Annotated in this window: 42 protein-coding genes; 32 read left to right on the top strand and 10 right to left on the bottom strand. The window is 53.0% G+C overall.

What is annotated here, in order from left to right; genetic code table 11:
• The first annotated feature begins 623 nt into the window (after window positions 1-623).
• Entirely contained in the window at window positions 624-1,016 is a 393-nt protein-coding gene (locus M6D81_RS26850; RefSeq protein ID WP_262680264.1) for a hypothetical protein, read from the top strand.
• 735 nt (window positions 1,017-1,751) lie between these two features.
• Here the strand turns inward: M6D81_RS26850 and M6D81_RS26845 are convergent.
• Window positions 1,752-2,528 carry a 3'-5' exonuclease gene (locus tag M6D81_RS26845; RefSeq protein ID WP_262680263.1) on the bottom strand — a complete coding sequence of 259 codons (777 nt, stop codon included), beginning with the start codon at window positions 2,526-2,528 and terminating at the stop codon, window positions 1,752-1,754.
• Window positions 2,529-2,722: 194 nt separating this feature from the next.
• Here M6D81_RS26845 and M6D81_RS26840 point away from each other — a divergent pair, with 194 nt between their 5' ends.
• The 4 genes from M6D81_RS26840 (at window position 2,723) to M6D81_RS26825 (ending at window position 6,940) form a co-directional block, all read left to right on the top strand.
• Window positions 2,723-3,535, top strand: coding sequence for an undecaprenyl-diphosphate phosphatase (locus tag M6D81_RS26840; RefSeq protein WP_262680262.1), 813 nt, complete (start codon window positions 2,723-2,725; stop codon window positions 3,533-3,535).
• Entirely contained in the window at window positions 3,535-4,719 is a 1,185-nt protein-coding gene (locus M6D81_RS26835; RefSeq protein ID WP_262680261.1) for an MFS transporter, read from the top strand. Before M6D81_RS26840 ends, M6D81_RS26835 begins: the two co-directional genes overlap by 1 nt.
• Before the next feature lie 43 nt (window positions 4,720-4,762).
• Window positions 4,763-5,971 (top strand): multidrug effflux MFS transporter, encoded by a 1,209-nt coding sequence (locus M6D81_RS26830; protein WP_262680260.1) that lies wholly within the window; start codon window positions 4,763-4,765, stop codon window positions 5,969-5,971.
• 423 nt (window positions 5,972-6,394) lie between these two features.
• Window positions 6,395-6,940, top strand: a complete 546-nt coding sequence (locus M6D81_RS26825; protein ID WP_262680259.1) for a 50S ribosomal protein L25 — start codon at window positions 6,395-6,397, stop codon at window positions 6,938-6,940.
• A 214-nt stretch (window positions 6,941-7,154) separates the two neighbouring features.
• On the opposite strand, the gene M6D81_RS26820 is transcribed toward M6D81_RS26825, so the two are convergent.
• Complete coding sequence (locus M6D81_RS26820; RefSeq protein WP_262680258.1) at window positions 7,155-7,835, bottom strand: class I SAM-dependent methyltransferase; 681 nt, start codon at window positions 7,833-7,835, stop codon at window positions 7,155-7,157.
• A 228-nt stretch (window positions 7,836-8,063) separates the two neighbouring features.
• Between M6D81_RS26820 and M6D81_RS26815 the strand changes: the two genes are divergently transcribed.
• Window positions 8,064-8,927 (top strand): helix-turn-helix transcriptional regulator, encoded by an 864-nt coding sequence (locus M6D81_RS26815; RefSeq protein WP_262680257.1) that lies wholly within the window; start codon window positions 8,064-8,066, stop codon window positions 8,925-8,927.
• A gap of 73 nt (window positions 8,928-9,000) precedes the next feature.
• Here the strand turns inward: M6D81_RS26815 and M6D81_RS26810 are convergent, their stop codons facing one another.
• Window positions 9,001-11,235, bottom strand: coding sequence for a glycoside hydrolase 5 family protein (locus M6D81_RS26810; protein WP_262680256.1), 2,235 nt, complete (start codon window positions 11,233-11,235; stop codon window positions 9,001-9,003).
• Between the two features lie 267 nt (window positions 11,236-11,502).
• Here M6D81_RS26810 and M6D81_RS26805 point away from each other — a divergent pair, with 267 nt between their 5' ends.
• The 15 genes from M6D81_RS26805 (at window position 11,503) to M6D81_RS26735 (ending at window position 36,503) form a co-directional block, all read left to right on the top strand.
• A complete protein-coding gene (locus M6D81_RS26805; RefSeq protein ID WP_262680255.1) occupies window positions 11,503-12,171 on the top strand; it encodes a bifunctional 2-keto-4-hydroxyglutarate aldolase/2-keto-3-deoxy-6-phosphogluconate aldolase in 669 nt (222 codons plus the stop codon).
• A gap of 227 nt (window positions 12,172-12,398) precedes the next feature.
• Window positions 12,399-13,784: a class II fumarate hydratase gene (gene fumC, locus M6D81_RS26800; protein WP_262680254.1), complete on the top strand. Its 1,386-nt coding sequence runs from the start codon at window positions 12,399-12,401 to the stop codon at window positions 13,782-13,784.
• 245 nt (window positions 13,785-14,029) lie between these two features.
• A complete protein-coding gene (locus tag M6D81_RS26795) occupies window positions 14,030-15,991 on the top strand; it encodes an ABC-F family ATP-binding cassette domain-containing protein (RefSeq protein WP_262680253.1) in 1,962 nt (653 codons plus the stop codon).
• A gap of 47 nt (window positions 15,992-16,038) precedes the next feature.
• Complete coding sequence (locus M6D81_RS26790; RefSeq protein ID WP_262680252.1) at window positions 16,039-16,674, top strand: fumarylacetoacetate hydrolase family protein; 636 nt, start codon at window positions 16,039-16,041, stop codon at window positions 16,672-16,674.
• Window positions 16,675-16,725: 51 nt separating this feature from the next.
• Complete coding sequence (locus tag M6D81_RS26785) at window positions 16,726-17,889, top strand: GntR family transcriptional regulator (RefSeq protein WP_262680251.1); 1,164 nt, start codon at window positions 16,726-16,728, stop codon at window positions 17,887-17,889.
• A 469-nt stretch (window positions 17,890-18,358) separates the two neighbouring features.
• Window positions 18,359-19,765, top strand: coding sequence for an ABC transporter substrate-binding protein (locus tag M6D81_RS26780; protein WP_262680250.1), 1,407 nt, complete (start codon window positions 18,359-18,361; stop codon window positions 19,763-19,765).
• A gap of 77 nt (window positions 19,766-19,842) precedes the next feature.
• On the top strand, window positions 19,843-22,773 hold the full coding sequence (locus M6D81_RS26775; RefSeq protein ID WP_262680249.1) for an extracellular solute-binding protein: 2,931 nt from the start codon (window positions 19,843-19,845) through the stop codon (window positions 22,771-22,773).
• Window positions 22,774-22,777: 4 nt separating this feature from the next.
• Complete coding sequence (locus M6D81_RS26770) at window positions 22,778-23,713, top strand: carbohydrate ABC transporter permease (protein WP_262680248.1); 936 nt, start codon at window positions 22,778-22,780, stop codon at window positions 23,711-23,713.
• Between the two features lie 5 nt (window positions 23,714-23,718).
• The gene (locus M6D81_RS26765; protein ID WP_262680247.1) at window positions 23,719-24,594 is read left to right on the top strand and encodes a carbohydrate ABC transporter permease; all 876 of its coding nucleotides are present in this window, start codon (window positions 23,719-23,721) and stop codon (window positions 24,592-24,594) included.
• Between the two features lie 14 nt (window positions 24,595-24,608).
• Window positions 24,609-26,672, top strand: coding sequence for a YIP1 family protein (locus tag M6D81_RS26760; RefSeq protein ID WP_262680246.1), 2,064 nt, complete (start codon window positions 24,609-24,611; stop codon window positions 26,670-26,672).
• A 12-nt stretch (window positions 26,673-26,684) separates the two neighbouring features.
• Complete coding sequence (locus M6D81_RS26755) at window positions 26,685-29,273, top strand: DUF5696 domain-containing protein (protein WP_262680244.1); 2,589 nt, start codon at window positions 26,685-26,687, stop codon at window positions 29,271-29,273.
• 2 nt (window positions 29,274-29,275) lie between these two features.
• Entirely contained in the window at window positions 29,276-30,172 is an 897-nt protein-coding gene (locus tag M6D81_RS26750) for a carbohydrate ABC transporter permease (RefSeq protein WP_262680242.1), read from the top strand.
• A gap of 20 nt (window positions 30,173-30,192) precedes the next feature.
• Window positions 30,193-31,149, top strand: a complete 957-nt coding sequence (locus tag M6D81_RS26745) for a carbohydrate ABC transporter permease (RefSeq protein WP_262680241.1) — start codon at window positions 30,193-30,195, stop codon at window positions 31,147-31,149.
• Between the two features lie 21 nt (window positions 31,150-31,170).
• Window positions 31,171-32,283 carry a GntR family transcriptional regulator gene (locus M6D81_RS26740; protein WP_262680240.1) on the top strand — a complete coding sequence of 371 codons (1,113 nt, stop codon included), beginning with the start codon at window positions 31,171-31,173 and terminating at the stop codon, window positions 32,281-32,283.
• Window positions 32,284-33,359: 1,076 nt separating this feature from the next.
• On the top strand, window positions 33,360-36,503 hold the full coding sequence (locus tag M6D81_RS26735) for an alpha-mannosidase (protein WP_262680239.1): 3,144 nt from the start codon (window positions 33,360-33,362) through the stop codon (window positions 36,501-36,503).
• Window positions 36,504-36,699: 196 nt separating this feature from the next.
• On the opposite strand, the gene M6D81_RS26730 is transcribed toward M6D81_RS26735, so the two are convergent.
• Both M6D81_RS26730 and M6D81_RS26725 read right to left on the bottom strand, forming a co-directional pair.
• A complete protein-coding gene (locus tag M6D81_RS26730; protein WP_262680238.1) occupies window positions 36,700-39,321 on the bottom strand; it encodes a transglutaminase-like domain-containing protein in 2,622 nt (873 codons plus the stop codon).
• A gap of 2 nt (window positions 39,322-39,323) precedes the next feature.
• Window positions 39,324-40,352, bottom strand: coding sequence for a carbohydrate-binding family 9-like protein (locus M6D81_RS26725; RefSeq protein ID WP_262680237.1), 1,029 nt, complete (start codon window positions 40,350-40,352; stop codon window positions 39,324-39,326).
• Between the two features lie 206 nt (window positions 40,353-40,558).
• Between M6D81_RS26725 and M6D81_RS26720 the strand changes: the two genes are divergently transcribed.
• Window positions 40,559-41,581, top strand: a complete 1,023-nt coding sequence (locus tag M6D81_RS26720; protein ID WP_262680236.1) for a glycoside hydrolase family 18 protein — start codon at window positions 40,559-40,561, stop codon at window positions 41,579-41,581.
• Window positions 41,582-41,644: 63 nt separating this feature from the next.
• On the opposite strand, the gene M6D81_RS26715 is transcribed toward M6D81_RS26720, so the two are convergent.
• The gene (locus M6D81_RS26715; protein ID WP_262680235.1) at window positions 41,645-42,091 is read right to left on the bottom strand and encodes a Dps family protein; all 447 of its coding nucleotides are present in this window, start codon (window positions 42,089-42,091) and stop codon (window positions 41,645-41,647) included.
• A gap of 548 nt (window positions 42,092-42,639) precedes the next feature.
• Complete coding sequence (gene trxB, locus M6D81_RS26710) at window positions 42,640-43,581, bottom strand: thioredoxin-disulfide reductase (protein ID WP_262680234.1); 942 nt, start codon at window positions 43,579-43,581, stop codon at window positions 42,640-42,642.
• 338 nt (window positions 43,582-43,919) lie between these two features.
• Between trxB and M6D81_RS26705 the strand changes: the two genes are divergently transcribed.
• The 3 genes from M6D81_RS26705 (at window position 43,920) to M6D81_RS26695 (ending at window position 48,241) form a co-directional block, all read left to right on the top strand.
• Window positions 43,920-45,602, top strand: a complete 1,683-nt coding sequence (locus M6D81_RS26705; protein ID WP_262680267.1) for a ribulokinase — start codon at window positions 43,920-43,922, stop codon at window positions 45,600-45,602.
• 161 nt (window positions 45,603-45,763) lie between these two features.
• Complete coding sequence (locus tag M6D81_RS26700) at window positions 45,764-47,116, top strand: FxLYD domain-containing protein (RefSeq protein WP_262680233.1); 1,353 nt, start codon at window positions 45,764-45,766, stop codon at window positions 47,114-47,116.
• 12 nt (window positions 47,117-47,128) lie between these two features.
• Window positions 47,129-48,241 (top strand): S1C family serine protease, encoded by a 1,113-nt coding sequence (locus tag M6D81_RS26695; RefSeq protein ID WP_262680232.1) that lies wholly within the window; start codon window positions 47,129-47,131, stop codon window positions 48,239-48,241.
• Window positions 48,242-48,361: 120 nt separating this feature from the next.
• Here the strand turns inward: M6D81_RS26695 and M6D81_RS26690 are convergent, their stop codons facing one another.
• Window positions 48,362-48,844 (bottom strand): hypothetical protein, encoded by a 483-nt coding sequence (locus M6D81_RS26690; protein WP_262680231.1) that lies wholly within the window; start codon window positions 48,842-48,844, stop codon window positions 48,362-48,364.
• 818 nt (window positions 48,845-49,662) lie between these two features.
• A complete protein-coding gene (locus M6D81_RS26685; RefSeq protein WP_262680230.1) occupies window positions 49,663-50,274 on the bottom strand; it encodes a superoxide dismutase in 612 nt (203 codons plus the stop codon).
• Between the two features lie 387 nt (window positions 50,275-50,661).
• Between M6D81_RS26685 and M6D81_RS26680 the strand changes: the two genes are divergently transcribed.
• The 6 genes from M6D81_RS26680 to folE all read left to right on the top strand — a co-directional run bounded on the left by M6D81_RS26680 (window position 50,662) and on the right by folE (window position 54,288).
• On the top strand, window positions 50,662-51,084 hold the full coding sequence (locus M6D81_RS26680) for a GNAT family N-acetyltransferase (RefSeq protein WP_262680229.1): 423 nt from the start codon (window positions 50,662-50,664) through the stop codon (window positions 51,082-51,084).
• 102 nt (window positions 51,085-51,186) lie between these two features.
• A complete protein-coding gene (locus M6D81_RS26675; protein WP_262680228.1) occupies window positions 51,187-51,741 on the top strand; it encodes a DUF402 domain-containing protein in 555 nt (184 codons plus the stop codon).
• Window positions 51,742-51,756: 15 nt separating this feature from the next.
• Window positions 51,757-52,191 carry a ribonuclease HI gene (rnhA, locus tag M6D81_RS26670; RefSeq protein WP_262680227.1) on the top strand — a complete coding sequence of 145 codons (435 nt, stop codon included), beginning with the start codon at window positions 51,757-51,759 and terminating at the stop codon, window positions 52,189-52,191.
• Window positions 52,192-52,194: 3 nt separating this feature from the next.
• Window positions 52,195-53,340, top strand: coding sequence for a tRNA epoxyqueuosine(34) reductase QueG (gene queG / locus M6D81_RS26665; RefSeq protein WP_262680226.1), 1,146 nt, complete (start codon window positions 52,195-52,197; stop codon window positions 53,338-53,340).
• A 90-nt stretch (window positions 53,341-53,430) separates the two neighbouring features.
• Window positions 53,431-53,652: a YneF family protein gene (locus M6D81_RS26660; protein WP_262680225.1), complete on the top strand. Its 222-nt coding sequence runs from the start codon at window positions 53,431-53,433 to the stop codon at window positions 53,650-53,652.
• A gap of 42 nt (window positions 53,653-53,694) precedes the next feature.
• On the top strand, window positions 53,695-54,288 hold the full coding sequence (gene folE, locus M6D81_RS26655) for a GTP cyclohydrolase I FolE (protein ID WP_262680224.1): 594 nt from the start codon (window positions 53,695-53,697) through the stop codon (window positions 54,286-54,288).
• A gap of 568 nt (window positions 54,289-54,856) precedes the next feature.
• Here the strand turns inward: folE and M6D81_RS26650 are convergent.
• Entirely contained in the window at window positions 54,857-55,912 is a 1,056-nt protein-coding gene (locus M6D81_RS26650; RefSeq protein ID WP_262680223.1) for an alpha/beta hydrolase, read from the bottom strand.
• Between the two features lie 533 nt (window positions 55,913-56,445).
• Here M6D81_RS26650 and M6D81_RS26645 point away from each other — a divergent pair.
• Window positions 56,446-57,189: an IclR family transcriptional regulator gene (locus M6D81_RS26645; RefSeq protein ID WP_262680222.1), complete on the top strand. Its 744-nt coding sequence runs from the start codon at window positions 56,446-56,448 to the stop codon at window positions 57,187-57,189.
• The last annotated feature ends 482 nt before the right edge of the window (window positions 57,190-57,671 follow it).

Below are 57,671 nucleotides of genomic sequence, written 5' to 3'. Positions count from 1 at the left end.
GATGGTTTGTACGAAAAATCGTGCAAAAGTGATGGATCGAGCGCCGAGATGAGGTGTTTTGTGTGAAAAATCGTACAAATCGCAGCACGCAAGGTCTCAGAAGGCGGAGTTTGTACGAAAAATCGTACAAAAGTGATGGATCGAGCGCCGAGGTGAGGTGTTTTGTGTGAAAAATCGTACAAATCGCAGCACGCAAGGTCTCAGAAGGCGGAGTTTGTACGAAAAATCGTGCAAAAGTGATGGATCGAGCGCCGAGGTGAGGTGTTTTGTGTGAAAAATCGTACAAAAGTGATGGATCGAGCGCCGATTTTGGGTGAGTTGTGCGTAACTTCATAATAAATGTTAATTTTTTCGTTACTTGCAACTTGGGAACGCATTGGTTAAGATAGAGGTAGCTAATAATCATTGTGGCGAAGCACGCCCCGAATTTCCTTTCAAAGTAAAGGGAAATCGGGGCTTTTTGTATGCCGGAAAGGGTAGTGATATGCATGAGTTTTGAGCTTGAACATGAGAAATGGATAATGAAGCACTTTTCGAATCGTCGGGGGGAGCGAAGAGATGCACTGAATAGGGGGCACGGGTACGGAAATCGCTTGTTTGTTGAGAAAATATGGTGGATGCTGATGGGACATTTTGTGGGCTTACATCCGGAATATGAAGTAAAGGATTGGCGTGGACGATCTTATTTTGTGGACTTTATGTGGATATTGGGCGGGCTGCGATTCGTATTCGAGATTATGGACTATGGCTCGCATGGACAAGATCGTTCGAAATATCGATTGGATATGAATCGCGGACTGTTTCTCCAATCGCAGGACTATCACGTGATTAACATATCTTTGGATGAGTTGAAAGAAAACCCTTCACTTGTTCTGGCGATGGTACGCAGTATTCTGTCTCCCTATCTTGCGGCCGTTCAAGACGAGCGCGATACGTTATATAGAAAGTACAGGAAAATTGAGCGACAACTGATGCGGCTGGCCATTCGTAACAATCGAATGCTTCATCCAGCGTAAGCCGCGAAAGAATTGGAGATGCATAAGCAGACAGTCATTAAATACTGCCGTAAATTGGCGGAACAAGGAAAGTTCCGCGCAATCTCGACGGGAACAAGCGGTAAAGTATATCAGTATGAGTATATTGGATCGCTCCAAAGTCCCGATGTACTACTGTAAGATAGAGGAGGCTGCGAGTAGCAGGTCGGCTAACTTAGAGCTGCATCGATGGACTGGAACATGCGGCGCCATGATTGTGTGGTGCATCGATGGACTGAAACATGCGGCGCCATGATTGTGTGGTACATCGACGGACTGGAACATGCGGCGCCATGATTGTGTGGTGCATCGACGGACTGGAACATGGGGCGCCATGATTGTGTGGTGCATCGACGGACTGGAACATGGGGCGCCATGATTGTGTGGTGCATCGATGGACTGAAACATGCGGCGCCATGATTGTATGGTGCATCGACGGACTGGAACATGGGCGCCATGATTGTGTGGTGCATCGACGAACTGAAACTGGGCGCCATGATTGTGTGGTGCATCGACGGTCTGGCTCATGCGGTGCATGATTGCGTGGTGCATCGACGGTCTGGCTCATGCGGTGCATGATTGCGTGGTGCATCGACGGTCTGGCTCATGCGGCGCCATGATTGCGTAGTGCAGCGATGGTCTGAATCGCACAACGCTATTATTGTGTATTGCAGTTGTATAAGTGTACTTACTGTCTCACTTGCCGATCAACGCAATTCATTGCGGCTTGTCCGCAGCCTTGGCCAGCTTGTCCGCTTCCACTTCAAAGTACTGCATCATTTCGGCTTTCTTGCGAGGATCTTCAAGCTTGACTTTATCCTTCAGGAACTGCTCTTCAAATACGTCCCACTTTAGCTCTTGCTTCTTGGAACGCATCATTCGGACAGCGCTCTTGATCATTCGACGTTCCTTCGCGTTCGTGAACAGGTCCCTGTAATGCTGCTTGTATTGGTCGAAGTCCATATGCTCACACACTTTGCGGAAAATGTCAGCCGTCATCCGGGCGTCATCGAGCGCTCGGTGCGCGTTGCCCTCCGCCGTCAGCTCCAAATCCTGCAGTGCCGCTTCAACGCTCACGTCATTACTCAAGCCGCGATAGCGCAGGAAGCCCTTGAGCAGATCGAAGTATTGTACGGATAGCCAATAGGCGTCATCCAGCTTATGCATGCGTGTGTCCAGCACAATTCGCTTTAAATCCTCGCCGCCCCAAGTAATGAGCAGGTAGGAATTGTAGTCGCCTAGCCATTCCAGGAAGTCTCCGATGACTTTGGGAAAGCGGGCTGCGGAATCGATCGAGGATTGGGGAATACCCGTCTTCTTCTGAATGAAGCTGTTCAGCTTGGCGAAGTAGACAGGCTTGATGAATGCCGTGAATTCATCGACCGCCTCCAGCTTCTCGTTCAAGCGCACCGCTCCGATCTCGATGACTTCCATTGGCAGTTCGCTGGCGAATTTTCGCCCGTTGAATTCAATGTCCAGTACGATATAGTCCAAGTAATAACCTCCGTTAATAAAGATGCCTCTTCCATTCTAGCAGATTAAGCCGCGCATTGCTCGGGTGAGAGAGGGAATTTCAATCCGGCTCGTAATCGTTTATACTATTAAAGGTTGTACTAATCGACACGATTTCATGACGGATTCAAAAAGAATGGATAGGGCAGCACACCCTTGGGAGGGCAAACAGAAACATGGATGAGCTAATACTGTGGTTGAAGTATGTTTTTCTCGGCATTGTACAGGGATTCACGGAACCAATCCCGATTTCCTCTAGCGGGCATCTCATTATCGTACAGCGTCTGCTCGGCATGGAGCAGAAAGGGTTGTCGTTCGAAATGTTCGCGAACACGGCATCTTTTCTCGCTATCGTATTTATTTATCGCAAGCTGATCAGCCGCTTGTTCTTGAACGGCTTAAGCTACATACGGACTCGCAAGCCTGAGCATCGTTCGGATTTCATGTTTATCGTGTATGTGGTTGTTGGTACGATTCCTGCAGTTGTCATCGGACTTCTGTTCGAAGATTGGATTGCCGAGGTATTGACCAATGTGCGCACAGTAGCGATATCACTGCTTGTGACAGGCGGAGCCTTGTGGCTGATTCGCAATATGAAGGGCATTAAGCGCGAAGGTGATCTGAGCGTGAAGGATGCGTTTCTCGTCGGCTTGGCCCAAGCCGTGGCAATCATTCCCGGCATTAGCCGCTCCGGCGCGACTGTTATCGCATCGCTTGCCGTCGGTATGAAGCAGGAGACGGCGCTTCGCTTTTCGTTCATGCTTTATATTCCGATCAGTCTTGGCGGCCTTGTACTTGGCTTCTCTGACCTTTCCAGCGATCCCGCCATCTCGTCGCTCATTATGCCATACGTGCTTGCCTTTGTGGCGACGATGATTATGACCTACATTTCCATGAAGTGGCTCATGGATATTATGGAGAAGGGCAACCTGAAGTATTTCGCTTATTACTGCTTCGTTGCTGGTGTGCTCTTGCTGATCTTCCTGTAATGGGTACGAAATTCGCATTCATTAAAGGTTTTAATTTTTTTGTATACGGAGCCATCTCGGTTTACAGCACGTTCTTCGCGCTGTATCTCCAGGGGCTCGGCTGGTCGATGGTGGAGATCGGCGCACTGCTGGCGGGCGGGCCTGTCGTCTCCATTGTGGCCAATCCTCTGTGGGGCTATTTAAGCGATCGTACGCGTAACTTGCGCCTCATTCTGATCATCATGCTGTCCGGCGCAATGGTGATGCTGAGCATCGTCTTCGCAACGGAATCTCCAACGGTCATCTATTGTTTCATGTTGTTTTTCTTCTTCTTCCAAATGCCGCTGTTCTCCCAAAGCAACAGCCTTATTCTGAACAGTATCGAGGGCACATCCCACAATTTCGGCGCATTCCGGCTATGGGGATCGCTGGGGTGGGCTGTGCTTGCTGTCTTGTCCGGACCTATCATCGATATGGTTGGCATTGAGCAGTTGTGGGTGCTCGTTCTGGCTATGATGCTGATGTCGATTCTGTTCGCGCTGGGACTGCCGCGAGGTGGCGCCGCAGACAATCGGCTGGGCGGAGGGGACCCTGCGAAGTCAAGCTTCCGCTCTGTTTTCTCCAATGGCTTCTTCCTGCTGTTCCTGTTCCTTGGACTGCTTCTGTCCATTCCCAATGCGATGAATCAAACCTTTATCTCTATCTACATTGCGGAGCTTGGAGGGAATGCGAATATGATCGGCTGGGCGGCGTTTTTGTCGTCTGTATTTGAAATTCCGGTGTTTCTGCTGCTGGATAAATATCTGAAGCGGAGCATGTCGACGATGATGCTATGTCTCGTAGGGGCAAGCCTGCTGTTCGCCGTACGATGGGGGCTGATGGCTGCAACGGATACTGCATACGGCGTGTTGGCGGTTCAGGTCATGCATTGCATCACGTTCGGAGGCTTCTATTATATCGGAACCAGAATGACAGCGATGCTCGTACCATCCCAATTCCGTGCATCCGGTCAGGCGCTCTATGCGTTAATCTATGGCGGATTGTCAGGCATGATTGCGGGTGTCTTCGGCGGATGGCTGTTCCAAGAGCTAGGTGCAAAAGCGATGTATTCTGTAGGCGCCGGGCTGGCATTAGTGGGAATCGGCGGTTATCTGATTATGTACCGGTTAGGAAGGCGGAGAGAGGCTGCGGAAACGGCTGGATGAGAGTGCCTTGCAACACGATTAGACAGAAAGGTGAAGATGATAGATGAATACAGAATCATTGAGTCGGCCGGCTACGGCTTCTCGCCGGCTCACTATGGCAGTCATGCTAGGAGCGTTGGCCAGTATCGGACCCCTGTCGATCGATATGTACTTGCCTGCTTTGCCCACATTGGCGGAGGAAATGCATACAGGGCCGTCGATGGCGCAGCTTAGTCTGACGGCGTGCTTGATCGGCATCGCTTTGGGCCAACTGATCGTAGGTCCTATCAGCGACGTAAGAGGGAGGAGGGCCCCGTTGCTGATAGGGGTATCCGCTTATGCCATTATTTCATTGTTATGCGTATTTACGCCGGGCATCCTTTCCTTCATCGCGCTGCGCTTCCTGCAGGGCTTTGCGGGCGCTGCCGGGATAGTTATAGCTCGCGCTTGCGTGCGCGATATGTACTCCGGCGTGGAACTGACGAAGTTCTTTGCCCTGCTAATGCTGATTAACGGAGCAGCGCCTATATTGGCGCCTATGATCGGCGCCGAGGTGCTGAACCACACATCATGGCGAGGTGTATTCGCTGTGCTGAGCGTGCTGGGCGTGCTTCTGCTGCTAGGCGTGCTCCTTGTGCTGAAGGAGACACTGCCTCTGGAACGCCGTTCCAGCGGGGGGCTTCGAACAGCGTTGGCCACCTTCCGCAATCTGCTGAGCAACTCCCAGTTTATGGGCTATGCCTTGACGCAGGGACTAGTAATGGCAGCTATGTTCGCCTATATTTCCGGCTCTTCATTCGTCTTGCAGGAAATCTATCATGTCACGCCTCGCACATACAGCTGGCTGTTCGGATTGAACGGCGCCGGATTGATCCTTGCCACGCAGGTGGCGGGAAGGCTTGCGGGCAAGCTTGAGACGCGTTCGCTGTTGAAGGCCGGGCTTGCCGTGACGTCGGCAGGTTCTGTGCTTTTGCTGGCGGCGGTGCTGCTGAAGCTTGGACTTGGAGCGGTCGCGACGGCGTTCTTCCTTGTCGTCTCCAGCGTGGGCATCATCGCGACGGCGACCACCTCTCTGGCGCTGCAGGATCAGGGGCGTACGGCGGGCAGCGCATCGGCATTGCTGGGAATGATGTCCTTCATCTTCGGCGGGATGGCGGCTCCGCTCGTCGGTCTGGGTGGCGAGAATACAGCCGTTCCGCTTGCGATTGTCATCGCATTGCTGGTTGCCGGCGCGGTGGCGAGCTGTACGCTGATGACGAAGCCGAAAGGGTGAGGGAGAGGCACCTGTCCCGCCCTATATGGCTCGTCCGAACCAAAGCAGCCTCTTATCGCTCATAATGGTCACGTAGGCGGGGGAAGAGCAGCAAATTTCCGCTCTATCGCTCAAAATGCTCACATAGCCCCGTCAGAGCTGGCTCGTCTACCTCAAAGTCGCCGCCCATCACTCATGTTGCCGCCTGGAGCGATGGACATAACAATCTTTCTGTGCTATGGTAGCATGAATATATGATTTCGATAACTCATCAGGCATCCCGCCTTTTATAAGCGGGGTGCCTTCCTCTATATTAGGGCGTTTTTACATTAAAAGTAACTTGGGAGGTGGTGATGCTATGTTTCTCTTTGTAGCCCCGATCGGGGTGAGTTGGTGTTGGAACTATACGCGCAGCAATTCAAAATAAAGAGGAGCGGATTATAAATGAAGACATGTCTGCAAGCGGAATCGCGCACAAAGATAAATCGTTCAGGACTTCGGAAACTTCGCCAATCGGGACAAGTGCCCGCCATTGTGTTCGGTAAAAATACGGAAGCCGAGATGATTCATATTTCGTCCATTGCATTTAAAAAGTGGATGCGAGACAAAGGGAGCGGATTTATTCAGCTTCAGTTCGGCGAGGAGCGGAGTCTGCCTGTCTTATTGGAAGATTACCAGCATGATCCTGTCACAAACGATATCATACACGTTGATTTCCAAAGGGTACAGGACAAAGAGATTATTCGCACGAAAATTCCGGTCAAGTATATGGGCACGCCGGCTGCGACAAAAAATGGAGGTGTCGTTCAAGTTCAGAGCACATTTATTGAAGTTGAATCGTTGCCGAAATTTCTCCCTGACATGGTTGAACTTGAAATCAGCAACTTGGGAATAGGCGAGACCTTGTCTGTTAAAGATGTTGCTTTCGCACTGGAAATCACCGTCGTATCATTGCCAGACGAGGCCCTGATCTCGGTGGTCAAGCCATAATGACATAATGAGTATGAAGAGCATTGCAAATTAAGCGATCGATAGAATGATGAATACAGGAAGACGGCTTTTGACTTCACAATCGAAGCGAAGCCGTCTACCATTATAAATTCCTCTACTGTACAGAAAAGTTAATCACATGCCATAACGCGCAAACCATAACAGAAATATCATAATGGTAATGCTCTTATAGTAATGCTCAAATGGCAATGTTCTAATGGGCCGCGCGTCCGAAAAACACCGCAAATTCATGATGCTTGTAGACGCAATCGACATGTCTGAAGCCGGCGTCCTCCAGCCACTGCAACTGATCCAACAGGTGGGCGTTCCGATCCTGCTCCTTGCGACGCCTGGATGCCTGAATAGCAGCCGAGTCCAATCCGCTTGCTTCCACATCGTCGTCCCACAGCTTGTGGTATTGCTCATCGATAGAAGGGGTTGAACCTGCTGCTTGATCGGCATTAACGAAGCAGCCGCCCGGCTTTAATATACCGTGAATCGTGCGGAACAGCTCCTGCTTCTCCGCATGGCCCAGATGATGGATGGACAAGGAGGAGACGACAGCGTCATACTTGGCGTCGAACGGAAAAGCCGTATAGTCGGCCGAAATATAGCGAACATGGGTGAAGCTTCCCAGCCTGCTCTTCGCCATTGCCAGCATGTCGTCGCTGAAGTCGATTAAGGTCATGCAAGCCTGGGGGAACTTGTGCAAGAGGAAAGCCGATAACAGGCCGGTGCCTGCTCCCAGATCCAATATGGCGGGCGATTCACTTTCCACTAAAGTCCATCTGACGGCCGATTCGTAGAAATCATCAAAGCAAGGAATCAGGCCTCTTCGCTGCTCATCGTAATGTTTTGCTACTTCGTTAAACTGTTGTTTGACAATATTACTCATATCCATTCCTCCCAATCCGTCATTTGCGATTAACTATACGGCAAATTGTTTATAATTTGAAATATATAAAACGTATATTTCTTATAGGTTATATCTATAATTGTTCTCACCAGCATCCCGCCAGCATGGTGAAACTGATCCATCCTATTTATTCCGCGATCATAGGTTGGTATAATTTATGCGAAAGGTGAAAAGGTGTCCTATTCCAATAAACCGGGGAGTGAGCACATGCAATCCAATCGTTATCCTCTTCAGTTTTATTATAAAGATCGCAGCACGTATCCCTTCAATCTGCATTCCCACCGCGAATGCGAGATTTATTATTTGCATGAGGGGAAGGGAACCTTTATTCTCGGAGACACCATTCATGAGCTGCAGCCCGGCGACCTCATTTTGGTTAGCGCTTTGACACCGCATTCGTCCAATGCGGATTACCGGTATCCTTACATACGTTCAACCCTTCACTTTGAAACCGGTTACATGAAAGGGCTCGTTCACGAGCCTGCGCTGAGAAAGGGATTTATGCCGTTCGAGCGCGAGGAGAACCTGACCTTGCGTCCCAATCGCAGACAGCGGCAGGAGCTGGAAGCGATTTTTTGCGAATTGCATCAGCATTCCTTGAACAAGGAGAGCAGCAACCGTTTCTTGCTGCATTTGCTGGATTTGATCTGTTTCGTATCATCGCTATGCCATACGTCTGACCGTCCCCATCAGAGCGGCAGATCCGATAAGGCAAGCAAGGTTGGCGAGATTATCGCTTATTTGGACGATCGATTCCGTGAAGATATTGAATTGGATCAGCTGGCGAGGCATTTCTTCATGAATAAAACCTATATCGCAAAAATATTCAAGGAAGTGACGGGAGTGACGGTGTTCGAATATTTGAAAAACAAGCGGATCAACCAGGCTAAAATCATGCTTCTGATCAATCCGACCCTGTCCATTACAGAGGTTTGCTTTGAGCTGGGATTCAAGCACAGTTCTCACTTCAGCCGAACGTTCAAGACGTATGCGGGGGTCACGCCGGAGGAATATCGAAGAACGATGAAAAGAAGCCAGTTGCCTGCGAGGGTCAGCCTTCAGCCATGGTAGATGAAGAAGCCCCGGTTGCTTCAACCGAGGCTCCAAAGGAAGGGAGCCGCAAGGCACCCTCTTGCATAGGCATTTAATAAACTCTAGCAAGCGGAACAACTTCTTCCTTAATAGCCGCAATAGCCTGGAGCAGCTCATGCCGTTTTCCGTTCAAAGCGTCATCCCCTTGCTTGTTCACCCAATCCTGCAAACCTGATAACAGATGCAGCGCCTTCGCAGCTTCGCGACCAGCCTTGTCGTATTCCGGTTCGAGGCCTTCCAAATAGCCGCCCAGTTTCTCCAATTGCCTGATCAGGAGCGCAGTTCGCGCCATCCAATAACGATTGTCAAGCTCGTCATGCATCGCTTGCAATTGTTCCTCAGCGGCGTTCACGATGGATGAGAATGGCGTAATTCGATAGACAATCGCCTGTTCCATACCGAGCTGGAAGTGCGCTTCATTCTCCCAGGTCCATACTGGACATGCGGCGGTGCCGCCACCGTACAATGTCTCGATTTTGTTGCCCGCTTGCGGCAGCGGAAGGAGAACAGATTGTTCTTGAGCGGAAATGTTGACGGCAACGGCATATTGCTCGCCGTCAAGCTCCCATATGCCCCATGGCGCGACAGGGCTGTCAGACTCCGCTATCCGATGGCCTTCGGTTACAAGCCTGCCGATCAATTGCTGTTCTTCCGCGAACTGCATTAGCCCTTGCCACAGGACGGATTCTCTCAGCTTCCAGCCGGGATCGTTAACCGAGTAGTAGGCAATCCCCTTACTGCCGGCCAGTATAGCTTGATAAGCCATATTGCGAACTTGCTCGATGGTCGGCAAGTAATCCCAGACATCAGAATTCGGGAATCGGAATGTCTGCAGCACTGTCCACACCGGTTTATCGCCATTCACAGCGGCTATGGCCTGATTTACGCTGTCGGTGACAGTGGATATCGGCTCCATCTCGCCATGCTTGGTGTTGAATGGATACTGATCGGTCACGAGTATGTCCGTCGCTTGTCCGGTTGAAGGATAAGCTTCGAATATATTTTCGACCATATAGGTGGGGTGCAAGGGATCGATTGTACGAATCAGCTTGTAGGCATCCAGCAGCTCCTGCTGCTCAACGCCATTGTAGGTCGGCTCGTCCATAATCATCCACCCAAGCACGGCCGGATGATCCTTGAACGTTGTGACCATATGGCGGGTAACCTCGAAGTTCTCCTTCACCTTCATATTCAGGTACAGAGGGACGAAAACCTTCAGGCCGTTTGTATGTGCCGCATCGAGGTTGGTCCGCATCGTTCCTTCATCGCTTGTATGAATGCCCTGAACGGTATTGACGCCAATCTCGTCCATATAAGGATAGTCTTGAACGGTAACATGATAGCCGATGACGGGATAGAAAGGCTCGCCGTCCACGAGCACCAGACCATTGTCGGGCAGCTGTGCGGGACGCTCCCAGCGATAGATGGTCTTCGTCTGCTGCTCGATGCTTTGTCCTGCTTGGAGCAAATTCAGTGACAAAGTATACGCTGATCCTGTCTCCATCAAGGTTGGATCGAAAGCCTGCGTCCAATGCGGCACAGCCTCTGTCGTCGTATCGAACAGAATATCGCCGGAATCGTTTGTCATTTGCATGTGAATGGATTTGTCGCTGTAGCTTCCATCCAGCGGTTCCAGCAGCACATCGACCCGGGCTTCGTTCAGATCGGGGTAATAAAAGGTGTGATCCGTGTAGATGGATTTCATCGCCAGCTCCACAGGATCTTTCGTTTTCACAACAGACACGTCATCGAAGTACACCCTGCCCTTGCCGTACAATCGCGTATAGACCGCCATGTATGCTGCGTCCGGCGGAGCCTCCACCTCATAGCTGAAGGCATGCCACTGACCGTCATGCATGGAAGAATCGATGTAGGGGAAGGATTGCCCTACGAGCTCGCCGTCTGTCTCCTTATCGTAGAATTCAATTTTATAACCGGCGTTGCCTTGAATCTGCACGGATTTGTAACGGGACGTCACTTCATAAGTCGCCCCTGCTTCGACAGGCACTTGCTGCATAACCCATGGCTTGTTGGAAGTCTCCGTCGCAATGACGATGCCATACGTGCCTGTGTACGCGGCTTCTTCCGCCGCGTGAATGCCGATATTCCAATCTCGGTTAATGACCGACCAATGCTCGGGAATCGTTCCGTTCACGCTCTCGAAGCTTCCATTGGCCAACAGGTTGTGATTGCCTCCATCTTCTCCGAAGACTACCATGTTGGAGATACAAATGAATGTCCAGAAAGCCAACAATAGAATTGAACCTTTTCGAATAACCGCTTTCATTTTCACCCTCCTCGTATAATTCCTTCGATTGGATTGCGTCCCGGCTCCTCCCCTCTTGTCGAATTACATTTATTGTAGCAAGCCCGACGGCTCGCTTTTTGTCTTGTATTATGCAATTTGGGGGATTTCCTTAACGCTTGTTCTGTTATTTGCCCCCCCTGCTCCGTAGCTCTCTCTCGTTGAAGGCATCCTGGAAAAGGATTATAATGAGACAGGAAGCATGGTACGTTCGAAAAATGAATAGTGGAGAAGGAGAGAAGTCCGATCATGAAGAAACTGAAGGTGCTGCAGCAGCTTACGGACGCCGGCGTCGTTGCCGTTCTGCGTGCGGATTCCGCCCAGGAGGTTGCCGAGATGGCCCGTCGCGCCATTAAAGGCGGGATCAAAGCGATCGAGATTACGATGACCGTTCCTTTCGCCTTGCAGGCTATTGAACAACTATCGAAGGAGTATTCCTGCTCTGTAAGCGCGGACGCGGACAATTATGCGATTATCGGCGTCGGTACGGTGCTGGACCCCGAGACTGCGCGGGCAGCCATTATGGCAGGTGCGGAATATGTCGTAGCTCCTGCGCTGAATCCGGATACGATTCGCATGTGCAATCGCTATGCCGTTCCCGTTATGCCAGGGACAATGACGATTCAAGAGATTCAGAACGCGCTTGAGCTTGGCGTCGATGTGGTGAAGCTATTCCCTGGCAATCTGTACTCGCCAAGCGTCATCCCATCCATTAAAGGTCCGCTGCCGCAGGCGAACATTATGCCGACGGGCGGCGTCTCGTTGGACAATCTGAAGGATTGGATTAAAGCAGGAGCGGTAGCGGTAGGCATTGGCTCCGATCTGACGAAGGAAGCCGTGGCCAAGGGAGACTTCTCCATTATCGAGCAGAAGGCTGCCGCATATATCTCGGCATACCGCGAGGCGAAAGGGCTGTAAAGAGAAGGCTCGTTATTTCATTATTCAACAAAGATTAGCAAGGATTCCCCTATCTTCAAGGAGCATAGCGAGTAAGAGGAACTGCCGAAAAGCAATGAACGGCAGGAGAGGCGGAACGTTAGTGGGTATCCCCTTCTGACAAGAGGTCAATCAACGCGCATTCTGAGCACTGTCGTGTTCCCGAAAATACCCACGTGGATTGAAACAGTAAAGGAGTCGTTGTGACAATGGATTACCGGATTGAGAAAGATACAATGGGTGAAATTAAAGTTCCGGCAGACAAGCTGTGGGGAGCGCAAACACAGCGCAGTCTGCAAAACTTCAAAATCGGCGGCGAACGGATGCCGATCGAAGTCGTATACGGCATGGCGATCGTGAAGAAGGCTTCCGCTTTCGCGAACCGCACGCTCGGTGTGCTGGATGGAGAGAAAGCGGCTGTCATCGGAGAGGTCGTGGATGAAATTCTGAGCGGCAAATGGGACGAGCACTTCCCGCTTGTCGTATGGCAGACTGGCAGCGGCACACAGACGAACATGAACGTGAACGAAGTTGTCGCCAACCGCGCCAATCAATTGCTGCAGGAGCGCGGCAGCGAGACGCGCATCCACCCCAACGACGATGTGAACCGTTCCCAGAGCTCGAATGACACATTCCCGGCAGCGATGCATATCGCAGGCGTCATCGCGTTGGAGGACAAGCTGCTTCCGGCGATTGACGTGCTGAATGGTACGCTTCGCGAGAAGATGGAGAAATACGCCGACCTCGTAAAGATCGGCCGTACTCATCTGCAGGATGCGACGCCGATTACGCTGGGGCAGGAAATCAGCGGCTGGTCGGTCATGCTGGACAAGTCGCGCGCAATGCTCGTTCAGAGTGTGGACACTATGCGCGAGCTGGCGCTTGGCGGTACTGCTGTAGGGACAGGACTGAACGCGCATCCTGACTACGCTGAAGCCGTGGCGGAAGAAGTGACGAAGCTGACAGGCAAGCAGTTCGTCACCGCGATCAACAAGTTCCATTCCTTGACTAGCCACGACGCGATGGTCTACACGCACGGCGCGATTAAAGCGCTGGCTGCCGACCTGATGAAAATCGCTAACGACGTCAGATGGCTGGCAAGCGGTCCGCGCTGCGGCATCGGCGAGATCTCGATTCCGGAGAACGAACCTGGCAGCTCCATTATGCCAGGCAAGGTTAACCCGACGCAGAGCGAAGCGCTCACGATGGCGGTATGCCAGGTGATCGGCAACGATACGGCGATCGGCATGGCGGCCAGCCAAGGCAACTTCGAGCTGAACGTGTTCAAGCCGGTCATTATGTACAACTTCCTGCAGTCGCTGACGCTGATGGCGGACGCGATGATCTCGTTCAACGACAATTGCGCAGTCGGCATCGAGCCGAATGAAGCGGTCATCAAGCGCAATCTGGAGCAGTCGCTCATGCTCGTGACGGCGCTCAATCCGCATATCGGCTACGAGAATGCGGCGAAGATCGCCAAGAACGCTCACAAGAAAGGCATTACGCTGAAGGAATCCGCATTAGAGAGCGGCCTTCTGACATCGGAGCAATTCGATGAGTATGTGCGCCCTGAGAACATGATCGGGAAACGTTAATCGCGATACAAGAAAGAGATAGAGAAGATGCTGATCGGTTGCGGTGCCCCGCAAGCCCGAATCTGCAAGAGGCCCATGCCATTCGCGCATGGGCCTGCTTGTTTTCACCAGTGCGCCTGGGAGATGGCTACGACAGCAGTTGCAGGAGCACTCAACGGGCATGCGTCTGATCAGGCTGTGTGCTATCATGTTAATGTAGCTGCCTCGCAGGCGGCACCACTATATGGATAAAGTAGGTTTGCGATATGCATTTATTATCGGTTGAACATATTTCGAAGAGCTATGGCGAGAAGGTATTGTTCCAAGATGTGACGTTCGGTGTGGAGGAAGGCGACAAGATCGGCATTATCGGCGTGAACGGCACGGGCAAGTCCACCTTCCTGAAGGTGATTGCGGGCATCGAGCCGCCGGATTCCGGAGCCGTGTCGACAGGCAATCGGGTCGTCGTCCGCATGCTCTCGCAAGATCCGCAATTCCAGGACGGCGAATCGGCTCTGGAGCATGTGCTTGGCGGAGATTCCCCCCAGCTGCGCGCTGTGCAGGCCTATGCGGCGGCTATGGAGGCGCTGGAGCTGAATCCTGGCGACGAATCGCTGCAGCAGAAGCTGATTGCGGCCAATGCGAAGATGGATGAGCTGGACGCATGGCAGCTGGAAAGCGAAGCGAAGACAGCGCTGTCGAAGCTGGGTATTACGGATTACTATGCTCGGGTGGAGACGATGTCGGGCGGTCAGCGCAAGCGGGTGGCGATGGCGGCGGCGTTGCTGCTGCCGTCGGATATTCTAATATTGGACGAGCCGACGAACCATATCGACAATGAGTCGGTCGCTTGGCTGGAGGGCATGCTGCAGAAGCGATCCGGAGCGCTGCTCATGATTACGCACGACCGCTACTTCCTGGATCGCGTCAGCAATCGGGTTATTGAGCTGGACCGGGGGAGCGCTTATTTCTATGAAGCGAATTACAGCCGCTTCCTGGAGCTGAAGCTGGAGCGCGAGGAGCGGGAAGCGGCTTCCGAGTCGAAGCGGCAAAACCTGCTGCGCCAAGAGCTGGCATGGATATCCCGCGGCGCCAAGGCGCGTACGACGAAGCAGAAGGCGCGGATTGAACGCTATGAAGCTCTGAAGGAGGCAGGCCCGAAGGCGGGCAGCGGCAAGCTGGAGCTATCCGTCGCATCGTCGCGGTTAGGCAGGAAAATCGTGGAGCTTCATGATGTGTCGATGAGCTTCGGCGATAGAGCGCTCTTCTCGGATTTCAGCTATATCGCGGTTCCCGAAGACAGGGTAGGCATCGTGGGACGCAACGGAAGCGGCAAGTCGACGCTGCTGAAGCTGATCGGGAGCAAGCTGGAGCCGAAGGAAGGCGATGTCGAGCTTGGTCCAACGGTGAAGCTGGGCTGGTTCTCGCAAGAACGCGAAGAGATGGACGAGTCGCTGCGGGTCATCGAATATATTCGGGAAAGCGCAGAGCAAGTGAAGACGGCCGACGGGACGACGATCTCGGCCGGGCAGATGCTGGAGCGCTTCCTGTTCCCTCCCGTCATGCAATGGTCGCCGATCGCCAAGCTGTCGGGCGGCGAGAAGCGCCGGCTGCAGCTGCTGCGGGTACTGATGGATGCGCCCAACGTTCTGTTGCTGGACGAGCCGACGAACGATCTGGATATTGCGACGCTGACCATTCTGGAAGATTACCTGGATGATTTCCCCGGCGTTGTGTTCGTGGTCTCCCATGACCGCTACTTCCTGGACCGAACGGTGGACAAAATTATTGCGTTCGAGGGAAGTCCGGAGCTGACGGTGCACACGGGGAACTATTCCGATTATGTAGCATACGCGGACAAGCGGCAGAAGGGAGAGAGCGGCTTGGATGCGGCGGGAGGCAATGGAAATGCAGCGAGGTCCAAGGCTGACGCAGCCGTTCCGAACGCGGTGCAGGATGGAGGGAAGTCCCGGGGAAGCGAGAAGACGCTTCGCATGTCTTATAAGGAACAGCGGGATTACGAGCAGATTGAAGATTGGATCGCTTCGGCGGAAGCGGAGCTGGAAGCTGTCGAGCAAGGGATGGAGGCGGCGGCGAGCGATGCGATGCGGCTTCAGGAGCTGGCGGAAGAACAGCAACAACTTAATGAGAAGCTCGAGGGGCTGATGGACCGCTGGGCGGAGCTAAGCGAGCTGGCTGAGCGCATCGCCGAGCAGAAGAAGAGCTAATGGCCTTACGGCCAGTCAACTACATTCATGAAGGCAGGTAAGCGAACATGGACAATTGGAGCAAGATTCGAAATATTTACTGTATCGGACGCAATTATCGCCTGCATGCGCTGGAGCTGGGCAATGTGGTTCCGAATGAACCGCTTGTGTTCATGAAGCCTTCTCATGCGGCATCGGCAATGTCCGGCGGAGTTATTCGCATTCCCGGCAAGCAAGGCGAGGTGCACTTCGAATTGGAAGTCGTGCTTCGGATGGGCCGGGCTTATGAGCCGGGAACCGACCCCCATGCTTGCATAGAGGGAATGACGCTGGGGCTCGATCTGACTTTGCGGGATGTGCAGTCGAAGCTGAAAGCGAAAGGCCAGCCGTGGCTGCCGGCCAAGGGCTTCCAACAATCGGCACCGCTGGGCCAATGGTTGCCGTATCCCGGCGAGAAGGAACTGCAGGAGCACACCTTCACGCTTTATCGCAACGGCCTTGCGGCTCAGCAAGGCTGCGTTCGCGATATGCTCTTTCCCGTAGCGGAGCTTATTCATTATGTCGGTACTCATTACGGGCTTGGAGAAGGGGACTTGTTGTTCACGGGAACTCCGGCAGGAGTGGCAGCTTTGGCGGATGGCGATAAGCTTCAATTGCTCTGGGGAGAGCAAGAGCTGGGGAGCTGTACAATCGAAATCGTATAACTTTTCACACGAAACTGTTAATATATAATTAAATTTGATATACTTTATTGAATGATCAAGCTTGCGCTTGACGGCAGGGAAACGGAAAGGTCAGGTGAAGGCGTGGACAGGGGCAAGAGACCGCTTTACAGAAAAATATACGAGGAGCTTCTGCAAAAAATAGAATCGGGAGAGCTGAAAGAAGACCAGCAACTGCCGACGGAAGCGATGCTGGCCGATTCGTATGGCGTCAGTATCATCACGTCCAAGCGCGCATTGCTGGAGCTGGAACGGGACGGTTATATATTCAGAAGGAGAGGCAGCGGAAGCTACGTTAAGAAAAGAGGACAGCAAAAGCAGACGGAAGCGTACGATATTGGCAAGATGGTCGCCATGGTGCTGCCGTACGTGGATTCAAGCGGCTTGCTGGGCTATATACAAGGAGCGGCGGATTATCTCGATTCCAAGGGCTACTACTTGACGATTCACACGAGCAACTGGAATTACAAGAAGGAGAAGGAATTTCTTACTTCTTTGCCGCGCAGGGAAATAGCGGGCATTATCCTCTATCCGGTAAGCACGCAAAGAAATATTGAAGTCCTGTACTCGCATTATATGAACCAATATCCCGTCGTTACGATTGACCAATATTACGACAACGTCCCGGTAAGCAGTGTCGTGTCGGACAATTACAAGGGCGGATATATGATCTGTACGGAGCTCATTAAACGAGGGCACAGCCGTATCGCCTTCGTCTCCAGCATCGGTATCGAGTACCGCAGCTCCGTCAGAGACCGCTTCTACGGATATTGCGCCGCGCTGCGCGAGGCGGACCTGGCCATTAATACGGACCTGATTATAACCGACTTCTATGACAAGTTCGATCAGAAGGAAAGCAGAACCTATTACAAGGCCATGATCGAACAGTTGCACGAGCTGGGCGTGACAGCTATTCAAGCCGAGCATGATCATATTGCAGTCGAACTGCTTTGGGCAGCATTGGAGCTGGGGGTGAAGGTTCCCGAACAGTTATCCATCGTCGGTTTTGACAATCACGAGATTTCTCGAAGTGTAGAGCGTCCTGTTACGACAGTCGAACAGAACTTTTGCCAGATTGGAAGCATGGCGGCTTCCATTATTCTGGAGCAAATTGAGCAGGGCTTCTCCCAGCAGCAACGGAGGGAAAAAATTGATGTTGCATGGATTGAACGGGAATCGACAGGTCCCGCTTCTTAGGCGGCGAACGCAATTGGAGTTCCAAGAAAGGCGGGAAAAATCCCCTTGAGCTATTGAATCAATAGCTCAAGGGGATTTTTTTTGCTTGGCCGCAATAGCGGTACGATGTCCAAGCATACGAATGGGCAGCAGCAAGCGATGCGGCCTCGGTTAGAGGCGGGAAAGTGTGCAACTGGCAAGTTGAATTATGTCACAGGTTAATTATTTAGTATATTAAATATTAGAATTAATCATAAAAAACATAACAACATATTTACAAATGATCCCTCAATGAATATAATAAAAATCACTTAGTGGACTTTATGGTATATCAAATTAAGTGGAAGTTGCTGCTTGAACGAAAAACAAGGTTTGCTAAGTCATTTTTTCAAAGTGAATGTAAGCGCTTAAAAAGGAGGGGAGAGCGGGGCGATCGTTAACGGCATGATTGGACATGTGTTTGCAAATTAATCGATAAAGGGGTAATCGTATGCAAAAATGGACGCTGTCTAAAGGGATTGTTCTTCTGCTTGTTCTTGCACTTGTATTGGTTATGGCAGGTTGTTCCGGGAATAACGGGCAAGAGGAGGCTCCAGGCAAGGAGACTGTAAAGGAAACTGCTACGCCTGCTCCGGAGACTACGGAGGAAAAGCCGGATGACGGGGCGGTCGAGGAGAAGATTGACCTTGGCGGTCAGACGATCAAGATTGGCGCATGGTGGGATGCCGACCCTCGGGCTGTGAAGGAAGAGGAGCGCTCGCTTATTGACGAGCTGCAAATTGAATTGATTGAAAAAGCGGAAAAAAAATATAATGCGAAAATTGAGTATGTAAAGGTCGATTACGGTCAAATGGTGGAGCAATTCACGACAACTTCGCTAGGCGGAGAGCCGTTCGCGGATATCGTGCGGCTGGAGCTGTTCTGGATGTTCCCCAAGCTGGTCAACGACGGATTCGTTGCCGAACTGGACGATCTGCTGAAGATCGATTCGGAGAAAATGCCCAAGTGGATGCTTGAAGGCGGGGCTTACAACGGCAAGCAATACGGTCTTGTAGATGGCGGTCCGTCGCCATTCGGCCTGTGGTATAACAAAACGTTGTTCCAAAGCATGGGACTGGAAGACCCATACGCGCTTCAGCAAAGCGGTGAATGGACGTGGGACAAATTCCTTGAAATCGCCAAAGCGGCTACAAAAGATACAGATGGAGACGGCAAGGTTGACGTATACGGCATCGCGGGCAATCCGAAAGAGATATTCCATCAATATATTTATTCCAACAATGGGGCAGTCGATGTAGCGGAAGACGGCTCTTACAAGTTCTCCCTGGACAGCCCGAATGCGATGGAAGCCTCGCAAGCTTATTATGATCTGTACAATACGCACAAAGTGATCGACGTAAGCGGCGAGGACCATAACCAGCAGTTCATTAAAGGCAAGACGGCTATGGTAACCGCATTCACATGGGAGATCGGCAACTATAAAGAAAACATGACCGATGAGTTAGGCTTCGTATTTTGGCCAAGAGGTCCAAAAGCGGATGATTACGGCACGAACACGCCATTCGGAAATATGTGGGCGATAGCCAAGATGTCCAAAAATGCGGAAGCGGCTGCAAAAATTCTTGATGAAATCTCATTGTGGAGATCGCAGTATCCTGAAATTCAAGCGCTGATCGACGAAAGCATGGAGAATACTTATCCTTCACCTGAAATCATCGACACGATCAAGCAAATGGGCAACAAAATTACTTATATCAGCTACTATGCTTATCCGGAAGCGGAAAAAATCATTGAAGGCGCATTCAACAATATGAAAGATGGCAAGGAAACGCCGGCTACGGCGATTGAGAAGATTAAGCCGCAGTTCGAAGCTGCTATGAATCAAGTGATGAAGTAAGAAGAAATGCTGCTCTGTTGGTGCCACTGCCGCTTGTCAGCGGCGGTGGCATTCATGAGTAAAGGGGGACCTGCGCCTTGCGACAACGTTTATTCAAATACAGATGGATAGCCATGCTGTGCACTGCAGCTATATTGATGGCGACTCAAGCGAGCGCACCGCATTCCTCCGCCAAAGGGATGGTCGATCGCGACCAAGTCTCGGAGCTGACGGGGCTTACGCTTAGGGAGAACGGATATGAGCAGTACAGGCTGCAGCATCAAGACAAGCCGATGCCGGATGAAACGATTGTCGTACGAGCAACAAGCTATGAGAGAGCAGACGGAATGAAGCCCGGGCTGTATCGAGACAGCAATGCCGCAGAAGACGGAGCCTTGCTTACGGATGAGACGGGCATGATGACGTGGGCGTTCGATGTGCCGGAAGCGGGGTTATATTATATTAGCGTTCGCTACTACAATGTGCCTGGCAAAAATACGGATATCGAAAGAGCCTTATACATTAACGGGGAGCTTCCCTTCGCGGAATCCGGCAGTATTTATTTGCAGCGCCGATGGAAAAACGCGGGTGCTGGCATTCAGCGGGATGAGCGAGGGAATGATATCAGGCCTGTGCAAGCAGAGGAGTCCGGCTGGCAAGATGTGCAGTTGAGGGATATGACGGGATACTACGAGGAGCCTTACTTATTTTATTTTCACAAGGGCGGCAATACACTCTCTCTGGCTTCACTGCGTGAGCCGGTTGTCATTGAATCGCTTACGCTGCATCAGTCTGAAAGCACTATTGATTATAAGGATCAATTGAACATATATGAGCAGCAGGACTTAAAGGTGGTAGATCGCTCAATTGTGATCAAAAAGCAAGGCGAGGATGCTGAGTGGAAATCCAGTCCTACCTTGTACCCCATTATGGAGCGCTCGCCAACTTCAGAGCCGTATCATGTATCCAAAATCAGATTAAATGCAATAGGCGGAAATAACTGGAGAATGCCGGGACAATGGATGGAGTGGGAGATCGATATTCCGGAGGACGGCTTGTATCAGCTGGCTTTCAAGGCCAAGCAATCTTATGCGCGCGGCTTGACCTCTACCAGAGCGCTGACGATTGACGGCAAGACGCCATTCCGCGAGATGGAGCGAGTGTCCTTCCCTTACGGCCCGGATTGGGGCATGCATATATTGCGCAATGAGGATGATGGAGAGCCTTATCTGTTCCACTTCACGAAGGGCAAGCATGCGATCAGGCTGGAAGTGACGCTTGGAGAGATGGCTCCTGTGCTCCGGACTGCCGAATCGAGCGTTCTTGCGCTGAACGAGCTGTACCGGACGATCATCAGCTTTACCGGCACCGTGCCGGACCCTTTCCGGGACTATCAGCTGGATGAGAGGCTGCCGGAGATGCCGGGCATAATGGAGCGGCAAAGCGCTGTGCTTGCCTCCTTGGCTGACATGATGGAAGGATATAGCGGCAAGACGACGGACCGGACGGCTATCCTGCGGACGATATCCTACCAATTAAGCGACATGGCGAAGGAGCCGGACAGCGTTCCGTCGAGACTGGAGCGGTTCAAGACGAATGTCGGCGCTGTCAGCACCTGGATATTGCAAGTGAAGGAGCAGCCGCTGTCGATCGACTACCTGATTGCATCTTCCCCCGACAGCAAGCTGCCCAAGGCGAAAGCGTCCTGGTGGCAGAAGGCTGTACATGAGCTGTCTGCGTTCGGCGCTTCATTCATCGAAGACTATGACAGCATCGGGCAAGTGCACGAAGATGCGCAGAAGCCGATTGCAGTGTGGGTCACGACAGGACGGGACCAGGCTCAGATTGTGAAAAGAATGATCGACAACGATTTTACAGTGAAATCCGGAGTGCCAGTCAATCTGCGGCTCGTATCCGCGGATGTGCTGCTGGCTGCCACCTTGGCCGGGCAAGGACCGGATGTGGCGATACAGGTCGGCAACGATGTGCCGGTCAATTTCGCGATGCGAAGCGCGCTTTATGACTTGAGCGCATTCCCGGACTTCGAGGAAGTGTCGCAGCGCTTCCATGAAAGTGCTGTAGTGCCCTACCGCTACAATGAAGGTGTGTTCGCGCTTCCGGAGCAACAAATATTCCCGGTGCTCTTCTACCGCAAGGATATTCTGAACGAGCTGGGGCTGGAAGTGCCGCAGACATGGGACGATGTGTATGCTATGATCCCGCATCTGCAGAAGAACAACCTGGAGTTCGGCTTGCCGCAGCAGACGGTATCGTCGGCGGGTACCGGTGTCACTCAACAGCTGCCGCCCAATCCCGCATTCGCGATGCTGCTGTATCAGCATGACGGTGAATTGTATCGGGAAGGCGGCATGGCCAGCGCGATTGATGCCGAACCGTCCGTGCAGGCGTTCAGGAAGTGGACGGAGCTCTATGTCAACTATAAGCTGCCGATTATGTTCGACTTCCCTAACCGGTTTCGTACAGGAGAAATGCCGATCGGCATTGCGGAATACGACACGTACAATCATCTGAGCGTCAGCGCGCCGGAAATCAGGGGATTATGGGGATTCGCTCCAGTGCCGGGTGTCAGAACGGCGGAAGGTGAGATAAGAAGAGAAGTGTCCAGCAGAGGCTTCGGAGCGATTATGTTCCAGCAGACGGAAGACAAGGAGGCGGCATGGGAGTTCCTGAAGTGGTGGACGGACAAGGACGCGCAGATTGCATTCGGACGCGAGATGGAAGGACTCCTGGGACCGGCGGGACGATATCCCGCAGCCCATGTGGAAGCGCTGGAGCAGCTGCCGTGGCCGGTAGCCGATCTGAACGTGCTGAAGGAGCAGTGGCGCTGGGTAAGAGGTATCCCGGAAGTTCCCGGCGGATACTTTACCGGCCGACATCTGGACAATGCATTCCGCCGCGTTGTCATCGGCGGCGACGATGCGAGGGAGACGATAGACTTGTACGTGCGCGCCATCAATGAAGAAATTACGATCAAACGGAAAGAATTCAATCTTCCGCTTACGAACTGAGGTGATGGTTATCCGTAACGCGAATGGAAATAAAATCATAACGGCCGCCGCTTCAATCGGCCGGGATATAAGCGTGAAGAAGCATGCTTATGTGTTGCTGGCCCCGTACTTTATTATCTTCTTTGCCTTTACTGTATTCCCTGTCGTGCTGTCCTTCGGGCTCAGCTTTACGAACTTCAACATGCTGGAGTTTCCGAAGTGGATTGGCTGGGACAATTATGTGCGACTGTTCGTCAAGGACGATGTCTATCTGACCGCGCTGAAAAATACGTTGCTGTTCGCGGCCATTACCGGACCTGCCAGCTATATGGCTTGCTTCCTGTTCGCCTGGCTCATCAATGAGCTGCCGCCCAGGTTCAGGTCGATTATTACGCTCATCCTCTATGCGCCTTCGATCTCGGGCAATGCTTTTTTAATATGGCAAATTATGTTCCATAGCGATTCATATGGTTATGTGAATGCGTTTCTCATTCGTTGGGGGTTCATTACGGAGCCGGTCCAGTGGCTGCAGGACCCCCAGTGGATGCTGGCTATCGTCATCCTTGTTCAGTTGTGGCTTAGCCTTGGAACCGCATTCCTGGCATTTATCGCCGGCTTGCAAGGCATTGATCGCACCTTGTTCGAGGCGGGAGCGATGGACGGGATCAAAAACCGCTGGCAGGAGCTGTGGTACATTACGCTGCCGTCGATGAGGCCGCAGCTTATGTTCGGCGCCGTCATCCAAATTACGACTTCGTTCGCCGTAGCGGAGGTCAGCATCTATCTGGCGGGCTTTCCCAGCACGGATTATGCGGCGCATACGATTGTGACGCATCTGATGGACTATGGAACGATCCGATTCGAGATGGGATACGCATCGGCGATTGCGACTGTTCTGTTCGGCATCATGCTGGGAACGAATCTGCTGACGCAGCGCTTCCTGAAGAAAGTGGGGGATTGACACGAATGAACCAGCTTCGAATGCTTTTGCCCAGAAAGCGGCTTAACCGTTCCTTGCCGGTGACGATTATGCTGTCTGTTTTCATCGGCGCTGTAGCGGCGTTTATGGGCTTGCCCCTTCTATTTATAATCAGCAATGCGTTTAAGCCGATGGACGAGATTTTTCTGTTTCCGCCGCGATTTTTTGTTCGCAATCCGACGCTGGACAATTTTTACGACTTGGTGCTTATTTTCTCCAACTCATGGGTACCGTTCTCGAGGTATATATTCAATACGTTCTTTATCGCCATCATCGGTACGGCCGGTCATGTGCTGCTGGCCTCCGCCGCAGCCTATCCGCTGGCCAAGATCAAGTTCAGGGGCAGCGCGGTGTTGTTCTCCATGGTCGTGCTGTCGCTGATGTTCTCCCCCCATGTAACGGCTATTCCCAATTACATGACGATGTCATGGCTGGGGCTCATTAACCATTACGGGGCGCTGATCATTCCCGCTTTCGGCTATTCATTAGGATTGTATTTGATGAAGCAGTTCATGGAGCAGATACCGGATGCGCTGCTGGAGGCCGCCAAGATTGACGGTGCGGGTGAATACAGGGTGTTCTGGTCCATCGTCATGCCGACGGTCAAGCCTGCCTGGCTTACGCTTATTATTTTCTCGTTCCAGCAATTATGGACGGTGAACGCAACGGCGCAAAAATTTATTTACAGCGAGCAATTGAAAACGATGGACTATGCGTTCAGCCAAATATTGGCGGGAGGGATTTCCCGTACCGGCGCTTTCGCAGCCGTCACTTTGCTGATGATGCTGGTGCCGATCATCGTCTTTATCGTGACGCAGAGCAATGTGATTCAGACGATGTCGACGTCGGGCATGAAGGAATAGGGGGTGAGGGCAGATTGAGACTTAAACATATCACGATGCTGATGACGGCCCTTATGATGCTGGCCTTCGCTCCGCTTGAAGCGCATGCCTCGATTTATCCGGGGTATTTGTATTCCTATGAGAAGGAGGCTGCTCCGGCGCCGCTCCCTTATTGGCCTGAAGACATCATTCGTGCGGAGGATATGGGGCTTGCGCCTTTCTCGTCGCCGGAGGACTTGTATATCGGGAATGGCACGGCTTACGTGGCCGACACGGGTAATAACCGGATAGTTGTGTTCGATATGGAAGAGCGCTCGGCCGCCGTGCTGGATTCGTTTCGGCATGATGGCAAGGAAGATGGCTTTCTGCGGCCCGAAGGCCTATTTGTAGATGAAGACAACGGTCATCTTTATATAGCGGACACGGGCAATGGAAGGGTCGTTCATCTGACGGAAGACGGGCGATTCGTGAAGACGATTGAAGCGCCGCATTCTTCATTTATAAGAGGCAGCTTTCAATTCAGCCCCTCCAAGGTGGCGCTGGATAAAGCGAAGCGCTTGTATGTTATCAGCAAGAATGCGTATGAAGGGATTATGGAATTCGATGCCGATGGCGGATTTAACGGCTTCATCGGAACGAACCGCGTACGTTTCAACCCCGTCGATTTGCTCTGGAAGCGCTTGTCTACCTCCGAGCAGCGGGACAAAATGGTGCAGTTCGTGCCGCTGGAGTTCAATAATATGAATATCGACAGCGAGGGTTTTCTGTACACGACAACTCCCGAAATCAATTCGGAGGCGCCAATTAAACGATTGAACCCATCGGGCATTGATATTTTGCGGAGAGAAGGCTCATTCCCTCCGAAGGGCGATATTCACTATTTGGAGATTGGCAGCGTGCCGGGCAGCTCGATCTTCGTTGCTGTACAATCCGACGAGGCCGGCATCTATCACGGGCTGGATTTTAAACGAGGCCGCATCTTCACGTACGACAAAGACGGGCAGATGCTCCACCAATTCGGAGGAATCGGCAATCAGGAGGGGAGGTTCCGCTCTCCGGCAGCGCTCGGGAAATGGGAGGAGACGCTTTATGTGCTGGACAAAGGATTGGGACAAATAACCGCTTTTTCCCCTACTCCGTATGGAAGCGCAATCCGAAAGGCGACGATCGCTCAATACAATGGCGAAGCGGCACTGGCCAAGCAGCAATGGCAGGAAGTGCTGAGGCTGAACCGCAACAATGAAATTGCCTATGTCGGCATTGGAAAAGCGCTGCTCAAGGAAGGCGACAATGCCGGAGCGATGCGAAGCTTCGAGCTGGGCAGTAACCGCGCTTATTACTCCGAAGCATTCAAGCGTTATCGCGAGGAGTGGATCGAGCGCAACTTCGGTTATTTGGCCGGCGGATTTTTGCTGCTGCTGCTCGCACCGGCCATATGGAAGCGATGGAAGCGCAGGCGAGGAGCTGGTGGGCTTTACACAGAGAGCGGGATATGGAGCAATCCGCTTTATACGATGACTCACCCGATCAAGGGCTTCTGGGAGATGAAGTTCGAGGGCAAGGGCAGATTGGGGATAGCCGTCGGCATTGTGCTGCTGCTGGGGCTGACGATGATTTTAAAGTATCAATACAGCGGCTTTGTCGTGAATAACAACAATCCCGATGAGCTGAATAGTCTGGCTCAGCTGCGACTGGTGCTGCTTCCTGTCGCCTTGTGGGCCATTGCGAACTGGTCGCTGACCACATTGATGGACGGGGAAGGCAAGTTCCGGGAGATTATACTGGCAACCGGCTACTCGCTGCTTCCTTTCATCGTGATCTATTTGCCGCAAATATTGCTGAGCCGCATTATTACGCAAGAAGAGAGTACGTTTTACTATTTGCTGGACTCTATCGCTTTCATCTGGTTTCTGATCCTGCTGTTCACAGGCACGATGACGGTCCATCAATATACGCCGGGCAAGACGGCTGTGACGATGCTTCTTACAGTAGTCGTCATTGGCATCCTGTTGTTTTTGGCGCTGCTCGTCTTCAGCATTCTGCAGCAGATGCTGTCATTCTTCTCGGCGATTTATACCGAAGTTATTTTCCGATTGTAAAGGAGGGTTAGCGTGAGAAAATCCGGAATGAAGATCACCCTCGTCATATGCATGCTTGCCCTGCTCTTCTGGACAGCGGATGGCCTTATTCCTGCCGGTGCGACGGAGGGAAGCGGGAACGGCAATGCGGCACTGGCAGTGAAGCAAGATGCCGGGGAAGAGACGAAGCCTGAAACCAAGCAAGACCAGAAGCGCGTCATAGAGAAAGGCCCCGAACAAGGCCGGCAGAGCAGCGCTTCTCCGGCAAGCGGTATGCAGGCTGTCGCGGAGAATGAAGCTTTAAAGTTCTATATATCGCGGGAGACGGCGGAGATTGCGCTGGAGCAGAAGGGAACCGGTCACGTCTGGCACTCCAATCCCCCTCTGCGGGATGCGGACGAGAAGGCTTCGCCGTTGTTCAAGTCCATGCTGTCCTCGCAACTGACGCTAACTTATTACAATGAAGACGGTCAGCTTAAGACGTTCAACAGCTATGACGACAGTGTGAAGAGGGGACAATTCTCGATTGCGTCCATTCCGGACGGCGTGAAGGTCAGCTATACGTTCGGCAATGCCGCCAAGGGGAGAGATGTCATTCCGCTGGCGATCAGCAAGGAACGCTTCGAGAGTGTCATATTGGCCAAGATTACGGATGAGGATATCCGGACCAAGGTGAGGCTTAGATTCGATCTCGACGAGGAGACGGGCATATACACGCCGAGAAAGATGCAGAACTTCGTCGTCGAAGAAATAGCTGCCGTGCTGGAAGCCGCCGGCTATACGAGCGAAGAGGCGGCCAAGGATAATCAGGCCAACGGCCTGGAAGCGGCGGAAGGAACCGGCCTACAGTTCCATGTTCCGGTACAGTACAGGCTGGAAGGAGACCGATTCGTCGCTTCGATCGCCGCCGCTGAATTGGAATATGATGAACGGCATCCCATTCAATCGATCCATCTGCTGAACTATTTCGGAGCGGCGGACGCATCGGATGAAGGATACCTGTTCGTTCCCGACGGCTCGGGAGCCTTAATCCGCTTCAATAATGGCAAGCTGGCAAGCGCTCCTTACGATGCGCCTGTCTACGGACTTGACGAGACGGTGATGCGCAAGGAGAAGGTTCAAAGCAATGAGACGATCCGCTTCCCTGTCTTCGGCATGGTCAAAAACGATGCAGCCTTTCTGGCGGTCATCGAAGAAGGAGACGCTCTGGCATCCGTAACGGCGGATGTGAGCGGCCGCCATCATGACTACAATCATGTATCGGCGCGTTTCGAGCTGATGCAGATGGATTATATTACGCTCACCTCCGGCAGCAAGTCGAGCTCGATCCCCGTATTTCAATCCGGAAAGTATAGCGGCGAGCTTGGCGTCAGCTATCAGTTCCTGAGCGGAGGCGACGCTTCTTACTCCGGACTGGCGGCATTGTACCGCGAGCGGCTGACGAAGGAGTACGGCTGGCAGAGGCGAGCAAGCGACAGCGCTATTCCGTTCGTGCTGCGGCTTGAGGGGGCTTTCATGAAGAACAAATCCTTTCTCGGCATTCCGTACAAGCGCGCCGAGGCGTTGACGACCTTTGATGAAGCGATCGATATTTTAACGGAGCTGAAGGAAGCGGGCGTCGGACGTATACAGCTCCAATACGAGGGCTGGTTCAATGACGGCATTCGCCATAAGTCGCCGGAGAAGGTCAAGCTGGAAGCCGGGCTGGGAGGCAAGCGGGATTTCCGCCGGCTTGCGCAATATACGCGGCAAGAAGATATCGCTTTTTTTCCGGATGTGGCTTTGCAGCACAAGTACAAGGGGGACAAAGGCGCAGCAACTTTCTTGAACAAAAAAGACGCCGCCGTATATTCGTACAGCCCGGTTCACTATATGGCGGACAAATCGAAGTTCTCGCATTACGTGCTGTCTCCGGGAGTATTGCTCGGCACGACGGAATCATTCCTGAAGCAAGCGGAGAAGCTGCAGCTATCCGGCCTGTCGCTCAGCGATCTGGGTACGCCTCTGAATTCCGACTTTCATGAATCAAGATTCGTGAACAGGCAGGCGGCGAAAGAAATCGTCGTCGACAGCTTGCATGCGGTCAATGCCGCTGTCGACGAGCTGATGGTAAGCGGCGGCAACCAGTATGCGCTGCAATTCGCCGATACGGTCGTGAACGCTCCGCTGCGCAGCAGCCGCTTCCAGATAATAGACGAGGATGTTCCGTTCTATCAGATGGTGCTGCATGGCTATATCAGCTATGCGGGCGAGCCGTGGAATATGGCGGAGCGGGGAGATGTCCGCCGGCAGATGCTGAAAGCGCTGGAGACAGGCTCGGCGGTCTACTTCCAATGGTTCCATGCCGATCCGTCCGTTACGAAAGGAACGGACTTCGATTATTTGTATTCCGCTCACTATCGGGACTGGATGGATGTCGGCGTCCGGTATTATACGGAGCTGAATGCTGTGCTGAAAGCGGTGCAAGGGCAGACGATATCGAAGCATCGCCAATTGCAGGAGGGCGTCTATGAGACGACGTTCGGGAACGGGATTCGCATCATCGTCAATTACAGCGATGCGACGGTGGACATCGACGGAACGGCTATCGTTCCGAATAGCTATTGGACGGGCGGTGAGTGAATATGCTTCGAAGAAAGTGGACACTGGAACAGCGGAAAGCATGGTATGGCCTATTGTTCGCCACCCCGTTCATGTTCGGCTTCCTCTTCCTGTTTCTCATTCCGCTGCTGCAGTCGCTGCGTTACAGCATGAGTACGCTTAGGCTGAGCGAGGGCGGATTCGTAACGGATTATGAAGGCTTGAACAATTTCGCCATGTTGCTGTTGTCGCATCCTACCTTCAACCGCACGCTGACAGATGCGATTGTGAATATGGTCGTGAACGTTCCGATCATTATCATTTTCAGCCTGTTTGCAGCAGTGCTGCTCAATCAGAGATTCAGAGGGCGGGTATTCGCCAGATCCGTGTTTTTCCTGCCGGTTATTCTGGCTTCCAGCGCGATTGCCAGTCTGGATGCGAATAGCTTCATTGCGGGCATGATGACCTCAAGCGGAGCAAGCGGGGAAGATAGCGGTATGCTGCAAAGCTTCCAGCTGGAGAAGATGCTGCTGGAATCCGGGATGGGGACGATGTTCGTCGACTATTTGACCGGCGCCGTGGATCGCATCTATGAAATTATCAGTTCATCCGGCGTGCAGATTCTGATCTTCCTGGCAGGCCTCCAGTCGATCTCCCCTTCGTTGTATGAATCGGCGCGTATGGAGGGGGCGACGGGCTACGAGCTCTTTTGGAAAATAACGTTCCCGATGACTTCTCCGCTTATTTTGACGAATACGGTGTATTCCATCATCGATTCCTTTAACGGCAACGAGATGATCACACTCATCTCCGAGACGGCGTTCCGTTCCTTTGAGTTCGGCGTCAGCGCTGCGATGTCATGGATCTACTTTGTTATCATTTCGATTATTCTCGTGTTGTCCGGCTGGTTTATTTCCAAGAGGGTGTTCTATTATGACTAATATGACTGGAGGTGGAGAGTATGCCGTCCATCATTAATGCGCTGAGAGAGCGTCTGGAGCAGAAGCAGCCTCTGGAAAGCTTGAAGCATTGGAGCTGGATGATGCTTCGGACGACTCTGATTACGGGGCTGTGCTTTATTATTCTCTATCCGATTATGATGAAGCTGTCCATTGCGTTCCGGGTCAAGGACGATCTGTATGATCCTTCCGTATTGTGGCTTCCCCGCCACTTTACGCTGGACAACGTCAAGACGGCGATGGAAGCGATGGATTACTGGACTGCTTTCCTGAACACCACGCTCATCTCGGCAGGTACGACGCTGCTGCAGCTTGTGTCCTGCGCTTTGGCGGCATACGCCTTTGCGAGGCTCCGCTTCTGGGGGAGCGGCGTGCTGTTCATGCTGGTCGTCTTCACCATCGTTGTGCCGCCGCAGACGATTATGATTCCGACTTATATGACGTACCGGTATTTTGATTTCTTCGGACTGGGGAGCTTGTTTGCCGGAGGCAGTATGAATTTGATCGATACGCCGTGGCCGTTTATCATTTCCTCCATGCTGGCCATGGGATTGAAGACGGGGCTGTACATTTATATATTCCGGCAATTTTTCCGGGCGGTTCCGAAGGAGCTGGAGGAAGCGGCTTATGTGGACGGATACGGGATAGGCAAAACATTTTTTCGCATTATTTTGCCCAATGCGACGCCGGCACTCGTGACGGTCCTCCTGTTCTCCTTCGTCTGGCAATGGAATGACAGCTATTATGTATCGTTATACTTTAACAAGGTGAAGGTGCTGTCCACGCAGGTGACATCGATTGCCTCCGGCGTGACGGAAGCATTTGAAGTGGACCCGGTTTATATATCGCTTATAATGAGTACAGGGGCGCTTCTCGTATTGGCCCCATTGATCATCATGTATATTTTCGTTCAACGATATTTTGTAGAGAGTGTTGAGCGTACGGGTATTGTTGGATAGAAGAAGGTGGTAGGAGCAGAGATGGAAACCAAAACGCTGTATCATCAAATTTTTGATGCCGTTCGAGAGGATATTGAAGCAGGAAAGTATGCGGCGGAGCAGCAGCTGCCGACAGAACTGGAATTAACGAAGCATTACGGGGTAAGCCGCATTACGGTGAAACGGGCATTGGAAGAGCTCGAGCTTCATGGCTATATTGACCGCAAACAAGGCAGCGGGAGCTTCGTCAGAAGCGCCGGCGAGTGGCGGGCATCCGAATGCCATGAGCGCTTGCATGATACAGTTGCCTTTATATTGCCGTCATTTTCCGCGAATGGGTTAAGCCAGTATATTCAGGGAGCTTCCGAGGCGATGGAGAAACGCGGGCTTCACTTGAGTGTCCATACCACTCACGAGAATACGGTTAAGGAGAGCGAGCTGCTGCGCACTTTGCCCAAGCAGGGCATGAAGGGGATTATTTACTACCCGACGAATAGCAGCTTCAATATAGACGTTCACACTTTGCATATGAACGATTACCCTATTGTCACTATCGACAAGCACTTTGAAGGCCCGTCCGCCCGCAGCGTCGTATCGGACAATTATGCGGGCGGGTATATGGCGGCCTCCCATTTGGCCAAGCTGGGTCATAAGCGGATTGCGTTTGTGAGCAGTGTCGGACTTGAGGCGGCTTCCTCGGTGAAGCACCGTTATTTGGGCTACAGTCAGGCTTTGAAGGACAACGGATTGCCTTGCGATGCCGAGCTTGTCCTGCTGGACTTTCTGAGGGAACTGGGCTCATTGGGATCGGAACGCAGCTTCAAAAAAATTGTGGAGAAGCTGCTTAGCAATCAAGTAACGGCTGTGCAAGCGGAAAACGATTATGTTGCCGTGCAGTTGATGAAAGCGGCATTGGAGCTTGGAGCGAAGGTGCCGGATCACCTGTCGGTCATCGGATTCGACAACAGCATCGCCTCGGCGGGAGCTGTCGTTCCTCTGACGACGATCGAACAGCCGTTCCGGGATATAGGACGAAGAGCGGCCGAGATGATCATGAACAGGCTGGAGACGGGCAGGACAGCGGAAAGCTGCGTGCTCCCGGTTACCTGGATCGAGCGCGGCAGCACATCTTCCTTGTTTACACATCACCGCTGAAAGGATATAATTTTTCACATATGATCATAAAACATATATCAAATCAGACGTGGAAGCCAGCTGGTGAATCGATCCCTAGCTGATTGGCCCGCTAAGCAAGCGTAGAGCTCAGGGATCGCTGGTGAAGCGGGACGTTTGTATGAAATTTCGTAACTACTTAGGTACTAAAGCTAGTAGGGTGGGGCTTATCGCTCAAAATGGTCACATGGGCTCGGAAAAGAAGTGGAAATTGTGCGCAATCGCTCATTTTGTTCATATAGCCCCGCCAAGCGTACCTCATTCCGCCGAAAAGTAGGAGCTATCGCTCAAAATGGTCATATAGACTCGGAAAAGTAGAGGAAAGTGTGGGCTATCACTCATTTTGGTCACATAGCTCCGCCAAGCGTGCCTCGTACCAAATGTATCTAAGCGGTAACGAGTTTTCGTACAAAGTAGGCTGAGATCGCTGGTGGGGCATGTCATTTGTATGAAATTTCGTACAAAGTAGGCTGGGATCGCTGGTGGAGCGTGTCATTTGTATGAAATTTCGTACAAAGTAGGCTGGAATCGCCGGTGGAACGTGTCATTTGTATGAAATTTCGTACAAAGTAGGCTGGGATCGCCGGTGGAGCGTGTCATTTGTATGAAATTTCGTACAAAGTAGGCTGGGATCGCTGGTGGGGCGTGTCATTTGTATGAAATTTCGTACAAAGTAGGCTGGAATCGCTGGTGGGGCGTGTCATTTGTATGAAATTTCGTACAAAGTAGGCTGGAATCGCCGGTGGAGCGTGTCATTTGTATGAAATTTCGTACAAAGTAGGCTGGAATCGCTGGTGGGGCGTGTCATTTGTATGAAATTTCGTACAAAGTAGGCTGGGATCGCTGGTGGAGCGTGTCATTTGTATGAAATTTCGTACAAAGTAGGCTGGAATCGCTGGTGGAGCATGGCATTTGTATGAAATTTCGTACAAAGTAAGCTGGGATCGCTGGTGGAGTGGGAACGTTTGTATGATTTATCGTACAAAGTAGGCTGGAACACCGCCGCTTTAATAGCAAATTAATTGGGATCAATCTATTGGTGCCGAAGGAGGACAACGATGTTTCTGACAGAATCAAAGCTTGAAGCTCGAATACGCGAATTGTCGGCTTATCGATACCGGGATGCGATACAGATTCCGGCATGGGACAGCCAGGTTGACTTAAGCGGAGAGATTGCCGCATACCCGCCGGCCGGAGGTGAATGGTCCGTCATGCGGAAGGGAGAGCGCTGGATTGGCCGGGATCTATATCTATGGTTAAGATCGACAGCGGATGTGCCGGAAGCATGGTCAGGCAAGCGCATCCTGGGCCGGTTCGACTTCGGCGATACGGGCGGAGGCAACAACTCCGGCTTCGAGTCGCTCTTCTTCCTGAATGGACAGCCTTATCAGGGAGTGGACTCCAATCATATGGAAGTATTTCTACCGGAAGATGCGGCCGGCAGCGAGCTTGCATTCGATATTCGCTTATGGTCGGGCTTGGAAGGCGGCGGTGTGCCCAGGGATCAGGCGCATACGATTAATCTGTCGGAGATTTGCTGGCTGGATGAGGCTGCCGATGATCTTTACTATACGTCCAAAGCGACATTTGAAACCATTAAGCAACTGAGCGAACATGCGACGGAACGCCCGATGCTGCTCGGCGCGCTGGACGGTGCGATTCGTCTGATTGACTGGTCGCGTCCCGGTTCGGATGTGTTCTATGCTTCTGTCTATGCAGCTATTGATCGGTTGAAAGCGGAGCTGGAGAAGATCGGGAAGCATCATCCGGTTACGGTTCATTGCATTGGTCATACACATATCGATGTGGCGTGGCTATGGCGCTTGAAGCATACGCGGGAGAAGTGCGCGCGTTCTTTCTCCACTGTGCTGCGTCTGATGGAGCAGTATCCGGAATATGTATTTCTGCAGACGCAACCCCAGCTGTACGAATACATTAAAGGTGATTATCCCGATATCTATGAAAAGATTAAAGAACGTGTAGGAGAAGGGCGCTGGGAAGCTGCCGGCGGCATGTGGCTGGAGGCGGATTGCAATCTGACAAGCGGCGAATCGCTCGTCAGGCAGATCTTGCTCGGAACCCGATTCCTGCGCGATGAGTTCGGTACGGAATGCGATTACTTATGGCTGCCGGATGTATTCGGCTATAGCTGGGCGCTGCCGCAGATCCTGAAGAAATCCGGCATTAACACGTTCATGACGACGAAGATCAGCTGGAATCAATATAACCGGATGCCTCATGACACATTCAAGTGGCGCGGCATTGACGGTACGGAAATATTGACACACTTCATTACGACGCCTGAGCCGTGGTCTCAGCCGGGCTCCTGGTTCTATACGTATAACGGCGTCGTAACGCCGAAGACGGTGAAGGGTATCTGGGACGCATATCGCGACAAGGAAGTGAACCGCGAGTTGCTGCTCTCGTACGGCTATGGCGACGGGGGCGGCGGGGTGAACAGGGAAATGCTTGAAATGCGCCGGCGTCTCGATGACATGCCAGGACTTCCGCAAGTGAAGACGGGCACGGCGGGCCAGTACTTCCGCAAGCTGCAGGAGCGGGTGTCGGATACAGATCGTTATGTGCACACTTGGGACGGAGAGCTGTACCTGGAATATCATAGAGGAACCTATACGAGCCAAGCCTACAATAAGCGGATGAACCGCAAGCTGGAGCTGCTGTACCGCGAGACGGAATGGCTTTCCAGCATGAACAGCGTATTGGCGGCCGGCTGGAAGGCGTATCCGCAAGCGGAGCTGAACGAAGGCTGGAAGATCGTGCTGCGCAATCAGTTCCATGACATTATTCCCGGCTCCTCCATCAAGGAAGTATACGAGGACAGCAGGCTGGAATATGCGGAGGCCGAAGGGGTGGCCCAGGCCGCCTGGACGGCCGCTGCAACTGGCATGAAGCATAACGGCAGCGACGATGGCCGGGTTACGGTCTTCAATAGTGCGAACTGGGTACGCAGTGAACTGGTGTCCATTCCGGCAGGGAGCGAGGAAGCGGGAGTGTGGAAGGATGCGGAGGGCGCGGTCATTCCGTCGCAGCGTACCGGCGACAAGTGGCATGTATTCGTATCGAATATTCCGTCCATGGGCTGGTCGACGATTGCCTTCAGTGCGGAAGACAGCGGGCAACAAGCAGGTCGCAATGCGCCGTTCGTGATGAAGGAACAAGGCATCGATACGCCGCACTATGAGATTCGCTGGAACGAGCAAGGCCAGCTGATCTCCATCTGGGACAAAACGGCCGGCCGCGAGGTGCTGGCGGACGGCATGCGAGGCAATGTGCTGCAAGTATTCGAAGATAAGCCGCTTGCCCATGAAGCATGGGATATCGATCTGTTCTATCAGGAGAAATGCCGCGAGGTTGTCGAGCTGGAACTATGCGAAGCGGTGGAGATCGGACCGCTGCAGGCTGTCGTGCGATTCCAATGGCGGTATATGGATTCCGTTATCCGGCAGGAGATGATCCTCTATGCGGAAGGACGCCGTATTGACTTCAGGACGGAAGCGGATTGGCAGGAGCCGCAACAGTTGCTGAAGGCGGCATTCCCGGTATCCGTCAGGGCGACGGAAGCGACCTATGACGTGCAGTTCGGCAATGTGAAGCGGCCTACTCACTGGAATACAAGCTGGGATTACGCCCGCTTCGAGACGGTGGGGCAGCAGTGGGCCGACTTGTCGGAGAGAGGGTACGGTGTCAGCCTGATGAATGATTGCAAGTATGGCTACGACATTAAGGACGACACGATCAGACTGTCGCTGATCAAGTCCGCGACACATCCTGACCCGGATGCCGATCGCGGGCATCACAGCTTTACGTACTCGCTGCTGCCGCATGCCGGAGACTGGCTGGAGGGCAATACGGTTCGCGAAGCATGGGCGCTTAACAATCCGCTTGCGTGCAGCAAGGGAGCCCCGGCTGAACAGTTGTTCTCCATGCTGGAGCTGAACGGCGGCCACGTGATGGTCGATGCGGTCAAGAAAGCCGAGGATGACAATTGCCTGGTCGTGCGGCTGCATGAATACGGGGGTGCGCGCGGCACGGTCGAGATGACGAGCGGACTTCCGGTTGCAAGCTGGCAGGAGTGCGACTTGATGGAGCGTCCGCTTGGCACCATTGTTGCGGACGAGCGGCTATCGTTCCACTTGAAACCGTATGAGATTAAGACATTCCTTGTACATTTGAAGCAATAGAGGTTACGCTGGCAGCTGGAAGTGCGATGCAGCAGCAATAGAGATTCCGCTGGCAGCAGGAAGTGCGATGCGGCAGCTGCCGCGGCAACAAGGCCGAGCAAGAGGGGGATACCATTCTTGCCCGGCCTTTTGTGTGCCTGTCAAGCAGCGCAATGCCTTGACCAGCATCTGAAGATTGATCCTATTGACGGTGGTATTATATATGCTTCAGCGTCTTCAATACTTCCTTGCCGATGCCCAGCTTGTAGCCAGACGAGATGTACCGGATATCCATTGCCGCATCGAGAACGGCGACGATCGGGAAGCTTCTGTCGACTGCCGCATCCTCCGGCAACACACGGGTCAAAGCGTCCAACTGCGAGTAAGCTCCGTCGTCCTTGCAGAAGCAAGCGGCAACCGGCAGTTCGGTCAGGCTTGGCAAGGCGATACCCTCCGCCCGCTTCTCCTCCCCGACAAGCAGATAGATAGGCGCCGGCAGCTTGTTCAGCTCCCCGCTCAGCTCGCGAAGCTCTCGCAGCAAGTGCTTGGAGGGCTCACGGTCGGGCTCGATCCAGGCCAGCACCGCTCCGCCTTGCTTCACAGCTTCCTCCAGTTGCGCCGCCGATCCATTGAATCGTTCCAGTATCATGCCGGACGGCATGGAAGCGATAACCGGGATATCGGCCTCCGCCTTGCTGAACAGTACGGCAATCTCAGCCGTCTGCCCCGCTTCCACGGTGAAGTGATGCATGCGTACAAGCGCCGTGCCGTCAGATTGGCGCGTTCCCGTCGTCAGCCGATACTGTCCGACCAATGCTTCAAGCGGCTGTTCAAGCATGTCCGTACTTCCAAACGCATAGCTAAGCGTAACATATCTGCCTTCTATCAGCCTTGCGAGCGTAAAGTTGTGGTAATATTTCGCTTGCTCATCGGAATCGGGAGCCTGGCGCAATTGAATGCTTCCTGTACTGCCGCTAGCAGGCTGTGCTTGAGATGAGGCCGCCAAGCTGCTTCCATGGAAGAAGGCGTCGATCCAGGCGCCGCCGTGCCAATATTGCGGCCGCTGGTCGCCTGGCTCCAGTCTTGCGGCGATACCGATGCTGCGCGCGATAGCGGCGAACATGATGTCTCTGGACAGCGTGTCTCCCTTCTTCAGCAAGTAGCTGCCTCTCGGCGTTGCCATGCCTTTGTAGAAGTTGTATTCTTCCACCACCTCGAACCAGCTGTCAATCCACTCTGCAAGCTGCTGAGGCCTGGCCCGACAAGCTGCCTGCCGCTCGGCCGGCAGCTCGGAACGGAAGAAGGAACGGTAAGGCTCCAGCATCTCGAAGTGAAGGCGCGGACACATCACATATTCCGTGAATGCTTGCTCATCGAACTGCTCCTTCAACGGCAGGGCGTGCAGCAGATGATCGTCCAGCACAGGGATGAACGTATCCGTCAGGTCCTTGTCCCTAAGGCTCTCCAGCAGCTTGAGCGGCCACATGCCATGTGACGGTGTCCGCTCCGACAGGAAGCGGGCGATCTCATGGCTATTGCCGCGCGCCTTGCGAAGCACCTCCCATACGGCCGAAGCCGGCAACCCGAGCTGAGAAGCGAGCTCGGCAGCTTGCTGCTCCTGAAGGAAAGTAGCCTCATAGCTCGAGCGAATGCGTGCGCCTTCCTGAACGCGCTTCTGATTCGCCTCTATTAATTCGGGACTAATGTCATCCCGGAAGTCCGGCAGCTCTGCCGGAGGCGTCATCGCAAAGTCCAATACGCTTGCTGATTCTCCTGGAGACAGTGGAATAACGGCTTGCGCTTCAAGCGCAGCATTCAGCTTGGCGTAGCCGTGTCCTTCCGGGTTATAGGCGTGAATCCACACGTCGCCCATGCCAAGGTCGATCGTTGCCTCACCCTGCTCATTCGTATCAAGAGTAACGATCGTTGACAGCTCGGCGAAATTGTACAGTTGGAAATCGACCTTCGCTTGCACCGGCTTGCCTTCCTCGTCTTGCACTTGTACGGCAATGGTGCGGTTCGGCGCGTAGTGGTCAAGCAAATTCAATTCGGACAGCCAGCTTCTGGAGAAGGTAACCTTCTCCTCTCCCGCATAACGGGAAGGTACGCGCGTGTGAACGAGCATGGCGCGCCGGGCGGGCTTGCGGAACCATCCTTGGTCCAGAACCGGTTCCGGCTCGCAGGCGCCGAGAAAATGCCACTTGCCGTCAGTCCAAGCTTCCACCCACGCGTGATTGGAGTCGCAATGCGCCCATCGCGGCGTATACACTTGCCTGGCGGGAATGCCGATGCTGCGCAATGCCGCCACGGCAAGCGTCGATTGCTCTCCGCAGCGGCCAAGCGCGGTGCGAATAAGCGTCAGCGGAGATGCGGTGCGCATGTCATTGCCCGCATAGTTGGCCTTCTCATGGCACCAATGGTTCGTCTCCAATACGGCCTCTGTCATCGAAAGCCCTTTTACGCGCGGATACAGCTCTTCGAACAGCATCTCGCGAATATCTTCGATATTTTCATTGTTCACTCGGTACGGCAGTACAAAGTAGAGGAATACGGAATCGGGAATTTGCATTCCCCAAGCCGTCTGCTGCCGAATGCGCAGCGTAGCGCGCACATGCCGGAGGAATAAGGCGCCTTCATAGTTGGCCAGATCGCTAAGCGGCATATAAGCATATAGAAATTTCAGAGCGACGGCTTCCTCTTCGGTCAGGCTGTCGTCGAACACGTCGAATAACTCGCCGTTTCGGCCAGCGGCCAGCTCTTTTTTTAGCGCGAATTTGATTTCGATCTCTTTCAAAGTCTCTTCATGCAGCGAGAAAGGATTCCTGTGTGATTTCAACATATTTATTCCCTCCATAGCTTTCCGTCTTCTCGAATGTAATAGCTTGCGGTTCCGTCAGATGATGGCAACGAAGCTTGAAATAACTTGCCGGTACATGCGATAGCCGGAAGAACAGGCCAGACTTCATCTTCCGCCAGCTGCTGAAAGCTTGTACAGTACCGTCCATGCTCGGCGTAATAATTGCGCTGCCAATAGTATACTTGGCGCAGCTGCCACTTCACGCCTTCGTCTTGCGGAAGCTGGAAGCGGGATGGCTGGCCGCTATCGTCGGCGAAGACGACATAACCCCATAGCTCGGGATAATGCATATTAACGAGTCCCATCGGCGACCATACCCAGTTGTCTTCCGGATATGGCTTCTTCGTCTGCGGATTAATCCGCTTCCGGTAGACCCCTTCCTTCGTATCTACCTGCCATTGCACGCGGGAGAAGTTCACGCGCCAATATTCGCCCGGCATGGGCGGCCTTCCTTCCGGTGCGCATTCCTTCAATGCGTTCCACGGCATTGCGACTTCTACTGACCAGGAACGGTTATCCGCTTGCGGGTTGTTCAACTCGCCGTCGATATGAACGGCTGTGCGCAATCCCTTAATATCCCAGCCGTTGACAGGTGGGCCGCCGTCCCGGTAAGGCTTCACCAGCATCAGATCCCATACCGTATTAAGCGCGTTAATCTCGAATTCGTAATACTGATGGGTATCTCCATCCGGGTCAATGAAAATTTCAAAGTCGTTGTCGTGAAATATAACGGCATCTCTTTCTTCTAAAGTCGCCCAAATCTCATCTTCTTCCAGTTCGGCTCCAAAATAGAAATAATCGTCATCCCATAGCATCTTCACTCTCGTCCGTTTAGAAGGAAGCGGTTTCAGATCGCCTTCTATGTCAACAAAATGCTCTGTCCACGGCGCTTCTTTCCAAAATGGCTTGTCCAGCCGTCCGTCGAGAGCAAGCGGAGAAGATGCCCGTTGGCAAATATAGCTCTTAGGCTCGTAGGCGTCTATTAACGGCACTTCCACAGCAGATATGTTCATATTACACCTCGATCAAATTAGTATATTTAATTAATGTTATTATGACCTTAATATTAAATAAAGATATATGTTATTGGCAATAGGGGAAGGCGTATTTTAGATGTAAACGTATTTTTATTGAAGATTCCATGAAATTATTATATCATTATGGCGTATTTGAATAGGAACTGCAGCTAAATTTGAAAACGCTTTAGGAGGGACTACCAATGATTATAGCGGGATATGCGAGTCATCGCCATCTGCCGGCCGTTACGGAGGACGCCGCAAAGAAACTGACGCATCTCAATATCGCGTTTGGCCATGTGAAGGAAGGCATTATTGTGACGGATCATCTGGAACATATAGATCGGCTGGCCAAGCTGCGCAAGTATAATCCGGAATTGCAGATTCTGCTGTCGATTGGCGGATGGAGCGCCGGGGGATTCTCGGAAGCGGCTGCGACGAAGGAAGGGCGTGAGCAACTGGCGCAATCGGCCGTTGCGGCGTTGAAGCGGTATGACCTGGACGGCATTGATCTGGATTGGGAATATCCATGCTATGCTGTTGCCGGCATCGGCGCAAGTCCCGAGGACAAGGGGAATTTCACGGCTTTGCTGGCGGAGATGCGCCGGGTGCTGGATAAGCAAGGCGGCAAGGACGACAGACATTATTCTCTGACTATCGCGGCGGGAGCGGATCAATATTATATTGACGGCACCGAGATGGAGAAGGTTATTCAGCACTTGGACTTCGTGATGCTGATGACGTACGATATGCGGGGCGGCTTCCAGACGCTTACGGGCCATCACACGAATTTATTTGCCTCGACAGGGGATTTGTTCCGTATCAGTGTGGATGCATCGGTGAAGCTGTTCAGGGAGGCCGGTGTACCCAAGGAGAAGATCGTCATCGGCTGCGCGTTCTATTCCCGCGTATGGAAGGATGTTCCCGACAATAATAACGGCTTGCATCAAATGACGGCGTCCTTCGGTGGCGGGGGCCCTTCATACAGCCAGTTGGCTAGCGAATATATCGGCAAGAACGGTTACACTCGTCATTGGGACGATGAAGCTCAAGCACCGTATCTCTTCAATGGGAACACCTTCATTACGTATGACGACGAGCAGTCTCTGGCTTGCAAGAGCAGGTACGTGAAGGAACAGGGATTGGCGGGCGCCATGTTCTGGGAATACGGCTGCGACACATCCGGCACGTTGCTGAATGCGTTGTACAACGGTCTGCATAATTGAGAGTGTTGAAAAAAAGGCTGCAGCTCCGCGCCATTCGCGCGCAGGACTGCAGCCTTTCCAATGTTAGCGGCCGTTGAAGGCGCTCAGCATCCAGACATGCTTCTCAAGCGAAGTATGGATGGCAAGCAGCATATCCGCTGTCGTCTCGTCTCCCGCCGATTGGGCGGCCTCCATGCCTTCCTTCAGCTCGTCGATAATAAGCGAGAAGTCGTGAATGAGGTGGTCCACCATTTCCACTGCCGTTTCGTTGCCTTCCGCCTCATTCAGACTGGACTCTTGCAGGTAGTCGCTCATTTTGGCGATCGGCTGTCCTTTAATGGCCAGCAAGCGTTCCGCAATTTCGTCGACATGCAGCGCCGCTTCCTCATAGAATTCCTGGAATTTCTCATGCAGAGTGAAGAACTGCGAGCCTTTCACATACCAATGATAGTTGTGAAGTTTTATATACAATACACTCCAATTGGCAATTTGACGGTTCAAGTGGTCCTGGATCGTTGTCGGTTTGTTCATGATTCATACATCCTTTCATAGATAAGTGGTCGCGCTGTTCGCTGCTATGTTCTTGTGTAGTCTGCGCCTTTTTCCGCTTGGCGATACCTTGGTTCAGGGGCAGCCATATTCAACGTTCGAATACAAAGGAGATTAAATTAGATCAAATCCTTGTTTATAATTATTACAAAATAATAGTCATTTGTCAAGGATGTTCTCTACACTTATTAAACGATTAAGCTCAATCCGAAACAGGAAAACGGAAAACAGCCCCATATGCTTATCTTGTAGGTTAAAAATACGGATTGAGATCCGCATTCTCAGAGCTAACAAGCATATGAGGCTGCACATATAGTATGGCCGCAACAAGTCGATATATACGTAAAAAACGAAAAAGATGCATTCCCACCGTAGTGGAAAGCATCCTTCCCGGGTAGCGCCGCTCTCGCGAAGCGTATATAGTGGAACAGGTTGCGGTAGCAGTGCCGTTATATTGTGAACTCTCAACGCCATTAATTATACATGAATTGCCTTCACCGGACTAGAGGGTTATGCAAATTCACCCAAAATTACACGTGTTCCAGCGCATGCTCCTGCTCCTCCAAATACCGTTCGCAGTCCAATGCGGCCATACAGCCGCTGCCTGCTGCCGTAATGGCTTGCCGATAAGTGTTGTCCTGCACATCGCCGCAAGCGAATACACCGGGGATATTCGTCGCGCTCGTACCGGGTTTTACTAGAATATAGCCTTGTCCGTCTGTATCGACGGCTCCTCCCAGGAAGCCTGTGTTCGGGGTGTGACCGATCGCCACGAATACGCCGTCCGCTTCCAGCAGCTCCTCTTCTCCCGTCTCATTATGACGAACGCGCAGACCTTGCAGGCCGTTGTCGCCGGCGACAATTTCCAGAGGCGTGCAGTTCAGGCTCCAGCTCATTTTCTCGTTGGCGCGAGCGCGATCTTGCATGATCTTGGAAGCTCTAAGCTCCTCGCGCCGATGAACTAGCCGTACCTCCGAAGCGAAGCGTGTCAGGAAGCCCGCTTCCTCCATGGCGGAATCCCCGCCGCCGACCACAATCAGGCGTTTGCCGCGGAAGAAGAAGCCGTCGCAAGTCGCGCAAGTGCTAACTCCTCGTCCCACATTCTCCCGCTCTCCGGGAATGCCGAGATATTTCGCAGAAGCGCCTGTGGATACAATGACGGATTCCGCCTGAAGCTGGCCGATGCCTTCCACTTCCAGGGTGTATGGCCGCTTGCTGAAGTCTACGCTCTTGACGGAGCCGGTCTTGAAGACGGCGCCGAAGCGCTGCGCTTGCTTGCGCATATTCGACATCAGCTCGCTGCCCAGAATACCGTCGGGGAATCCGGGGAAGTTCTCCACCTCGGTCGTTGTGGTCAATTGCCCGCCGGGCTGCCAGCCTTCAATGACGAGCGGCATCATATTCGCGCGGGCAAGATAGATGGCCGCGGTCAAGCCGGCGGGTCCTGTTCCGATAATGATGGTTTTGTGCATAATAATGTCCTCCCTATAATGCCTAATAACGCTATTATGGTCGAGAACTGTAATGAAAGTCAATACAGTTCATCAGACCTTCATCTTTCGGAAGCAGCGATGGCGAAATTTACCGTAAAAGGGTATGATGGTGAAGACTAGCTAGCGAACAAAATGCGATAATGCCGGAAGAAGTGTTGGGGAAGAATTGGAAACGGGAAGGGTAACGGCGTCCGGATTCGCCTGTTGTGAAAGCGCTGCATTGTGCGAGGGGCTGCCGATTGCTGGAGAGGCAATTTCTGAAGAAGCATGGAGAAAGCGCCAATGCGATCAAAATTACTGGGGGGAATATGGAGCCGATGAGTAGCAACAATAAGTATGCGATTGGGGTAGATTACGGGACGCAGTCGGGACGCGCGGTATTGGTCGACTTGTCGAACGGGGCGGAGCTGGCGGATCATGTGACGCCATATCGTCATCATGTCATCGATGAGGAGCTGCCGGAATCCCGGGTCAAGCTGGAGCCGGACTGGGCCTTGCAGCATCCCGAGGATTATATGGAGGTGCTGGAGCAATCCATACCTGCCGTAATCAGGGAGACGGGCATTGCGCCCGAGGACATTATCGGGATCGGCATCGACTTCACGGCATGTACGATGCTGCCGGTCGATGAAGCGGGGAGGCCGCTCTGCCTGCTGCCGGAATATCGCGACAATCCGCACAGCTGGGTGAAGCTGTGGAAGCACCATGCGGCGCAAGAGGAAGCGAATCGTATCAACGAGCTTGCAGAGAAGCGTGGGGAAGCATGGCTCGGTCGCTACGGAGGGAAGATCTCTTCGGAGTGGATGATGGCGAAGGCGTGGCAGATTCTGAACGAAGCGCCTGACATCTACGAGAGAGCCGATCAGTTCGTGGAGGCGGCGGATTGGGTGATTGGACAGCTGACCGGCCGCATCGTTCGCAATAGCTGTACGGCAGGCTACAAGGCGATCTGGCATAAGCGTGACGGCTATCCGGCAGCAGACTTCTTCAAGGAGCTTGACCCGCGGCTCGCCGACTTGACGGTTACGAAGCTGAGAGGCGATGTCGTGCCGCTTGGCTCCAAGGCGGGGGAGCTGACGGAAGAGAAGGCCGCTCGAATCGGATTGATGCCGGGAACGGCTGTCGCCACTGGCATTATTGACGCGCATGCGGCCGTGCTGGGCGTCGGCGTCGTAACGAAGGGCAAGCTGGTTATGGCGATGGGCACGTCGTTATGCCACCTGCTGCTAAGCGACGAGGAGAAGGAAGTGGAAGGCATATGCGGTGTGGTGGAGGACGGCATCATTCCCGGCTATTACGGCTATGAAGCAGGGCAATCTGCGGTCGGAGATATTTTCGAATGGTACGTGAACGAAGCGGTGCCTGCTTATGTACATCGGGAAGCGGAATCGGAAGGCGAGCATGTCCACGGCTATCTGACCCGAAGAGCTGCGGAGCTGAAGCCCGGCGAGTCGGGCCTGCTGGCGCTGGATTGGTGGAACGGCAACCGTTCGGTGCTGGTGGATACGGCGCTGACCGGCACGATACTGGGCATGACGCTGCAGACGAAGCCCTGGGAAGTGTACCGCTCGCTGCTGGAAGCGACGGCGTTCGGCACACGCAAAATCGTGGAAGCGTTCCAAAGCGGCGGCGTGGAGGTGACGGAGCTGTACGCCTGCGGTGGATTGCCCCAGAAAAATGCGCTGCTCATGCAGATATACGCCGACGTAACGAATCGGGAAATCAAAATCGCGGCTTCCAGGCAGACGCCTGCGCTCGGGGCGGCCATGTTCGGCGCAGTAGCGGCGGGAGCGGACAAGGGCGGCTACGATGGCATCGTAGCCGCTGCCGAGCGGATGGCTCACGTGAGGAAAGAGACGTTCAAGCCGATCCCCGAGAATGTGGAAATGTACAACAAACTGTATGCAGAATATATCCAGCTTCATGATTATTATGGACGCGGCGGCAACGATGTCATGAAACGATTGCGGAATTTCAAGGAACTATCCTTGCACGAGTAGCGTATATACAAGACATGGCAGGCTGTTTCGCGCTGCTATGTCTTTTTTTTGCCGCATTGACCTTCCCACTATTTTGAAATGGAGATTATTTACTGCATGATATAGAATAGAGGAATATATGCGAGATAGAGAGAACGACGGGTCTGGGAGATGAAAGATACGTGTATTGCCATCATTGTATTAGAAGCTTTGCCGACGATGCTGTCTTCTGCAGTCAATGCGGAAGGCGGCTGCATGCGCATAAAGTAATCGGGGCGGAGGAGAAGACGATATGGACGGGAGTGCCGTCCGAAGAGGCTGACTTGAAGGCGGAACAGAATGGCTTGAATGAAGCGGCTCAAGCTGCCGTGGATACGATTGAGGGGGGAAATAAGGAGCAAGTAGCGATCATCCGGAGAGCAGAGCTGGAAGCGGCTGCAGGCAACGCGGCCGTGGAGGCGGTCGGACGCAAGGCTCGCAGCGAGACGGGAATCAGCTGGGGCACTGCGGCTGCCTTGAGCGTGCTTGCGCTGGGGATGGCCGTCTCTCTGTACTTCTATTATCAATACGAGCAGAGCATTAACGAGCGGGTGCTTAAGCTTCAGTCGGATGCGAAAGTCTCTGCGATGAGCGGAGACTACAATAAAGCACTGGATCTGCTTACCGACGCATCGGCGGAGCGGCCGGACTTCGCTGCGCTTGCGGCGGATCAGGCGATCATTCATCATGTGATGAAGCTTGAAGGAATGGCAGCCGATGTAGAAGGTCAACTTCTGTCGGGCAATATCATAGAAGCGGAAGAACTGCTCGATAAGCTGAAGAGCGATTTCAACGGACATAAGGAACCAATCTACGGCAAGCTGCGAGAGAAGCTGGAAGGGCTGGATATGAAGCTGACGGTGTTGAACCTGGAGAGCGAGCTTGATTCGCTGACGAATGTGAAGGATCTGGGGGAAATGCTGAATGTGGTCAACGGGCTCGCCGGCGAAGATGCGTCAACATTGCAGGAACAGATTGTGAACAGAATTCGGACGATTACTTCCGATAAAGTAGAAGATCTGATCCACAAGCGGAAGTATACGAACGCGCTTGAATCGATCGGTTATGCGAGTACCTGGCTGAAGGACGATGCTGTGCTGAAAGAGCTGAGCGAAGACGTCAAAAATGCGCAGCAGCGGTATGAGCAAGCGGAGCAGCAGCGGATTGAGCAGGCGATGCAGAGGGCGGCGGAGGAGGATCTGGTGAATCAGACTGCGGCAGTGAAGCAGATTGATGTCGATCTGACATTGGATGAATTCGGAGATCTGACCATTGAAGGCACGCTGATGAACGTGGCAACGAGACCGATATACTCCATTAAGGTGAATTATATTGTAAAAAACAGTGCCGGCGAGAAAATAGCCGAAGGCACGGCTGATGCGACTCCCAACTATGTTGAGCCGGGTGAAGAGATGACCTATACGGCGACCGTATACGGAGCTCAGACGGATCAGGTTACGGTAGAGATGGATCATGCCACCTGGTACTTGGATTAAGGGGGCGTAACGATGAATAAAAACGGATGGATCGGCTTAATCGGTTCCGCCCTTATATTGGTCGGCGGCTCAGCCGCCGGCATATATGTGAAGGCTCAGGTGCCTGCCGAGCTGCAAGGCGCGCCGCTGCTGGCCGTAGGGGAACAGAACAAATCGCTGAAGGATATTATATTCCAGACGCAGAAGCATGTCGTCATGATTGAGACAGACACGGGCTCGCAAGGGTCCGGATTCCTGTACAATTCGGAGGGCGATCTGCTGACGAACGCCCATGTCGTGGCGGGAGTGCGGCACGTCACAGTGAAAACGGCGGATGCTCGCGAGCTGGAGGGCGAGGTAATCGGCATCAGCACGGACACGGACATCGCTGTCGTCCGGGTGCCCGAGCTGCAAGGGACCGAGCCGCTTCCTCTCGTCCGGTACGACAAAGCGGAGGTAGGCGACGAGGTGCTCGCGGTAGGCAGCCCGCTCGGCTTCCAGAACACGATTACGACGGGCATTATTAGCGGCGTAGACCGGAGCCTGCACATTGACCCTTACACCTACGAGGATCTGTATCAAATATCGGCTCCGATTGAACCCGGCAATAGCGGCGGTCCGCTGGTGGACAAGAAGAGCGGAGCGGTGCTGGGCATTAATTCCGCGGGGCTCGAAGACAGCGCAATAGGCTTCAGTATCCCTATCGGGAATGTGCTGCCTATGGCCGAGGGATGGTCGAGGGAGCCGATGACGATGCTCCCGGGCTTGTCTCTTCTGGATGAACCGGCACAAGAGCAAGAGGAGACCTCGCTGGATAAGATGGCGGGCTATCTGGTTGCCCACTTCTATGACAGCTTGAACAACGGCGATTACGTCTATGCCTATTCCTTGCTGGGAGGCAACTGGAAGGAAGGAACCAGCTATGTGAAGTTCCGCGAAGGCTACCTGATGACACGCAATGTCGTCATCGACGATATGCATGTAACGACGCGAGACGATGAAGCGACGGTGACGGCACTGCTGTCGGTGGATGAGCGGAAGGACGGCGAATACGTGCTGAGCAAGTATCAGGTTACGTACAAGGCGGCGTATGAGAACGATCAGCTCAAGCTGCTGACAGGCACAGGCAAGGCGATCAAGAAATGAGATGCAAGGTCGGACAATAGCCCATTGCTCCAGGTGAATCCCTGGAGCAACGGGCTATTATTTCGTTCGCAGCAAGCAGGCTCCGCCAGTAGCCGCACTGGGGAGCCTGCTTCTCTTGACTTATGGCTGCTCGACGGGATAGAACGGATATGCCGGAGCAGAAGAAGTCGTCTGTCTGGGCGGTCCTGGCGGACGCGGCGGCGGTCCGGGAGGTCCCGGCGGTCCCGGATGCCAAGGCCCGGGTCCGGGAGGTCCCGGCGGCCCCGGATGCCAAGGCCCGGGTCCGGGAGGTCCCGGCGGCCCCGGATGCCAAGGCCCGGGTCCGGGAGGTCCCGGCGGCCCCGGATGCCAAGGCCCGGGTCCGGGAGGTCCCCACGGTCCCGGATGCCAAGGCCCGGGTCCAGGAGGTCCCCATGGTCCTGGCGGCCCCCAAGGTCCGGGTCCCCACGGTCCCGGTCCAGGCGGAATCAGCCCGGGAATCACCCAAGGCAGTATCGGCCGCTGCTGCCCGCCGCCGCAGCCGCAGCCGCCGGCATTGGGAAGCGGGTATGCCTGGGGAGTGAACGGCGCTTGCCCGTTGCCGTTATAAGTAGGATTTGTCATACGAGCTATCCATCTCCTTTTCACCAACTGTAGGCGTTTATCCTCCTGCATTGTATGCGGCATGTGCCTAATCCGTGTAACGAATCCCCAACTTTGCCGAAGTAAGGAAGATAGAGCAGTGCCATATAGAAGGAGCTTTGGCGCTGGAGACGATCGAGCCTTTTAAAGGCGTCCAAGGCGGCGGCATAAACTTCGACAATGTCATTGAGCCGGCAACGAACTGTGTCATAAAGCAAGCAGAGAATCGCTCGCGGTTTTCGTCTAATGATATAGAGTTTATAAAGTTCGAGTTGATTAATAGAAGCCAGAGGAACGACCCATGAGAGTCGGAATAGCGTAGGAATCCTACACTGGAGCGCCGGAAGGGGGCGTGCGAGCTGAAATAGTGTAGGAATCCTACACTGGAGCGCCGGAAGGGGGCGTGTGAGCTGAAATAGTGTAGGAAACCTACACTGGAGCGCCGGAAGGGGGCGTGCGAGCTGAAATAGTGTAGGAATCCTACACTGGAGCGCCGGAAGGGGGCGTGTGAGCTGAAATAGTGTAGGACCTACACTGGAGTGTCGAAAGGGGGCGTGCGAGCCGGAAGAGAGTTGTGAAAGGACGCCGTCAGGCATTTTCCTTATGCTTTGCCTGTTATTTTATAGAGCATTTCTGGCGTAAATTCCGGTTGCGCTCGTTACCGCGATCTTGTGAGCCACTTTACGCAAGTATGCCGCAAGTGCCTTCACTGTACCCCGAGCGTCTACCGTTCCGTGCGGGATCAAACATGAACGGCGTTGTCCACAGAGGACAACGCCGTTCTTATTGGTTGATTGGGCTTACTTGACAGCAGCCTCGTAGCGCTTGTTAACCTCGTCCCAGTTCACGACATTCCAGAATGCCGCGATGTAGTCGGGACGTTTGTTCTGATACTTCAGATAGTAAGCGTGCTCCCATACGTCCAGACCGAGGATTGGCGTCTCGCCTTCCATGATCGGGCTGTCCTGGTTAGGCAGGCTGTATACTTTCAGCTTGCCGTCTGCAACAGCAAGGAACGCCCAGCCGCTGCCGAAGCGTGTAGTAGCTGCCTTCGCGAAGTCAGCCTTGAGCGCTTCGAAGCCGCCCAGCTCGCTGTCGATCGCAGCGGCAAGTGCGCCAGTAGGAGCGCCGCCGCCGTTCGGGCCGATTGTCTCCCAGAACAGGCTGTGGTTGGCATGTCCGCCGCCATTGTTGCGAACCGCTGTGCGAATGCTCTCAGGCACGCTGCCCAGATCGCTGATCAGCTCTTCAACAGACTTCTCTTGCAGCTCGGGAGCAGACTCCAGTGCAGCATTCAAGTTCGTCACATACGTATTATGATGGCGTCCATGATGGATTTCCATCGTAGTCGCATCGATATGAGGCTCCAGTGCATCTTGTGCGTAAGGCAAAGCAGGCAATTGATGTGCCATTCGTTAACACCCTCCCAAAGATATGTAATTCGATCATCACCATTATCTCGTATCCACATGAATAAATCAACATTATTGTTGAAAAAGTCACAGTCGAGATCGATGAAGATGTGACAGAAATCACCAACAACTAGCATGCCACTTTCTGAAATAAATCATACCGCGTTTTGTCGATGATTATCCTTCGAAAGAACTAGGAATTTTCGCAACAAAATGGCAAAAAGTTAACGAAAATCGATGTAAGCGCTTAAATATAAGCGTTTTCATAAGAAAATGCGCGATTTTTTTATTTTTTTTAATAAAAAGTTAAGATTTTAGAAGGAAAACGTGTTTTTTTGTCGTATTATTAACGGGTACTAACTATGACAAGTGAAAGGTGTTAATCTTATGAACGTACGTTCCTTCCAGTTATCTGATTACCAGCCGTTAACTGCATTGCTAGAGGAAGTCTTGTCAGAAGAATGCTATGGGCTGACAATGGAAGCCTTTGCGCGTCAATTGTCATGGGATAGCGAGCTTGTATTGGTCGCTGTCGAACAAACGGAAATTGTCGGTATGATTATCGGCACAATCGATCAAAATAAAGGATACTATTATCGCATTGCGGTCTCTCCGCATCACCGCAGCAAGGGAGTCGGTAAGTCTCTTATATCAGGACTTCGCCAGCGCTTCCAGCAGCGTGGCGTCAGCAAGATTCTGATTGCGGCTGACGAGCACAATGAACCGGTGCTGCCGCTCTATGAGGCGATGGGGTATGCGACGACGGATTTCTTCCGGTCATTCCAGAAGCTGAGCATCGTAGCGGGGTAGAAGACAATTCGGCAATTCGTTCACTTATAGAGCATATCCGCATCGCCGCTTTACTATGGCGATGGGATATGCTTTTCTTATATTGGATTGAGGAGTACGCCTATGGAACATTATGAGCAATGCGTCATTAAGAGCTTCAAGCATGATGGCCATATTCACCGGCTGTGGGAGCAGAATTGGCTTGTTCCGGAGCGGCAGCTGGCGGGTGAGCAGCGGGAGGAGTCCGCGATCGTCGTCATTAACCGGCAGACGCCGATTCAGGAGGCGAGCGGCAAGCAGTGGGTGAGCCGTGTGCCTGCGGTATCGTTCTTCCTGCCGGGACAATGGTTCAATGTGGTGGCGCTGATTGAGGAGGAGGGGGTCCGATATTATTGCAATGTCGCTTCCCCGCCTTACCGCCAGGACGGCGTTATCACATATATCGATTACGATCTGGATGTCATCCGCACGATAGACGGGAGCCGTTATGTGGTGGATCAGGATGAGTATGAGCGGCACAAAACGCTCTACCATTATCCGCAGCTTGTACTGAATAAGGTGAAGGAAGGGCTGCATACGGTGCTGGATCGCATCGATCGCAATAAATCCCCATTTCACGATGATACGGTCATGGCTTATTATAGGAAGTGGTGCGCATTGCATGGAGATATGGAGTAAGGGAGGCGGGATGGTATGAAGGATGTGATTATTTATACGGACGGCGCTTGCTCAGGCAATCCCGGTCCAGGCGGCTGGGGCGCTGTGTTGTTCTATGGCCAGCATAAGAAGGAGATCTCCGGCGGAACGAAGGAGACGACGAACAACCGGATGGAGATTCAAGCTGTCATAGAGGGGCTGTCTCTGCTGAAGGAAGCTTGCCGCGTTACGGTATACAGCGATTCTGCTTACGTCGTGAACTGCTTTCAGAAGGGATGGATTCACGGCTGGCTGCGCAACGGCTGGAAGAACAGCAAGGGAGCCGCGGTGGAAAATCAGGACCTGTGGAAGCAGCTGTGGGAGCTGATGGGCAAGCACAAGGTGGATTATGTGAAGGTGAAGGGTCATAGCGACAACGAATGGAATAACCGCTGCGATGAGCTGGCGCGGGAAGCGATAAGGCGGTTATAGCGTATGTCCGACAGATGGAGCGAGCTGAAGCGTGAAATGAAGGAGGCGGCCTCCGGGCTGGGCATAGACGCAATCGGCGTCGCCTCCGCTAATCCCTTCCTCACCTTGAAGCAGCGTCTGATCCGCCATAGGGAGCTGGGCAGAGAGTCCGGCTTCGAGGAGCCGGATCTGGATAGAAGAACAGAGCCCTCCTTACTCTTCGACGATCCGCAGTCCATTATCGCGATAGCGGTCGCTTATGCTTCGAAGCTTAAGGAACCACCCAAGTCGGAGCCCGGCGCTCGCCGCGGCATTATGTCCCGGTCCGCCTGGGGCGAGGATTATCATACGGTTCTGCGGGACCGTCTGGCAAGACTGGAGCAATGGCTGAAGGAGCGGGTACCGGAGGCGCGATTCGAGAGTATGGTTGATACCGGTGCTTTAGCGGACCGGGCAGTCGCCGAGCGAGCCGGCATCGGATGGAGCGCCAAGAACTGCGCGATCATCTCTCCCGAGCTGGGATCGTGGATATACTTGGGAGAGATGATTACGAACCTGCCCCTGCCGCCGGACGAGCCGGTAACGGAGGGCTGCGGCAGCTGCACGAAGTGCATAGACGCTTGTCCTACAGGAGCACTGGTCGGTCCGGGCGAGCTGGACGCTCAGAGCTGCGTGTCCTTCCTGACGCAGACGAAGGGGATGCTGACGGATGAGTATATGCGGAAGATCGGCAACCGGCTGTACGGCTGCGACACTTGCCAGATCGTGTGTCCCGTCAATCGGGGCAAAAACTGGACGCATCAGCCCGAGCTGCAGCCCGATAATGAACTGGCCAAGCCTCTGCTGCTGCCCCTGCTGTCGATGAGCAACCGGGAGTTCAAGGAGCGGTATGGGCGCACCTCTTCCGCGTGGCGTGGCAAGAAGCCGATCCAGCGCAATGCTGTCATCGCGCTTGGTAATTTCAAGGAGGCTGCGGCCGTCCCGGACTTGATCCGGGTGCTGGATGAAGATCCGCGTCCTGTGCTGCGGGGAACGGCGGCTTGGTCACTGGGCCGCATCGGCGGAGCGGAAGCGGAAGCGGCGCTGCGCCAAGCGGTAGAGCGCGAGGAAGATGCGGAGGCGTTTGAGGCTGTGTGCGCGGCATTGCGACAATTGGAGACGAATGGATAAGCCCGTTTCTTCCATTTTCATTGCGGAAGCGGGCTTGTTCATGCTATTATACAGGGATGTAATCATTACTGAAGGGGTCTGGTGGCATAGATGGAATGGTACAATATCGTAATTCCCATTATCACGTTGATTGTAGGAGCGATTGCAGGCTTCTTCGTCGGCGTATTCTACTTGCGTAAGCAGCTGGAGCGGATGCAGAGCGATCCCGAGATGCTGCAGCGCATGGCGAAGCAGATGGGTTATAATCTGAACAACAATCAGATGAAGCGTGCCCAGCACATGATGAAAAACCAAAAATTCCCTCGCAAGTAAGCAAGGGGATGGAAATAGAGAACCGGAAGGAGATGTTCGGAAATGGCGGGAAGGAAAGATTACGTCAATTCGAAGGTAACGGACAACCGGGAACAAATCGAGCATCACATTAAAGAAATACTGAAGCTGATCGGCGAGGATGTCGAGCGCGAAGGACTGCTGGAGACGCCTGCCCGCGTCACCCGCATGTATGAGGAAATATTCGCGGGCTACGATGTGGACCCCCGCGAAGTGCTTGGCGTCACGTTCGACGAGCAGCACGAGGAACTCGTTATCGTGAAGGACATTGTCTACTATAGCCAATGCGAGCACCATATGGCGCCGTTCTTCGGCAAAGCCCATATCGGCTACATTCCAAGCGGCAAAATTGCCGGCCTTAGCAAGCTGGCCCGGCTAGTGGAGGCTGTCAGCCGGCGCTTGCAGGTGCAAGAGCGGATTACTTCCCAGATCGCAGATATCCTGGATGAGGAGCTGGCGCCGCATGGCGTTATGGTTGTCGTCGAAGGCGAGCACCTGTGCATGTGCGCACGGGGCGTCAAGAAGCCTGGAAGCAAGACGGTAACGTCGGCGGTCAGAGGAGAATTCCGTTCCAGCTCGACACTGCGCTCCGAATTCCTGTCGCTGCTGAAGCAATAACACGTATGGTCATAGAAGCTTGGACGTTCGAGGGACGATTGTGCCGTGAACGTTCAGGCTTTTTTACACGCCAGAATTTATAAAAGTATTCCGCTAAGCCGGAAACTTTTATAAATTCTATTTGGCGATAAAACAAACCTGCTTCTGAACGTGGTCGCCCATCTTCGAAATGCTTCGATAGAGGTTTCCTCACCGTGCAATATTCATCATCCGCAGCTTAACCAACTGGATTTCATGTCATTATATTGCGTGAAACGCTTTTGCTTGTAACAAAGAACTGGATTTCATGCTACTCTTTCGGACGATTGTTGCGATCCCTTGCGATATAGCCTGATTGAACTGCACTTTTTCCATTTGTTGAAGTAAGAATGACATTATCAATTTTATTAGTGACACAAAATCCAGTTAGCAATCTCCGACACGACACGGTACTTCAAATTCTGATGCTGATTGGCTCCTGCCTAAAACAACTCCTGGCTGACTACACACATACTCCATTCTTCTTCCTCTATTGCTGCTGCACGGAGGCTGACATAAGTTTCTTGGAAGTCCAGTATCAATACTGGACTCAGGTATATTCTGCTTCCGACTCCAGCTTCTGCTCCACCTGACTTAAGAACAATGCTGCGCGCTGAATATATTCCTTCGGGCTCTTGCGATAGAGCAGCTCATGGTAGCCGTTCTCGACGATCCACGAGCGGGACAACGGCTCCAGCTGATTGGCCGCGATCGTCTCGGCAGTCGCTTGAGCCGCCTTGTCGTCTTTCGTCCCGTGCACAATATAGATCGGAATATCGTACTGATAATTCATGATGGCATCGACCGGCAAAGCGTCGAAGGAGGTTCCCGTCCATAGGTTAAGCATGGATTCCAGCAGAGGCAACGAAGGGAATTCCGGCAGTGCCACATAACGGGTCAAGTTGTCGAACAATGCTTTCGGGCTGGGAAGGAACAAGCTGTCGAGTATCATGGCATCGATCTCGTCGGTTGCGAGCGCTGCCTGAAGAGCAGTGCCGGCTCCCATGGAGAAGCCCCATACGACGACTTCCTGGGCTCCCCTGGTTTTGGCGTAGTTGACGACTGCAAGCAGTTGCGCCGATTCCTCCCGCCCGCCTGTCGCCGGTGCTTTATATTCTTTGGAGGCATAGCCATAGTCGAAGAGCAATACATTATAGTCGAGTCCGTGCACCAGCTTCGTCAGCTCATACATGGGTACCCAGCTCTCTTCACGATTGGCGCCGTAGCCGTGGCTGAATACGATCGTGCGGTTCGCCCCATCCTCATGATCCGCCGCAGAAGTGGGGATATACCAGCCGCTTACGGTTGTTTTCCCGCTTTGGCTGGGAATTATGATCTCTTCATAATCCAGGCCGATCGCTTCCTTGGGATTGGAGGCGAGGGGGGGGACGAACGGGTAAGCAAGCGTCCAGGCAACGAATCCGTGGAACAATAGGACTGCGATGAGACACATAGCGGCGATGGAGGCGAGAATGGCGGCAAGCAGATGTCTCTTCCTGGTTCCGGTTCTCGCAGCAGTGTTGCTCCGAATAGGGAAAGAAGGCAGGGGTCTTGTGTTCCCAGCAAGGCTTCCATCTAATGTGTGCGGTGTGATCATGGTGTTCATGGATAATCCCTCCCTTGGCATTGGTCGAAAGGTCGCGAGGCTAGCGGTATGAGATTACAGGACTATAGGATTACAAGACTATGAGATATGAGATATTGAGATCTTGAAATTATGAGATATTGAAAGTCTTGAGGTCTTGAAGTATTGGGATACTGAGTCTTGAAGTCTTGAAGTCTTGAGATATTGAGACTGAGATCTTATGAGCAAAAGGTTATAAGAAACGTATAGGCAAGAGACGTATTGGCAAGTGTTATGAAAGCGCTCTTATTTTCTGTTACTTCTATCCTATGCAGGCGGGAAGGGCCTGTCAATTGATGTCGATGTCTTGTTAGAGGGCTGTAACGGCGCTGTAATATTGTATCCAATTCTTTACGGTAAAGAGCGTTTGGAGTATACTAAATGAGAATTGATTTCAATAATTTTGCAATTGTGTTTCGCCCCATGAAACGTTTATGATACATATATAAGAACCTGATACTGAGTTAGATATGAAATTATTAATCACCAATCATCGATTGTAAGGAGCTGCTGGTATGGAGGAAGGGAAATCTACAGTACGCGCTGTGGACAGGGCGCTTGACATTCTGCTTTGCTTTACAGTGAAGACGGACTGGGCGATGTCGGAGATCGCCGAGCATGTCGGTCTGCATAAGAGTACGGTTCACCGCATGCTGGCCACACTGGAGGATAAGGGCTTCATTACGCGGGATGCGGCAACGGACCGCTATCATTTGGGGCTGAAAGTATGGGAGCTGTCCGCTAATCTGTCCAGGTCGGACGATCAGGCGACGATATGGCTGCCGGAGATGGTCAGGCTGCGGGACAGGCTGGGCGAGACGGTGAGCATCTATGTCCGCGACGGCACGGAGCGCATTCGGATGCAAGCGGTGCAGAGCAATCATCCCGTCCGCAGGGTAGCTCCGGTAGGGGTCAGGCTGCCTCTCTATGCGGGTGCCTCCAGCAAGGTGCTGATCGCCTATAGCGATCAGGCGACGCAAGAGAGCATTATGCGTGCGCGCACATGGATGACTGCTGTGGATACGGAGCATTACAGAGAGCAGTTGCAGGAGGTGGCGGCTCAAGGCTATGCGACCAGCTTTGAGGAGAGGGAGCTAGGTGTGGCTGCGTTGTCCGCCCCGATCTTCAATCGGGAAGGCAAGCTTGCAGCGGCTCTGTCGGTGTCTGGCCCCTCCAGCCGCCTGACGGAAGCGGTAATGCAGAGCTACGCTCCCATCGTGATGGAGGCGGCCAAGCGTATGGGGACGATGATACGGTAATTGAATTGTTCGGCTCGGGGATGGGAGTGCCTGGTCGTTGAAGCCATAGCAATTTCGCAATTGTATCATTTATCGTACAAAAGTGGCAGGATAGCAGTAAAATTGTGTGCGTTTGTACGATTTATCGTACAAATGGTGCCAGTTGTTCGAAGAAGACAGCGCATTTGTGTGGTTTTTCGTACAAAAGTGGCAGGATAGCAGTAAAATTGTGTACGTTTGTACGATTTATCGTACAAATGGTGCCAGTTGTTCGAAGAAGGCAGCGCATTTGTGTGATTTATCGTACAAAAGTGGCAGGATAGCAGTAAAATTGTGTACGTTTGTACGATTTATCGTACAAATGGTGCCAGTTGTTCGAAGAAGGCAGCGCATTTGTGTGGTTTTTCGTACGAAAGTGGCAGGATAGCAGTAAAATTGTGTGCGTTTGTACGATTTATCATACAAACGGGGCCAGTTGTTCGAATAAGGCAGCGCATTTGTGT

The organism is Paenibacillus sp. J5C2022, from assembly GCF_025567625.1.
Lineage (GTDB): Bacteria > Bacillota > Bacilli > Paenibacillales > Paenibacillaceae > Pristimantibacillus.
This window is presented reverse-complemented; position numbering and strand designations above follow the sequence as displayed.

Bases quoted from the DNA above. Each gene is read 5' to 3' on its own strand.
- M6D81_RS26765 (WP_262680247.1), top strand. From the start codon at position 23,719: ATGAACCAGCTTCGAATGCTTTTGCCCAGAAAGCGGCTTAACCGTTCC.
- M6D81_RS26750 (WP_262680242.1), top strand. From the start codon at position 29,276: ATGCTTCGAAGAAAGTGGACACTGGAACAGCGGAAAGCATGGTATGGC.
- trxB (WP_262680234.1), bottom strand. From the start codon at position 43,581: ATGCACAAAACCATCATTATCGGAACAGGACCCGCCGGCTTGACCGCG.
- M6D81_RS26725 (WP_262680237.1), bottom strand. From the start codon at position 40,352: ATGAACATATCTGCTGTGGAAGTGCCGTTAATAGACGCCTACGAGCCT.
- M6D81_RS26805 (WP_262680255.1), top strand. From the start codon at position 11,503: ATGAAGAAACTGAAGGTGCTGCAGCAGCTTACGGACGCCGGCGTCGTT.
- M6D81_RS26810 (WP_262680256.1), bottom strand. From the start codon at position 11,235: ATGAAAGCGGTTATTCGAAAAGGTTCAATTCTATTGTTGGCTTTCTGG.
- M6D81_RS26850 (WP_262680264.1), top strand. From the start codon at position 624: ATGGGACATTTTGTGGGCTTACATCCGGAATATGAAGTAAAGGATTGG.
- M6D81_RS26660 (WP_262680225.1), top strand. From the start codon at position 53,431: ATGGAATGGTACAATATCGTAATTCCCATTATCACGTTGATTGTAGGA.
- M6D81_RS26645 (WP_262680222.1), top strand. From the start codon at position 56,446: ATGGAGGAAGGGAAATCTACAGTACGCGCTGTGGACAGGGCGCTTGAC.
- M6D81_RS26650 (WP_262680223.1), bottom strand. From the start codon at position 55,912: ATGAACACCATGATCACACCGCACACATTAGATGGAAGCCTTGCTGGG.
- M6D81_RS26790 (WP_262680252.1), top strand. From the start codon at position 16,039: ATGGACAATTGGAGCAAGATTCGAAATATTTACTGTATCGGACGCAAT.
- M6D81_RS26815 (WP_262680257.1), top strand. From the start codon at position 8,064: ATGCAATCCAATCGTTATCCTCTTCAGTTTTATTATAAAGATCGCAGC.
- M6D81_RS26840 (WP_262680262.1), top strand. From the start codon at position 2,723: ATGGATGAGCTAATACTGTGGTTGAAGTATGTTTTTCTCGGCATTGTA.
- M6D81_RS26705 (WP_262680267.1), top strand. From the start codon at position 43,920: ATGAGTAGCAACAATAAGTATGCGATTGGGGTAGATTACGGGACGCAG.
- M6D81_RS26795 (WP_262680253.1), top strand. From the start codon at position 14,030: ATGCATTTATTATCGGTTGAACATATTTCGAAGAGCTATGGCGAGAAG.
- M6D81_RS26830 (WP_262680260.1), top strand. From the start codon at position 4,763: ATGAATACAGAATCATTGAGTCGGCCGGCTACGGCTTCTCGCCGGCTC.
- M6D81_RS26715 (WP_262680235.1), bottom strand. From the start codon at position 42,091: ATGAACAAACCGACAACGATCCAGGACCACTTGAACCGTCAAATTGCC.
- M6D81_RS26730 (WP_262680238.1), bottom strand. From the start codon at position 39,321: ATGTTGAAATCACACAGGAATCCTTTCTCGCTGCATGAAGAGACTTTG.
- folE (WP_262680224.1), top strand. From the start codon at position 53,695: ATGGCGGGAAGGAAAGATTACGTCAATTCGAAGGTAACGGACAACCGG.
- M6D81_RS26690 (WP_262680231.1), bottom strand. From the start codon at position 48,844: ATGACAAATCCTACTTATAACGGCAACGGGCAAGCGCCGTTCACTCCC.
- M6D81_RS26835 (WP_262680261.1), top strand. From the start codon at position 3,535: ATGGGTACGAAATTCGCATTCATTAAAGGTTTTAATTTTTTTGTATAC.
- M6D81_RS26675 (WP_262680228.1), top strand. From the start codon at position 51,187: ATGGAACATTATGAGCAATGCGTCATTAAGAGCTTCAAGCATGATGGC.
- rnhA (WP_262680227.1), top strand. From the start codon at position 51,757: ATGAAGGATGTGATTATTTATACGGACGGCGCTTGCTCAGGCAATCCC.
- M6D81_RS26695 (WP_262680232.1), top strand. From the start codon at position 47,129: ATGAATAAAAACGGATGGATCGGCTTAATCGGTTCCGCCCTTATATTG.
- M6D81_RS26680 (WP_262680229.1), top strand. From the start codon at position 50,662: ATGAACGTACGTTCCTTCCAGTTATCTGATTACCAGCCGTTAACTGCA.
- M6D81_RS26745 (WP_262680241.1), top strand. From the start codon at position 30,193: ATGCCGTCCATCATTAATGCGCTGAGAGAGCGTCTGGAGCAGAAGCAG.
- queG (WP_262680226.1), top strand. From the start codon at position 52,195: ATGTCCGACAGATGGAGCGAGCTGAAGCGTGAAATGAAGGAGGCGGCC.
- M6D81_RS26785 (WP_262680251.1), top strand. From the start codon at position 16,726: ATGATCAAGCTTGCGCTTGACGGCAGGGAAACGGAAAGGTCAGGTGAA.
- M6D81_RS26740 (WP_262680240.1), top strand. From the start codon at position 31,171: ATGGAAACCAAAACGCTGTATCATCAAATTTTTGATGCCGTTCGAGAG.
- M6D81_RS26720 (WP_262680236.1), top strand. From the start codon at position 40,559: ATGATTATAGCGGGATATGCGAGTCATCGCCATCTGCCGGCCGTTACG.
- M6D81_RS26825 (WP_262680259.1), top strand. From the start codon at position 6,395: ATGAAGACATGTCTGCAAGCGGAATCGCGCACAAAGATAAATCGTTCA.
- M6D81_RS26770 (WP_262680248.1), top strand. From the start codon at position 22,778: ATGGTTATCCGTAACGCGAATGGAAATAAAATCATAACGGCCGCCGCT.
- M6D81_RS26685 (WP_262680230.1), bottom strand. From the start codon at position 50,274: ATGGCACATCAATTGCCTGCTTTGCCTTACGCACAAGATGCACTGGAG.
- fumC (WP_262680254.1), top strand. From the start codon at position 12,399: ATGGATTACCGGATTGAGAAAGATACAATGGGTGAAATTAAAGTTCCG.
- M6D81_RS26780 (WP_262680250.1), top strand. From the start codon at position 18,359: ATGCAAAAATGGACGCTGTCTAAAGGGATTGTTCTTCTGCTTGTTCTT.
- M6D81_RS26820 (WP_262680258.1), bottom strand. From the start codon at position 7,835: ATGAGTAATATTGTCAAACAACAGTTTAACGAAGTAGCAAAACATTAC.
- M6D81_RS26735 (WP_262680239.1), top strand. From the start codon at position 33,360: ATGTTTCTGACAGAATCAAAGCTTGAAGCTCGAATACGCGAATTGTCG.